Genomic DNA, 57,671 nt, shown 5'->3' with positions numbered 1-57,671 from the left:
CGATGTGGCCATCGTCACCGACGACAACCCGCGCGGCGAAGACGGCGACGCGATCGTGGCGCAGATCGTCGCCGGCATGGCCGCGGCGCGCGCGATGGCGGTGGAGCGCGATCGCGCGGTGGCGATCGCCGACGCGTTGCAACTGGCGCACGCCGGCGACGTCGTGCTGATCGCCGGCAAGGGCCACGAAACCTATCAGGACGGCGCCACCGGCAAGCGTCCGTTCGACGATCTGGCGGTGGCGCATGCCGTGCTGGAACGGATCAGCCAGGAGCCGCGAGCATGATGTCGCTGAGCGCCATCGCCGTGTGGACCCACGGCCGCCTGCTTGGCAGCGATGCCGAGATCACCGGCGTCGCCATCGACACGCGCAAGCTGCGGCCGGGCGACCTGTTCGTGGCGATCAAGGGCGAGCGGGCGGACGGCCACGACTACCTGGGCGAGGCCGCCGCGCGCGGCGCGGTTGCCGCGCTGGTCACGCGCAAGGTCGACAGCGAACTGCCGCAGGTGCTGGTGAACGACGCCGAGCTGGCGCTGGGCGACCTGGCCAGCGCGGTGCGCGCCCAGCGCGACGTGCGCGTGGTCGGCATCACCGGTTCCAACGGCAAGACCACGGTGAAGACGCTGGTGGCCTCGATCCTGTCGCGGCACGGCCGCACCCATGTCAGCGCGGGCAACTTCAACAACGAACTGGGCCTGCCGCTGAGCCTGCTCTCGATGCCGCGGGACACCGAATACGCGGTGTTCGAGATGGGCGCCGGCAAGCCGGGCGACATCGCCTACCTGGCTGCCATCGCACGGCCAGATATCGGCCTCGTCACGCTCATCGCGCCGGCGCATCTTGCACGCATGGGCAGCATCGAGGGCGTGGCCGAGACCAAGGGCGCGCTGTACCAGGCCTTGCCGGCGGACGGCATCGCGATCATCAACGCAGACGACGCGTTCGCCAGTTTCTTCGGCGGCCTGGCCGGCGCGCGCAGGCAACTGCGCTTCGGTCTCGAGCAGCCGGCCGACGTCGGTGCCGACATCGTCGAGCAGCGCGTGGACGGCTCGCGCTTCGTGCTGAGCACGCCGCAGGGCGATGCCGACGTGTCGTTGCCGCTGCCTGGGCGCCACAACATCGCCAATGCGCTGGCTGCGACGGCAGTGGCGCTGGCGCTTGAGGTGCCGCTGGAAACCATCGTGGCCGGGCTGGAGCAGGTGCCCGGCGTCGCCGGCCGACTGCGCCGCGAGACGATGGAGGGCGGCTGGACTTTGATCGATGACAGCTACAACGCGAACCCCAGCTCGATGGCGGCGGCGATCGACACCTTGCTGCTGGCCGGCGGCGAACGCTGGCTGGTGCTCGGCGACATGGCCGAGCTGGGCGCGGACGCACGCGCGCTGCATGCGGGTATCGGTGAACGCGCCCGCGAACGCGGCGTCGACCAGCTGTTCGCGGTGGGCCCGTTCGGCGTGGCCACGGTCGAGGCCTTCGGCGCGGGCGGCGAGCATTTCGACGACAAGGCCACGCTGATCGCCGCGCTGCAGGCGCAGTTGCACGCCGGCGTCACCTGCCTGGTGAAGGGCTCGCGTTCGGCTGGCATGGAGCGGGTGGTGGCGGCGCTCGGCGGTCATCCGGGTCATGCGGACAAGAACAAGGGGGACGCATCCGATGCTGCTTGAACTGGCCGACTGGATGGCACGGCATTTCACCGCGCTGCATCTGTTCCAGTACATCACCTTCCGCACGATCATGGCTGCGCTCACCGCGCTGTCGCTGTCGCTGCTGTACGGGCCGTGGCTGATCAACCGGCTGGCCGCGCTGAAGGCCGGCCAGGTGGTGCGCAGCGACGGTCCGCAGACACACCTGGTCAAGGCCGGCACGCCGACCATGGGCGGCGTGATGATCCTGCTTTCGGTCACCGTCGCCACCTTGCTGTGGGCCGACCTGCACAACCGTTACGTGTGGGTGGTGCTGGCGGTGCTGCTGAGCTTCGGTGCGATCGGCTTCTACGACGACTACCGCAAGCTGGTGCTGAAGGACAGCCGTGGCCTGGCCAGCCGCTGGAAATACTTCTGGCAGTCCGTGTTCGGCCTCGGCGCGGCGCTGTTCCTGTACTACACCGCGCCGCATGCGGCAGCCGCCGGCCTGCCGGTGGCGGAGACCGCGCTGTACGTGCCGCTGTTCAAGCACGTGGTGTTGCCGCTGGGGTTGTTCTTCGTGGTGATCACCTACTTCATGATCGTGGGCTTCTCCAACGCGGTGAACCTCACCGACGGGCTGGACGGCCTGGCGATCATGCCCACCGTGCTGGTCTCCGGCGCGCTCGGCGTGTTCGCCTACCTGGCCGGCAACAAGGTGTTCTCCGAATACCTGGGCATCCCCTCGATTCCCGGCGCGGGCGAGCTGGCGATCTTCACCGGCGCGCTGGCCGGCGCGGGGCTGGGCTTCCTGTGGTTCAACACGTATCCGGCGCAGGTGTTCATGGGCGACGTCGGCGCGCTGGCGATGGGTGCGGCGCTCGGTTGCGTGGCGGTGATCGTGCGCCAGGAGGTCGTGCTGCTGGTGATGGGCGGCGTGTTCGTGATGGAAACCGCGTCGGTGATGATCCAGGTGGCGAGCTTCAAGCTCACCGGCAAGCGCGTGTTCCGGATGGCGCCGATCCACCACCACTTCGAATTGAAGGGCTGGCCCGAACCGCGCGTGATCGTGCGCTTCTGGATCATCAGCGTGGTGCTGGTGCTGGTCGGTCTTGCCACGTTGAAGGTGCGCTGATGCCGATCTTCGACGCCACCACCCAAGCCAAACGCCGTACCGGACCGCGCGGCAGCTTCGACCTGTGGCTGCTGGTCGCGCTGATCGGGCTGGCCAGCGTGGGCGTGGTGATGGTGACGTCGAGCTCGATCGCGGTGGCGGACAGCCAGCACATCGGCGCGTTCTATTTCCTGAAGAAGCACCTGCTGTTCCTCGGCCTGGGTCTGTTCGCCGCCGGCATGGCGATGCGCACCGAGCTGAAGCTGCTGGAAAAATATGCGTTCCCGCTGCTGGCGTTGGCGTTCCTGATGCTGCTGGCGGTGTTCGTGCCGCACCTCGGCCTGCGCATCAACGGCGCGCGGCGCTGGCTGAACCTGCTGGTCACCACGTTCCAGCCGGTCGAGGCGGTAAAACTCATTCTGGTGGTCTATGTGGCCAGCTACCTGGTGCGTCACCGCGAGAACGTGGAGACGAAGTTCCTGGGCCTGTTCAAGCCGGTGCTGGTCGCCGGCATGATCGTGCTGCTGTTGCTGGCGCAGCCGGACTTCGGCTCGGCCACGCTGGTGATCGCGGTAACCATCGCGATGGTCTGGCTGGGCGGCGCGCGGCCGATCTTCCTGTTCCTGATGGGCCTGCCGCTGATGCCGCTGCTGTACGTGGCGGCGACCGGCGAGAGCTACCGCATGAAGCGGCTGACCTCGTTCATGGATCCGTGGAAGGACCCGTTCAACGATGGCTTCCAGCTGACCCAGTCGCTGATGGCGATCGGCCGCGGCGAATGGACCGGGGTGGGGTTGGGCTCCAGCGTGCTGAAGCTGTCCTACCTGCCGGAGGCGCATACCGATTTCATCTTTGCGGTGATCGGCGAGGAACTGGGCCTGGCCGGCGTGCTGCTGGTGATCGGCTTGTTCGGACTGGCGGTAGGACGCGGCCTGTACCTGGGCCTGAAGGGCGTCGAGGTCGGCCAGCGCTTTGCCGGCTACGTCGCGTTCGGTATCTCGCTGATGCTGGCGATGCAGGCGTTCGTGTCGGTCGGCGTGAACCTGGGCGCCCTGCCGACCAAGGGACTCACTCTGCCGCTGATCAGCTACGGCGGCTCGTCGATGGTGCTGACCTGCGCCATGGCCGGCGTGCTGCTGCGCGCCACCTACGAGATCAACCGTGCGCTGGACGCGCGGCAGATGGCCACGCGGATGCCGGCGGCGGTGGTCGCCGCCGATGCGAATGTTGCGGCGAAGCCGCGCGAGGCGGTGGCCGCATGAGCACGCAAGCGCCCGTGCTGATCATGGCCGGCGGCACCGGCGGCCACATCTTCCCCGGCCTTGCGGTAGCCGAGTGCCTGCGTGCGCAGGGCGTGCCGGTGGTGTGGCTGGGCGCGGTCGGCGGGATGGAGACGAAGGTGGTGCCGGCGCAGCGGATCGAGCTGCACACCGTGGCCGTCGGCGGCCTGCGCGGCAAGAGCATCAGGACCCGGCTGCTGGCGCCGCTGATGCTGCTGCGCGCGTTGTTCGCCTCGCTGGCCGTGCTGCGCCAGGTGCAGCCGCGCAGCGTGTTGTCGATGGGCGGCTACGTGGCCGGCCCCGGCGGCCTCGCCGCATGGCTGTTGCGCCGGCCGCTGCTGGTGCACGAGCAGAACCGCGTGGCCGGGTTCACCAACCGCAGGCTGGCCGGACTGGCGAAGCGCGTGCTGGCCGGTTTCGCCGATGCCTTGCCGCGGGCCGAGTGGGTCGGCAATCCGGTGCGCGAGGCGATCGCCGCGTTGCCGCCGCCGGCCGAGCGCATGGCCGGGCGCGACGGCAAGCCGCGCTTGCTGGTACTGGGCGGCAGCCTCGGCGCCCGCGCGCTGAACCTGGTGTTGCCGCAGGCGCTGGCGCAATTGACCCCGGTGCAACGTCCCGAGGTGCTGCACCAGTGCGGCAGCCGCGGTCTCGACGAAGCGCGTGCGGCGTATGCGAAGGCTGGCGTCGAGGCGCAGGTGGTTGCCTTCATCGACGACATGGCCGGCACCTATGGCTGGGCCGACCTGGCCGTCTGCCGCGCCGGCGCGCTGACCCTGGCCGAACTGGCTGCGGCCGGGCTGGGCGCCGTGCTGGTGCCGTTCCCGCACGCGGTGGACGACCACCAGACGCGCAATGCCGAAGTACTGATGGCGGCCGGAGCCGCCGAACTGATGCAGGAGAACGAGCTGGACGTACAGATTCTGGCGCAGCGACTGGAGTCGTTGCTGGGTGATCGCAGCCGCCTGCTGGCGATGGCCGAAGCCGCGCGCACGCTGGCCAAACCCGACGCGGCGCAGGTCATCGCGCGCGCCTGCCTGGAGGTGGCCGCATGACGCCGCGCAGGTTGCACGCACACGAAGACCCGATGAGCACGTTCCGCCGGGTGCACTTCATCGGTATCGGCGGTGTCGGCATGAGCGGCATCGCCGAAGTGCTGCACAACCTTGGCTATGCGGTGTCCGGTTCCGACCGCGCGCATTCGCCGACCGCGCAGCGGCTGCAGCAGCTGGGCATCGTCGTGCATGTCGGCCATGCCGTGGAGAACATCGGCGACGCCGACGTGGTGGTGACCTCGAGCGCGATCAAGCAGGACAACCCGGAGCTGGTCGCGGCCCGCGCGGCGCGCATCCCGGTGATTCCGCGCGCGGAGATGCTGGGCGAGCTGATGCGCTTCCGCCGCGGCGTGGCGATCGCCGGCACGCATGGCAAGACCACCACCACCAGCCTCACCGCCAGCGTGCTGGCCGAGGCCGGCTACGACCCGACCTTCGTGATCGGCGGCCAGCTCAACGCGGCCGGCGCGAACGCGCGACTCGGCACCGGCCAGTACCTGGTCGCGGAAGCCGACGAATCCGATGGCTCGTTCCTGCTGCTGTCGCCGGTGATCGCCGCGGTCACCAACATCGACGCCGATCACCTGGAGAACTACCACGGCGATTTCGCCGAGGTGAAGAAGGCGTTCGCCGATTTCCTGCACCGGCTCCCGTTCTACGGCCTGGCCGTGCTGTGCGTGGACGACCCCGAGGTGGCCGAACTGGCGAAGTCCACCACCCGCCGCGTGATGACCTATGGCATCGACACCGCGGACGCCGACGTGCGCGCGTTGAACGTAAGCCAGCACGGCTTCGAGATGCACTTCGACCTGTTGCTGCCGGGTCGCGATGAAGCGCTGCCGGTGAAGCTCAACCTGCCGGGCCGGCACAACGTGCTGAACGCGCTGGCCGCGTCCGCGATCGGCTGGCAGCTTGGCGTGGAGGCGGAGGCGCTGGCGCGTGCGCTGGAGAACTTCCAGGGTGTCGGCCGGCGCTTCCATCGGCGCGGCGAGATTGCGCTGGACCAGGGCCACGTGCTGCTGGTCGACGACTACGGCCATCACCCACGCGAGCTGGCCGCGGTGTTCGCCGCCGCCCGCGGCGGCTGGCCCGAGCGCCGCCTGGTGGTCGGTTTCCAGCCGCACCGCTACAGCCGCACGCGCGACCTGCTGGACGACTTCGCCAACGTGCTGGCCGAGGTCGACGTGCTGGTGCTGACCGACGTCTACCCGGCCGGCGAGGCGCCGATCGCCGGCGCCGACGGCCGCGCCCTGGCGCGCGCGGTGCGCGCGCGCGGCAAGGTCGATCCGGTGCTGGTCGAGCATCCGCGCGAGCTGAAGGAAACCCTGCCGGCGCTGCTGCGCGACGGTGATCTGTTGCTGCTGCTGGGTGCCGGCGACATCGGCGCGGCGGCGGTCGAGCTGGCCCAGCTCGGCAACCTGAGGACAAGCAAGTGAGCATGAAGATCACGGATCCTGCCCGGTTTGGTCGCGTCGCCGTGGCGATGGGCGGCAGCTCGGCCGAGCGCGAGGTCTCGCTGGATTCCGGCCGCAACGTGCTGGAGGCGCTCAGGGCGCGCGGCGTGGACGCGCATGCGATCGACGGCATCCCGGCGCTGCTCGACGCACTGCGCACCGACCGCTTCGCGCGCGTGTTCAACATCCTGCACGGCCAGCATGGCGGTGGCGAGGACGGCGTGCTGCAGGGCGCGCTGGAGGCGCTCGACGTGCCGTACACCGGCTCGGGCGTGCTGGGCTCGGCGTTGTCGATGGACAAGACGCGCTCGAAACGCGTGTGGCAGTCGCTTGGCCTGCCGACGCCGAAGTTCGTGGCGTTGCCGCGCGGCGCGGATGTGCATGCGGCGGCGAAACAGATCGGCTTCCCGTTGATCGTGAAGCCGGCCTGCGAGGGTTCCAGCGTGGGTGTCACCCGCGTGTTCGAGGAGGCGCAGCTGGACCAGGCGGTGGAGCTGGCCGCGAAGTATCCGGGCGACCTGCTGATGGAAACCCTGATCGAGGGTGACGAGCTGACCGTCAGCATCCTCGGCCGCGAGGTGCTGCCCAGCATCCACATCGTGCCGAAGGGCGCGTTCTACGACTACAACGCGAAGTACATCGCCGAAGACACCCTGTACCTGTGCCCCGGTCTGGAGGGCGACGCCGAAGCGGAACTGCGCACGCTGTCGCTGCAGGCGTTCGATGCACTGGGTTGCGCCGGCTGGGGCCGCGTCGACGTGATGCGCGACCGCGCCGGCCGCAACTGGCTGCTGGAAGTGAACACCGCGCCGGGCATGACCTCGCACTCGCTGGTGCCGAAGGCGGCCAAGGCGGCCGGCATCGACTACCAGGAACTGTGCTGGCGCGTGCTGGAAACCAGTTTCCGGGAGGGCATGTGAAAGGAACCATCCGCCTCGTCGCCTGGTGCCTCGCCATCGCGCTGGTCGCGCTGCCGATCGTCGGCGTGCTGCGCGGGTGGTTTGCAGCCGGGCGCTGGCCGGTGACCCAGCTGACGGTGCAGGCCGAGTTCAAGCACGTCAGCGCGGACGACATCCGCGCCGCGGTGCGGCCGCGCCTGGGCAAGGGCTTCTTCGCGCTGGATCTCGATGCGGTGCAGAAGGCCGTCGCCGCGCTGCCGTGGGTGGAGTCTGTCGAGGCGCGCAAGCGCTGGCCGGACACCCTGCAGTTGCGCATCTACGAGCGCCAGCCGTTCGCACGCTGGAACGACAAGCAGCTGATCAGCCGGCAAGGCCTGGTGTTCGATGCGCCGGGCATGGATGGCGTCGGCGCGCTGCCGAGCCTGCACGGCCCGGATGCACGGCTGGCCGAGGTGGTCAGCTTCTATGCGGAAACCCGCAAGGCATTCGCCGGCACTCAACTGCAGATCACCGGCGTGGCGCTGACCGACCGTGGCAGCTGGAGCGTGAGCATGGCGGACGGCGCGCAGATCGTGATCGGCGACCGCGAGTACGCCGGGCGCCGGCTGCGTCGCTTCCTCGACGTCTACCCGCAGCTGATCGCCGGCCACACCGACGGCTTCGCCTACGCCGATCTTCGCTACACCAATGGATTCGCCGTGCGCTGGCCGCAGACGGCCGCCGTCAACGCTGGAGGTTCGCCCCGCTCATGAAGCCGCGCAATGACAAGCAATTGGTGGTCGGGCTCGACATCGGCACCTCGAAGGTGGTGGCGATCGTCGGCGAGTACGAGCCGGGCGAACCGATCACCGTGATCGGCATCGGCACCCACGTCTCGCGCGGCATGAAGCGCGGCTCGGTGGTCGACATCGAATCGACCGTGCACTCGATACAGCGCGCGGTGGAGGAGGCCGAACTGATGGCCGGCTGCGACATCCGCTCGGTCTATGCGTCGATCTCCGGCAGCCACCTGGAAACCCGCAATTCGCACGGCAATGCGGCGATCCGCGACCGCGAGGTCACCGCCAGCGACCTGGAGCAGGTGCTGGAGGCGGCCAGCGCGGTGGCGATCCCGGCCGACCGCAAGGTGCTCTACAAGGAGTCGCAGGAATACCGCATCGACGGCCAGGATGGCATCCGTGCGCCGATCGGCATGAGTGGCGTGCGGCTGGAGGCTAACGTGCACCTGGTCACCGGCGCGGCGGCGGCGGTGCAGAACGTCACCAAGTGCATCCAGCGCTGCGGCCTCACCGTGGACGAACTGGTGCCGTCGGCCGTCGCCAGCGCGAAGGCGGTGCTGACCGACGACGAGCGCGAGCTGGGCGTGTGCCTGGTCGACATCGGCGCCGGCACCACCGACATCGCGATCTACACCCAGGGCTCGATCCGCTATACCGCCTCGCTACCGGTCGGCGGCGACCAGGTCACCAGCGACATCGCCTACGGCGTGCACACGCCGACCGCGCATGCGGAGGAGATCAAGATCAAGTACGCCTGCGCGCAGACCGGGTTGGCGCACGCCGAGGAAACCATCCAGGTGCCCAGCGTCGGCGACCGCCCGCCGCGCCGGCTGGCGCGGCAGTCGCTGGCGCAGTCGGTGCAGGCGCGCTACGAGGAGATCTTCGAAATGGTGCAGGACCAGCTGCGCCGCTCCGGTTACGAGAGCCTGGTCGCGGCCGGCGTGGTGCTGACCGGCGGCGCCTCGAAGATGGAAGGCGCGCTGGAGCTGGCCGAGGAGATCTTCCACAAGATGGTGCGCATCGGCGTGCCGCAGCAGATCGACGGCCTCGGCGAAGTCGTTTCCAGTCCGCTGCACGCCACCGGCGTGGGCCTGCTGCTGCATGGCTCGCGCGCCGGCAGCACGCGCATGGGCGGCTCGGGCGGCGGCAGTGTCGGCGGCCTGGTCGGCAAGTTGCGTGGCTGGCTCACCCGGAATTTCTGATGACGGTTTTTCTAAGCGGCGCAGGAGGCGCAGCCACGGGCAGAAGGAGATTCGCCCACCACCATGGACCGACAGGAGTCGCGCTCCATGGTTACAACGACAACAACTCTACGGAGGACGGGAAATGTTTGAACTGATTGATAAACTCGCACCCAATGCAGTCATCAAGGTGATTGGCGTGGGCGGCGGCGGCGGCAATGCCGTGGCGCACATGCTCAATGCCAACATCGAAGGCGTGGAATTCGTCGTCGCCAACACCGACGCCCAGGCGATGAACAGCTGCGGCTCGCGCACCCACCTGCAACTCGGTGGCAACGTGACCAAGGGTCTCGGCGCCGGCGCGAATCCCGAGGTCGGCCGACAGGCCGCGCTGGAGGATCGCGAACGGATCGAGGCGATGCTCGAAGGTGCCGACATGGTGTTCATCACCGCCGGCATGGGCGGCGGCACCGGCACCGGCGCGGCACCGGTTGTGGCGCAGCTGGCCAAGGAAAAGGGCATCCTCACCGTGGCGGTGGTGACCAAGCCGTTCCCGTTCGAGGGCCGTCGGCGCATGCAGGTCGCCCTGAAGGGCATCGAGGACCTGTCGCAGCACGTCGACTCGCTGATCACCGTGCCGAACGAGAAGCTGCTCAGCGTGCTCGGCCGCGAGGTCACCTTGCTCAACGCGTTCAAGGCCGCCAACGACGTGCTGCAGGGCGCCGTGCAGGGCATCGCCGACCTGATCACCGCTCCTGGCCTGATCAACGTCGACTTTGCCGACGTGCGCACCGTGATGTCCGAGATGGGCCTGGCGATGATGGGCTCGGGCACCGCCCGCGGCGACGATCGTGCCCAGGCGGCTGCCGAGGCGGCGATCAAGAACCCGCTGCTGGAAGACGTCAACCTCAACGGCGCCTGCGGGATCCTCGTCAACGTCACCGCTGGCCCGAACCTGACGATGCGCGAATTCGACGAAATTGGCCGTATCATCCACGACTTCGCCAGCGAAGACGCCACCGTCGTGATGGGCACCTCGCTCGATCCGGAAATGAAGGACGACGTGCGGGTCACCGTGGTCGCCACCGGTCTCAACCGGGCGATGGCCTCCCGCCAGCAGCCGCCGATCCGCATGGTCGAGACCCAGCAGGTGCAGATGCGGCCGCGCCCGGTCGTGCTGCGTACCGGCACCGGCAACGAGGTGGTCGACTATGCGCAGCCGGACATGATGGTCAGTCACAGCCGTGCGGAACCCGCGGCGCCGGCGAAGAATGCCGAGCCGGGCTTCGATTACCTGGACATTCCGGCGTTCCTGCGCCGCCAGGCCGACTGATGGCAGGCTGACTTCTGGCAGGTTGCACAGGTTAAGGAGGTGCGAAAATATTGAACAAATGCCCGTTGGGTCGGTCACTACTTCTGTCGTGCCCGTTATCGGCTTCAGCCGGTCGCATCGTGCGTGAGATGTGAGGAGTGGCGGTCGTACCCGGGCTCCGTTCACCGTTGTATGAGCAAGACTGTGCGTCGGGATGACGCACGGCCAGCCGCCGCGGATTCGCCCGTGACGGTCGGTCCGATGCCCCGTGCCGGATTCCCGTCCCAGGCACGGAGCGTCGTGTCGAACTGTCGTTTTATCGGGAAAACCGCAGCGGATGCCCCTCGCTTCCAAGGATGAAAGAAACATGAAGGCTTAATCAGACTGTACGGTACGGTTTGCTTTTATCACAGGTTAAAACTGTGTTAGCATCCGCTCCTGATTGGCTGCTGCCTACACAGGTACCAACTACAATGATCAAGCAGCGTACGCTTAAGAACATCATCCGGGCGACCGGCGTCGGCCTGCATACGGGTGACAAGGTGTACATGACCTTGCGTCCCGCGGCGCCGAATACCGGCATCGTGTTCCGCCGTACCGACCTCGACCCGCCGGTGGATATTCGCGCCCGCCAGGACAACGTCGGTGATACCCGGCTGTCGACCACACTGGTCAACGGTGATGTGCGCGTCTCCACGGTCGAGCATCTGCTCTCGGCGATGGCGGGCCTCGGCATCGACAATGCCTACGTCGACCTGTCCGCGCCGGAAGTGCCGATCATGGACGGCAGCGCCGGTCCGTTCGTCTTCCTGCTGCAATCCGCCGGCATCGAAGAACAGAACGTGGCCAAGCGCTTCATCCGCATCAAGAAGCCGGTGAAGGTGCAGGAAGGCGACAAGTGGGCCAGCTTCGAGCCGTTCGAAGGCTTCAAGGTGGGCTTCTCGATCGACTTCAATCACCCGATCATCAGCCAGCGCACCTCGCGTGCCGAGATCGACTTTTCCACCACGTCCTTCGTCAAGGAAGTGAGCCGCGCGCGCACCTTCGGTTTCATGCGTGACATCGAGATGCTGCGCGAACACAACCTGGCGCTGGGCGGCTCGATGGACAACGCGGTGGTGCTGGACGACTACCGCGTGTTGAACGAAGACGGCCTGCGTTACGAGGACGAGTTCGTCAAGCACAAGATCCTCGACGCGATCGGCGACCTCTACCTGCTCGGCCATAGCCTGATCGGCGCCTATCACGCGCACAAGTCGGGCCATGAGCTCAACAACAAGCTGCTGCGCACGCTGATGGCCGATGCCTCGGCGTGGGAAGAGGTCAGCTACCAGGACGACCCGGCTACCTCGCCGATCTCCTACGCCCACCCGGCACAGGCGATCTGAGCCAAGTTCGCTCCTCTACAAACCCTTCACTGAAAACGGCCGTGTCGCGAGACATGGCCGTTTTTTGTGATGCGTATCGCATTTCTGTCGCGCTGCGCTTCACGGCTTCATGACATCGGGGGTTATTCCTTAACAAACTGCATGCTATAAACCCGCTTCCGGGACACGGAACGGGGCGGTCAGTCCGTTTCGGGCAAGGGGGAATCAGCGGTTTCGGCGAAGGACGCCAGCTCAAGGAACAGTACCCGCCATTCGGGGTCTGTGAATGACGCGGCGGCGGCCCTGAGATGGGCGGCGGCGGCGGGCGAAAGCGGTTTCGACCGGTCCGGCGTTATTGCTGCCGGTGGTGGGGGGGCCACTTTCACGGTGACTGAACTGGCGCAGGTGCCGATGGCATGTGCGGTGGCAAGGATTTGTGTCTGCATCAAGCGCAGGCGCGATGCCCAGCCCGGTGAAGACGCCAGGAAGACGAGGCGGTCGTTGCGCAGGTTGGCGAATCTCACCTGCTCGCGCAATGGCGATGGCAACGTCTGGCGCAGTGCGCGGTCCAGCGCTTCCAGCGCACCGGCCTTTCGGGCCAGTGTCGCGAAGGAGCCGCAGTCGGCGAGGGACTTCGGTCCGTTGCCGGTGCGGCGGGAAGTGGCTGGGGTGGCGCGTTGCATGGTGCCGAATTCGATCTTGGAAAGACATGCAAATCATACTCGTATCACGTGCCAGGAAATTGCCCAAGACCCTCGATCTGGCGAACCGGCGCCTGCGCTGGAAGCTGATTTCGGTGGCCTCGCTGGCGGTGCTCGGTTGCATGGGGGCCGGGGTGGCGCTGGCCATGCTGGTGGCCAGCCCGCGTGATCGGGCACTGGGCGAGATCCACGACTTGCAGCAACAGATCCAGCAGCAGAATGCCCAACTGGGCGGGGTACGCCAGGATGCCCAGCGTAGCCTCGACGCGCTGGCCGTGAAACTTGGCCAGCTGCAGGCCCAGTCGACCCGTCTGAACGCACTGGGCGAGCGGCTGGCCGAGGTCGGCAAGCTCGACGATGGCGAATTCGATTTCGACCAGCAGCCGGCGGTGGGCGGCATCGAGGACGCCGGCAGCAGCGCCTATGCCCTGCCGCCTGTGCTGGACAAGAGCATCAACCAGCTGGCCAGCCAGTTCGACCGGCAGCAGGCGCAGTTGTCGGCGCTGCAGAGCCTGCTGCTGGATGCCAAGATCGAGTCGAACCTGAAGCCGACCGGGATGCCGGTGCCGGGCTACATTTCCTCCTATTTCGGCGTGCGCGCGGACCCGTTCGATGGCCGCTCGGCACGGCATACCGGCATCGATATCTCGACCCCGCTCGGCACGCCGGTGCACACCGTGGCCGAAGGCATGGTGACCTTTGCCGGGGTGCGCAGCGGCTATGGCAACGTGATCGAGATCGACCACGGCAACGGCTACATGACCCGTTATGCGCACAACAGTGCATTGGTGGCGCATCCGGGCCAGCATGTGCAGGTCGGCGACGTGATCGCCCGGGCCGGCTCCACCGGCCGCTCCACCGGGTCGCACGTGCATTTCGAGGTCTGGTACGACGGCCGCGTGGTCAATCCGCTGGCGTTCGTGCGCAGCCATCGCTGACCCTGGGCCTCCGCGCCGTCATCCCTTGAATCCCGCCATGCCCGGCGCCATTCAGGACGGCGGGATCGGCATGGCTTGAGCGGCCGTGTCCCGGCAGGGCCGGCCCTCGTGGGCGGCGCCCTGTTGGCATGTAGTAACATGCCCGATTGGCCCGCGCCTGCAGCGGGCATTTCACTCCCAACCCGGAAGATCGATGTTCAATCGTGCCCTGACGAGCCTGTTTGGTAGCCGCAACGAGCGCGTATTGCGCCAGCTTTCCAAGAGCGTTAACCGCATCAATGCGCTGGAGCCCGAATTCGAAAAGCTGAGCGATGACGCCCTGCGCGGCAAGACCGACGAGTTCAAGCAGCGCATTGCTGCCGGCGATTCGCTGGACAAGCTGCTGCCGGAGGCGTTTGCGGTGGTCCGCGAGGCGGCCAAGCGCACCCTGGGCATGCGTCATTACGACGTGCAGATGATCGGCGGCATGGTTCTCCATCAGGGCAAGATCGCCGAGATGCGCACCGGCGAGGGCAAGACCCTGGTCGGCACGCTGCCGGTCTACCTGAATGCGCTGGCCGGCAAGGGCGTGCATGTGGTTACCGTGAACGATTACCTGGCCCGGCGCGACTCCGCGCAGATGGGCAAGCTGTACAACTTCCTCGGCCTCAACGTGGGCGTGGTGTATCCGGGCATGGATCACGCCGACAAGCACGCGGCTTATGCCGCCGACATCACCTACGGCACCAACAACGAATTCGGTTTCGACTACCTGCGCGACAACATGGCGTTGAGCAAGGAGCAGCGCTACCAGCGCGGCCTCAACTACGCGATCGTCGACGAGGTCGACTCGATCCTGATCGATGAGGCACGCACTCCGCTGATCATCTCCGGCCCGGCCGAGGATTCCCCGCAGCTGTACCTCGCGGTGAACAAGATCGTGCCGCAGATGATCCGCCAGACCGAAGAAGACGGCGAGGGCGACTACTGGGTCGACGAAAAGCAGAAGCAGGTGCACCTCTCCGAGGCGGGCATGCAGCACGCCGACGAGCTGCTGCGCGCGGCCGGCGTGATCGAGCAGGACAGTGGCCTGTACGACTCGAAGAACCTCGCCGTGGTGCATCACCTCAACGCGGCGCTGCGCGCCAACGGCATCTACCAGCGCGACGTCGACTACATCGTGCGCGACGGCGAGGTGATCATCGTCGACGAATTCACCGGCCGCACCCTGGCCGGCCGGCGCTGGTCCGACGGCCTGCACCAGGCGGTCGAGGCGAAGGAAGGCGTGCCGATCCAGCGCGAGAACCAGACGCTGGCCACGGTGACGTTCCAGAACCTGTTCCGCATGTACAAGAAGCTGGCCGGCATGACCGGTACGGCCGATACCGAGGCGTTCGAGTTCCAGAGCATCTACGGCCTGGAGGTGGTGGTGATCCCCACCCACAAGCCGATGATCCGCAAGGACAACGCGGACATGATCTTCTTGTCGCAGGATCCGAAATACCGTTCGGTGATCGAGGACATCAAGGACTGCCACAAGCGTGGCCAGCCGGTGCTGGTCGGCACCACCTCGATCGAAGTATCCGAGCTGCTGTCCGACCTGCTGAAGAAGGCCGGGGTGGCGCATGAAGTGCTGAATGCCAAGCAGCACGAGCGCGAGGCGCACATCGTCGCCCAGGCCGGCGCGCCCGGCCAGGTCACCATCGCCACCAACATGGCCGGCCGCGGTACCGACATCGTGCTCGGCGGCAGTCTCGACGCGGCCATGGCCGCGCTGCCCGAGGACGCCGGCGAACTGGATCGCCAGCGCGTCAAGGCCGAGTGGAAGAAGTTGCACGAGCAGGTACTTGCCGCCGGCGGCCTGCACATCATCGGCACCGAACGGCACGAGTCGCGCCGCATCGACAACCAGTTGCGCGGTCGTTCCGGCCGCCAAGGCGATCCGGGTTCTTCCCGTTTCTACCTGTCGCTGGAAGATAACCTGCTGCGCATCTTCGGCGGTGAAGGCCTGGTGCGCTGGATGAAGCGCTTCGGCATGAAGGACGACGACGCGCTGGAAGATCGCATGATCAGCCGGCAGATCGAAAAAGCCCAGCGCAAGGTCGAACAGCACAACTTCGACATCCGCAAGCACCTGCTGGAATTCGACGACGTCGCCAACGACCAGCGCAAGGTGATCTACCGCCAGCGCGACGAACTGCTCGACGGCGAGGAGGTGCAGGCCACCGTTGCCGACATCCGCGACGACGTGGTGCAAAGCATGGTGCGCGCATACGTGCCGGACGACAGCATCGACGAGCAGTGGGACCTGGCCGGCCTCGACCGCGAACTGGAAAGCGAGCTCGGCCTGTCGCTCGACCTGCAGCACTGGATCGAACAGCAGCAGGAGATCGACGCCAGGATGATCCTCGAGCACGTCCGCGAAGGGGTGAACGAGCTGTTCCGGGCGAAGGAGGCGCAGATCGGCGCCGACACCATGCGCCAGCTGGAAAAGCACATCATGCTCACCGTGGTCGACAATGCCTGGAAGGATCATCTGGCCAGCATGGACTACCTGCGCCAAGGCATCTACCTGGTCGGTTATGCGCAGCAGGACCCGAAGCAGGCGTTCAAGCGCGAATCGTTCAAGCTGTTTTCCGACATGCTCGAGCGGATCAAGGCCGAAGTGGTGCAGATGCTGGCGCGGATCCGCATTCGCAGCGAAGAGGAAGTCGCCGCGATGGAGGCCGAGCAGCGGCGTCTGGCCGATCGGCTGCAGAAGCAGATGCAGGCGAGCGGCGGCGGCGCTCCGCCGGCCGGCGCGTTTGGCGGCGACGTGGCGGAGGTGCCGGTCGGTGCCGGCATGCGCCTGGCGCAACAGCCTGCGCAGCACGATGGCCCCAAGGTCGGTCGCAACGATCCCTGTCCGTGCGGTTCTGGCAAGAAGTACAAGCACTGCCACGGCCAGCTGGCCTGAGCCATTCCGGGTATCACGAAAAACCCCGCTGCGGCGGGGTTTTTTGTGGGCACGTAGTCAATACGCGGAGAATCAGTCCTCGACGCCGGGCGGTCGCTTGCGATGCGGTTCGGCGTTGACCGCAATGTACTGCGGCTCCTCCCCGTCCAGTCGCAGCGCGGTGAGCTGCCCACCCCAGACGCAACCGGTGTCGATCGCGTGGACGCCGAGTCCGGCGAAGCGGCCCAGCGCCGACCAGTGGCCGCAGACGATACGGGTATCGCGCCGGCGCATGCCGGGCACTTCGAACCACGGGTACAACCCCGCCTTCTGCGTACCGGGCACGCCCTTTGCCTCGAAGTCGATGCGGCCGTTGACGTCGCAGTAGCGCATCCGGGTCATCGTGTTGATGGTGGCGCGCTGGCGGTCCAGCCCCTGCAGCCGGCTCGACCATACCGCCGGCCGGTTGCCGAACAGGTTGCGCAGCAGCCGTGGATGACGCGTACTGGACAGCTCACGCTCGACATCTTCGGCGGAACGCAGCGCCTGGCGCAGCGTCCACATCGGTGCAAGGCCCGCGTGCACCATCGTCCAGTTCAGCTGCTCGTTGTGGTGCAGCAGTTTTTGCGAGCGCAGCCATTCGAACAGCACCGGCGCGTCATCGGCGAACAGTACCTCGCGCAGCTCCGGGTTCACCCGGGCCTGTGCGTCGGGCCGGCGCTGGGCGATCGCCAGCAGGCTCAGGTCGTGATTGCCGAGGGTGACCACGCTGTGTTCGCGCAGGCCGTGGATCAGACGCAACGTTTCCAGCGATTGCCCGCCGCGGTTGACCAGGTCGCCGCAGAACCACAACTGATCCTGCGCCGGGTCGAAGCGCAGCTTGTCGAGCAGGCGTTGCAATTCGGGGTAGCAGCCCTGCACGTCGCCGATCGCGTATGTAGCCATGTCAGCGCAGGGCCATCAGTGCAGCGTACGCGGAATGGACAAGGTGAAGGTCGGGATGGGGGCTTCGAACTCCGTGCCGTCGTCGGCCAGCATCTGGTAGCTGCCGCCCATGGTGCCGACCGGGGTCTCCAGCACGGCGCCGGAGGTGTATTCGAAATCGTCGCCGGGCCGCATCCACGGCTGTTCGCCGACCACGCCCTCGCCGGTCACTTCCTCCACCTTGCCGTTGGCGTCGGTGATCATCCAGCGGCGGGTGAGCAGGCGTGCGGGCATCTCGCCGGCGTTGCGCAAGGTAACGGTGTAGGCGAAAACGTAGCGATTGTCACCGGGCTTCGATTGATCGGGGACGAAGCGGGTTTCGACCTGCACGTCGATCGTGTAGGAAGATTTTTCAGTCATGTCCGGATTGTAAGGCCTGTCGCCATGAATGGGGCGGAGTGGCCACGATCGGGATGCCGCTTCTTCGTCAGAGCGCGCCGTAGACCTTGGCCAGGCGCACGAAGTCGGCTGGGGCGAGGGTCTCGGCGCGTGCCTTCGGATCGACGTCGGCACGGCGGATCGCATCGGCGTCGAGCAATTGCTTCAGCGCATTGGCCAGCGTCTTGCGCCGCTGCCCGAACGCGGCTTTGACCACGGCGTAGACATGCTCGGGTTGCGCGTCATGCAGCTCGTGCGGTTCCAGCGGCAGCAGCCGCACCACCGCGGACTCCACCTTCGGCGGCGGGCGGAACGCTTCCGGCGGCACGTCGAACAGCGGTTCGACCCGGCACGCCAGCTGCAGCATCACCGACAGCCGGCCGTACACCTTGCTGCCCGGTTCGGCGGCCATGCGGTCGACCACTTCCTTCTGCAGCATGAAGTGCATGTCCTGGATCGCCGCAGCGTGCTCGATGCAATGAAACAGGATCGGGCTGGAGATGTAGTACGGCAGGTTGCCGGCGATGCGCAGCCGCGGTACGCCATGGCTGTGCGCGAGTGCGCTGAAGTCCACCTTCAGCACGTCGGCGTGGATGATGTGCAGTTCTCCTGCAGCGGCGGCACGCGCCTGCAAGGCGGGGATCAGGTCGGTGTCCAGCTCGATCGCGGTGAGCTTGCCGGCTGCGGCCAGCAGCGGCAGGGTCAGTGCGCCCTCGCCGGGGCCGATTTCGACCACGAAATCCTCCATCCGCGGTGCCACCGCGCTGACGATGCGATCGACATAGCGCCGGTCGTGCAGGAAATGCTGGCCGAAGCTTTTCTTGGGGCGGGCGTTCATGGGGCAGGAATCAATGGGCAGAAGTGAACGAGTGGGCTGCCTTCGCTTTTACTCATTTCTCTCTCCAGCCTGCTCGTTTCTGCGCCGGACCAGTGCGAGTGCCATGTTTGCCGCGGCGATCAGGCTGGCCGGATCGGCACTGCCGGTGCCAGCCAGGTCCAGCGCGGTGCCGTGGTCGACCGAGGTACGGATGAACGGCAGGCCGAGGGTGAGGTTCACGGTGCGGTCGAACGCCTCGCTCTTCAGCACCGGCAGGGCCTGGTCGTGGTACATCGCCAGCACCGCGTCGTAGCGTGCGCGCTGCGCCGGCACGAACGCGGTGTCGGCGGGCAGCGGGCCGAGCAGGTGCATGCCTTCGCCGCGCAGCGCGTCCAGCACCGGGATCAGCGTGTCGATTTCCTCGTGGCCGAGATGGCCGCCTTCGCCGGCGTGCGGGTTGAGGCCGAGCACCGCGATGCGCGGCTCGGCGATACCGAACTTGCGCTGCAACTCGGCGTGCACGATGCGCAGCGTACGGGTCAGCGCGGCGGGAGTGACCGCTGCCGGTACCGCCGCCAACGGCAGATGGGTGGTGACCAGCGCCACCCGCAGTTCCGGACTGGCCAGCATCATCACCACGTCGGCGTGCGCGCGTTCGGCGAAGAATTCGGTGTGTCCGCTGAAACGGATGCCGGCGTCGTTGATCGAGGACTTCTGCAGCGGCGCGGTGACCACTGCCTCGTAGCGGCCGGCCATGCAGCCGTCGGCAGCCTCGGCCAGCGTGTCCAGCACGTGCCGGGCGTTGCGCGGATCGGGCCGTCCGGGCACTTCGTCGATGGCCAGTGGGATGTGGCGCACACGCAGCGTGCCGGGACGGCGCGCCACCTGCGTGCTGCCGTCGTCATCGACCAGTTCGACGGCAAGGCCGCAGCGTGAGGCCGCGCGTTGCAGCAGGGCGCGATCGGCGATCGCCACCAGGCCCGCGGCCAGCGGCGTGGCGGCCAGGCGGATCAGCAACTCGGGGCCGATGCCCGCCGGCTCGCCCGCGGTAAGCGCGAGCCGGGGCAATGGCATGGTGTCCAACCGCCTTTACGGCGAGCTGGCGGCAGCCTGATCGTCCGCAGCGCGCAGCTCGGGCACCAGGATGTCGACGTAGGCATTGGAGCGCAGGTCGCGCAGGTAGTCGTCGTAGGCCTGCTCGGACTTGCGGGTGCCGATGGCCTGGCGCGCCTGGTCACGTTCGATCTGCGTGGTCTGGTCGCTCTGGCGCTCGCCGAGCCGCTGCAGGATGTGCCAGCCCGCGGCGCTCTGGAACGGCTGTGACACCTCGTTGTCCTTCAGCTGGCCCAACTGTGTGGCGATGGCCTGACCCCATGCCTGCTGCGGGAACCAGCCCATGTCGCCGCCGAGATTGGCGCTGGTGTCGTCCTTGGAGTTTTCCTTCGCCAGGGTGGCGAAGTCCTCGTGCTTGTCGACGATGCGGTGGTACAGGTCCTGCGCCTTCTGCTCGGCCTGGGCCGGAGTCAGCAGCTCGCTCGGCTTGATCAGGATCTGCCGGGCGTGCAGTTCGGTGACCATCTTGCGGCTGCTCTGGCGCTGGTCGACCAGCTTGAGGATGTGGAAACCGGTAGGGCCGCGCAGCGCCGGGCTGACGTCGCCGGGCTTCATCGAGGCGATGGTGTCGGCGAACGCAGGCGGGATCTCGTCCAGCCGGCGCCAGCCGAGGTCGCCGCCCTCCAGCGCATCGGGCGCGTCGGAGTAGCGGATCGCGGCGGCGTTGAAATCCATGCCGCCATGGATCGCGGCCAGTGTCTGCTCGGTCTTGGCTGCGGCGGCCTGGATCGCGGCCGCGTCGGCGCCGCCGGGGATGCTGATCTGGATGTGCGCCAGGTGCACTTCGCCGGCCTTGTAGGTCGGGCTGCTGAGCAGGTTGTCGATCTCGCTGTCGGTGACCGAGACCGAGTCCTGCACCACGCTCTGGTGCAGCCGCTGCACGGTGATCTGGTCGGCCAGCTGCTCGCGGAACGAGGCGAAGCTGGCGCCGCTGCGCTCCACCTCGGCACGCAGTTGCTCGGGGCTGAGCTTGTTCTGCTCGGCCACGCCCTGGATGGCCTGGTCGACGTCGGCGTCGGATACATGGATGCCCTGATCCTGCGCCTTCTGGATCTGCAGCCGCATCAGCACCAGCCGGTTGAGCACCTGCTGCTGCAGCACGTTCATCGGCGGCAACTGCTCGGTGTGGCCGGCGTACTGCTGCTGCACCGAAAGCACGGCGTCGTTCAGTTCGCTCTGCAGGATCACGTCATCGTTGACCACCGCCACGATGCGGTCCAGCGGCTGGCTGGCTGGCGCGGCCGGCGTGAGCAGCTGGGCGTGGGCGGGGAGCATGATCGCGAGCGCGAGCAGGAGAGATGCAAGGGATTGCTTCATCAGTGGAAAGCCTGGGTCGCCGGGGCGAGTGCGTTTATTGATAGCCGAGAATATCACGGCGCAGCAGTGGATCGATTTGGCCGCCGGTGGAGCCCAGCCCCTTGAAAACCACCTCGAACAGGACGGCGTTGTCGCGCCGGTCGAGGTTGCCACCTTTGGGAACCGGTCCAAAACCGTAGTAGCTCTGGTTCACGTAGCTGCGCCCGACCAGCCGCAGCGACACGCAGCAGCTGTCGTACTCCACGCCCGCCAGCGCATCGACGCTCTGGCGGTCCTTCACCGAATAAGTCCATGAGCCCACCAGCCGCCAGCGTTCGGACACCGGGTAGACCACGGAAGCGCTGTATTGTTCCAGCAGGCCGCGACGATAGCGGTAGGAGAAGTTGAATATGCCGTCGGTGCGCAGGCGCCGCTGCAATTGCACCGCGGCCATATCGGTGAGGCGGGTGTTCGGGCTCCACTGGTAGGCGCTGTTCAGGCGCCAGCGATCGCTGAGCTGCACGTCGAGCTGGGCCACGTAGGCCGAGCGGACCCAGTCGGTGGCCAGCACTTTCTGCGGGCTGAAATAGTGGATCTGGCCGATGCTGGCCGACACCCGCTCGACACCGCTGTCGTCGAGCAGGCGGGTGGTGAGCGCCGCGGTGAGGTTGTTCGCGTCCATCTGGCGGTCGGCGCCGGAGAACTGGTTGGTCGAGAACAGCTGCCAGTAGTCGAACGACATCACGTTGGTGTCGAACAGCGGCAGGTTGTTCTGGTTGCGATACGGCACGTACAGGTAGAACAGCCGTGGCTCCAGAGTCTGCGTATAGCTGCTGCCGAACAGCGTGGTGCTGCGATCGAACACCAGCCCGCTGTCGAGGCTGACGACCGGCAGCGAACGAGTCGGCGACTTCTGGTCGAACGGCGTGGTCGCCCCGCTGCCGAGCGGCCCACGGTAACCGTAATCCTGATAGTCGCTGCCCAGCTGGTAAGCGGTGTAGCGGTAGGCGAGCCGCGGCCGCACGAACCAGGCGGAGGTGCCGAAGTCGGCGGCCAGGTAGGGGTAGATATCCTCGCGCTCGCCTTCGACGGAGCCGGTCTTGCGGAACGCCACCGCCGAGGTGTCCATGCCGAATTCCAGCCAGCGCGACAGCGGCACGTCCATGCTGAATTTCGCGTAGGGCAACTGCCTGTACGGCAGGCCGCGATCGGTGACGAACGGGTTCACGTTCTGGTAGATGGTGCCGCCGAACGAGGCGCTCCACCACTTGCCGCCGCCCACGATCGCGGCGTTCGAGCCCAGCGTGTAGACCGCCGCGTGGGACAGGGCGTCGCCGTAGTCGTACAGGTAGCTGCTGTCCGAGGCATGGTTGTACGAACCCACGAACTGCCAGCCCTGCCACAGCCGCGTGCGATCGGAGAACTTGACCAGGTAGCGGGAGTCGTCCTTGGTATCGGCGAGGCCGTCGCTCTCGCCGTGGTCGTTCGGCACGTATTCCACGTTGAGCTGGCCGCGGCTGCCCGGCGTCAGATAACGGAATTCGCCGGCCAGCATCGCGCCGCGCTCGCTGTAGATGCGCGGGTCCAGCGTGGCGTCGTAATTCGGCGCCAAGTTCAGGTAGTACGGCGTGCTGACCTCGAAACCGGAGCGGCTGGTGTTGCCGATGGTGGGGTAGAGGAAGCCGCTCTTGCGGCGGTCGTCGACCGGAAAGCTGAAATACGGCAGGTACAGAAACGGCACGTTGCCTAGGCGCATGGTGGCATTGCGCGCCACGCCGACGCCGGTTTCCTTGTTGATGGTGATCGACTTGGCGCGGAACTCCCACAGGTGGTGGCCGACGTCGCAGGTGGAGTAGGTGGCCTGCGAGTAGCGCGTGTGCTGCGCGTCCAGCATCTGGCCCTGGCCGGCCGTGCCGTTGCCGCGCGCGTCGAGCATCTGGTAGCGCACGTCGTCGGCGATGCCGCGGCTGGCTTCCGTGTTGCCGCGCATGCGCGAGGCGGCCAGCAGCTGGCCGGCCTCCTGGTAGCGCACGTTGCCACGGGCGTCGTAGTCGGTGCTTCCGTCGTTGTAGTCGATGCGCTCGGCCTGCAACTGCTGGTCGGCACGTTGCAGCTTCACGTCACCGGACAGGTGGTAGACCGACTGGTTGGAGCTGTCCACGTGCTGCGCCTGCACCAGGGTCGGGCTGGTCTCGCGCAGGCTGGCGTCCTTGCCCAGGCTGGGATCGTAGAACTCCAGCAGGGCATTGGGCCGGCACATCGCGTAGTTGAGTGGGCGCGGCGCACAGTGGAACGAACCCAACGGGCAGGCCAGGTCGGTCTGGTTCGAGGGGCTTGCGGGGGAGATCTGCGCGTTGCTGGCGTCGGCCTGGCCGCCGAACACGGCAAGGGCGGCAGCAACCGCCAGCAGGCGGCGTGGAGGTAGCTTGGGCGTCACGGGGAATCTGCCGGCTTCGAAGGCTCGTTAAGCTAGCAGAAAGACCCTCCGGACGGCAGATAAAGGTTTCCCGCTGCACGCCGGGATTCAGCATGGGCGGGCGGGAAAGAGGCTGGACTGGATGCCGGGTAGCGGTGCGTTGCGTGCTTTCCGATGGGGTTTGGCAAGCTCCGAACCCTCACCTCAATCCTCTCCCGCGGGGAGAGGAGGCAAACGAGCGCGCTGCGCGCGGGAGCTACTCCATGAGAGCGCCGACGTGCGCGCTCACGCTGGCGGCCAGTGCGGCCAAGTCATAGCCGCCTTCCAGGGTGGAGACCAGCCGCCCGCCGGCGTGCGCGTCGGCCAGCGCCGCCAGGCGTTCGGTGATCCACGCATAGTCTTCCTGGCCCAGCCGGATGTCGGCCAGCGGGTCGTTGCGATGGGCGTCGAAGCCGGCCGAGACCAGCACCAGCTGCGGCTTGAACGCATGCAGCCGCGGCAGCAGCACGCTGTCCCACAATTCGCGGAATTCGTGCGAGCCGGCACCGGGCGACAACGTGCCGTTGACGATGTTGCCCACGCCGCGCTCGTCCTCACGGCCGCTATCCGGATACAGCGGCGACTGATGGCTGGAGGCGAACAGCACGCGCGGCTCGTGCTCGAAGATGGCTTGCGTGCCGTTGCCGTGGTGCACGTCGAAATCGGCGATCGCGACCCGTTTGAGGCCATGCGCGACCAGCGCATGGGCGGCGCCCACCGCGATGTTGTTGAACAGGCAAAAGCCCATCGCCTGGTCGCGCGTGGCGTGGTGACCCGGCGGGCGCACGGCGCAGAACGCGCGCCGCGCACTGCCGCCGAGCACCGCGTCGACCGCCGCGACCATGGCGCCGGCCGCACGCAGGGCCGCCTCGGTCGAGCCGGGGCCCATCACGGTGTCCGGGTCCAGGGCGAGCATGTCGTCCGGCGGCGCACCGAGCAGGATCTCCCTGATGTGGGCTGCGCTGTGCACGCGCTGCAGCTGTTCGCGGATGGCTTGCGGCGCCTCGATGCGGTCGAGCGCGGCGAAACGGTCGTGGTCCAGCGCCTGCAGCACTGCGTGCAGCCGCGCTGGTCGCTCGGCGTGGCCCGGACCGGGGTCATGCAGCAGGCAGGCGGGATGGGTGTACAGCCGCAGCATGCGGCGGGCCTACTTCGTGGAAGGCTTGCGGCGGCGCTCGTGCTGCCACAGCACTTCGCCGTGGCCGCTGGCACGGGCCAGCACGCGCGAGATCACGAACAGCAGGTCGGACAGCCGGTTCAAGTAGCGTTGCGGCTGGTTGCGGATGTCTTCCACTCGCGACAGCGCGATCACTTCACGCTCGGCACGACGACACACGGTGCGCGCCAGATGGCCGCAGGCCGCGGCCATGCCGCCGCCGGGCAGGATGAATTCCTTCAGCGGCGGCAGCGGTTCGTTGAGCGCGTCGAGGATGGTTTCCAGGCGGTCGATGTCGCTGTCCTCGACCATCGCCATGCCGGGGATGCACAACTCGCCGCCGAGGTCGAACAGGTCGTGCTGCACCTGGGTCAGCGCCTCGCGCACCTCGGTGCTGACGCCGTCGGCGGCCAGCAGCATGCCGATCGTGCTGTTGAGCTCGTCCACCGTGCCGTAGGCGTTGACCCGCAACGAGTCCTTGCCCACCCGCGAACCGTCGCCGAGGCCGGTGCTGCCGTCGTCGCCGGTGCGCGTGTAGATTTTCGAGAGCCGGTTGCCCATCGCGCCGGCTTAGTGGCTCAGGCCCGGCTGGCTGGAGCCGCGCAGGGTGCGTGCCAGCAGCGTCACGCCCACGTGCAGCGCGGCGCCGATGCCCACATACAGTACGGTGGTGCCCAGGAACGGCAGGTACCAGTCGCCGAGGTTGGTGAACCAGTTGGCCGCGCTGCGCGGCAGCGGCACGCTGGCGCTGAGCCAGTAGAAGCTGCCGTTGGAGATCAGGTAGCAGACCGCCTCGCTGACTACCAGCGCCACCGCGGCCAGGCCCAGCGTGGACGGGCGCAGGCCGGACTGGTGGCGGGCCAGCCAGCTGCCGCCGAACCACAGCGCGCCGAAGTACACCGGCATCGTCCAGTACGCCGGCGAGACGCAGTAGTGAGTCCAGAAATCGAGCCCGGCGCCGGTGATCGCGAAGAAGTCGACCAGCACGGCCTCGGCGATCAGCAGCGGAAACGCCCAGCGCGCGGAGCCGCGCAGCCAGAAGCCGGCCAGGAAGAACACGCCCCACGAGGCGTCGGGCAGGGCGCTGAAGTGATGCAGGCGGGTGGCCGCCATCACCAGGGCCAGCATCAGGAAGATGCCGATGCGTCGGGTCTGCGTCTTGGCCATGGGGTGCTCCGTGTGGGGTCTGGACAGACCGCTAGTCTAGCCCAACGCGCTGCTACGCCGACAGCGCCAGCGCGTATCATCGGCGCATGAATGTCCCCGAATCCCCCGTCATGAGCGAGTCTGGCGTGCTGATCGTCGGTGGCGGCCTGGTCGGCGCCAGCCTGGCGATCGCGCTGGATGCCGCCGGCATCAAAGCCACCCTGGTCGAGACCGCCGCACCGCGCACCGACGCCCAGCCCAGCTACGACGAGCGCAACCTCGCGCTGGCCCGCGCCACCGTCAACGGACTGGAGGCGATCGGCGTGTGGCGGCACGCGGCCGCCCGCGCCACGCCGATCCGGCACATCCATGTCAGCCGCGCCGGCGAGTTCGGCAGCGCGCGCATCGACGCCGACAGGCAGGGCGTCGACGCGCTGGGCTGGACCTTGCCGGCGCGCGAACTCGGCACGGCGCTGCTGCGCCGGCTGGACGAATGCGCCCGGCTGACCCGGCTGGCGCCGGCCACCTTGTCCGCACTGCAGCCGCTGGCCAGCGGCTGGCGCGCGCAGGTGCAAACCGCCGACGGTGCGCGCAATCTCGACACGCCGCTGCTGGTCGGCGCCGACGGCACGTCTTCGTTCGTGCGTGCGCAACTCGGCATCGACGCCGAGCGGCACGACTACGGGCAGACCTTGTTCGTGTGCACGGTCACGCCGGAACGCGACCACGCGAATCGCGCGTACGAGCGCTTTGCCGACGATGGCCCGGTCGCACTGCTGCCGCTGGCCGAGCGCCGCTGCGGCCTGGTGCTCACCGTGTCCGCCGACGAAGCCGAAGCGGTGGCCGCGCTGGACGATGCGGGTTTCATCGAACTGGCGCAGCGCCGTTTCGGCTGGCGCCTGGGCCGGCTCGGCCGGCCGGGCCGGCGTCATCCGTACGCGATCCATCGGGTCGCCGCCGCGCAGCTGACCGCGCCGCGCGCGGTGCTGGTGGGCAATGCCGCACAGACCGTGCATCCGATCGGCGCGCAGGGTTTCAATCTGGGCCTGCGCGATGCGCTGACCCTGGCCGAGCTGGTGGCGGCCGCCCCCGATCCGGGCGCTGCCGATCTGCTGGAACGCTACGCCGCACGGCGTGCGCCGGATCGCGACGGCACCATGGCGATGAGCCACGGCCTGGTGCGGCTGGCCTGCCTGCCGCAGCCGCTGCTGGCGCCACTGCGCTCGCTGGCGTTGCTGGCTTGCGACCGGCTGCCGCCGCTGCAACGCGCGCTGGCGCGGCGCGGCATGGGGTTTCGCGGCGAGCCGCCGCTGGCGGTGCTGGAGCACCTGCCATGAACACTTCGCTGCAGGACATGCCTTCCCGCCGCCGCGCACCCGCGCTCGACGTGGCCGTGGTCGGCGGCGGCATGGTCGGTGCCGCCGCTGCGCTGGCGCTGGCGCGGGCCGGCTTCAGCACCGCCCTGCTGGAGGCGCGCGCGCCGGCGGCATGGGACGCGAATGCCGAGGTGGACCTGCGCGTGGTCGGGCTGGCGCCGTCGTCGGTGATGCTGCTGGACGAGTTGGGCGTCTGGACGTCCATCCGCGATGCCCGCGCCGGCCCGTATTCGCACATGCACGTGTGGGACGCCGAAAGCGGCGCGGCGATCGACTTCGACGCGGCCAGCGAGGGCCGCGACCGGCTCGGCTACATCGTCGAGAACAACCTGGTGCAGTGGACGCTGTGGCAGGCGCTGGAAGCTTCCGGTGTGCGTCGCTTGTGTCCTGTCGCGGTGCAGGGTTTCGAGGCGCGCGAGGATCGCATCCAATTGGAACTGGCCGGTGGCGAGATGCTGGCTGCAGGCCTGTTGGTGGCCGCCGACGGCGCCGCTTCGCCGCTGCGCGGTCTGGCCGGTATCGGTACGCGTGGCCACGACTACGCGCAGCGCGCGGTGGTGGCGCACGTCGCCACCGAACGCCCGCATGAGGACACGGCGTGGCAACGTTTCCTGCCGGACGGGCCGCTGGCGTTGCTGCCGCTGGCCGACGGGCGCAGCTCGGTCGTGTGGTCGCTGCCCGAGGCCGAGGCGCGGCGCGTGCTGGCGCTGGACGAGCAGGCTTTCCTCGACGAGCTCGGCGTGGCCAGCGATTTTCGGCTGGGCCGGATCGTCGCCACGACGCCGCGTGCGGCGTTCCCGTTGAAATTGCAACTGGCCGAGCGCTACCAGGCCGAGCGTTTCGTGCTGCTGGGCGACGCCGCGCACGCGGTGCATCCGCTGGCCGGGCAGGGCGTCAACCTGGGTCTGCGCGACGTGGCCGAGCTGCGCGACACGCTGATCGACGCCCGCGCCGCCGGTCACGACATCGGCGCCGCGCACGTGCTGCGCCGTTATGCGCGCCGCCGGCGCAGCGCCGACACGCTGGACGCGCTGGGCTTCGACGCGCTGGCGCGCATCTACGCGTGGCAGTCGCCGGCGCTGGTCGCCGCGCGCGGCGTCGGGGTGCGCCTGCTCGATCGGCTTGCCCCGCTGAAGCGGCGGATTTCGGAACACGCCGCCGGACTTTGAGCTTTGCTCCTCCCCCTGCTCGCAGAGGGAGGGAGTCAACCCCTGATGGAGGATCGACCATGCGTATCGCCCGACTCTGCTGTCTGCTGTTGCTGGCTGGTGCAAGCTTTGCCGCCCAGGCGAAGATGGTGCATCGCCCGGTCGAGTGGGCGCAGGACGGCACCCGCTTCCACAGCGTGCTGGTCTACGACGACGCTTCGAGCGCGAAGCGGCCGGGCCTGGTGATGGTGCCGAACTGGTACGGCATCAATGACACAGCCGTAAAGAAGGCCGAAATGATCGCCGGCAAGGATTACGTGATCCTGCTCACCGACATGTACGGTGCCGGCGTGCGCCCGCAGCCGGGCAACGCGTCGCAGGCACAGGCGGCGGTGAAGCCGCTGTACGGCGACCGCGCGCTGATGCGCAAGCGCATCAACGAGGCGCTGCAGCAGTTGAAGGCGCAGGCCGCGAACGCACCGCTCGACGCGACCAAGCTGGCCGCGGTCGGCTTCTGTTTCGGCGGCTCGGCCGTGCTCGATCTGGCGCGCAGCGGCGCGGACGTCGCGGCGGTGGTGTCGTTCCACGGTGGCCTGGATACCGACAATCCGGCGCTGGCGAAGAACATCAAGGCGCGCGTGCTGGCGATGAACGGCGCCGACGACAAGGGCACCATGCCGGATGCGGACAAGTTCATGGACGAGATGCGCCTGAGCCCCGCCGACTGGCAGTTCGTGGTGATCGGCCACGCCGTGCACTGCTTCACCGAAGTCGGCGAGAACTCGCCCGGCTGCCGCTACGACGAACGCGCCGCCACCCGCAGCTACCGCCTGATGCACAACTGGCTGCGCGCGGCGTTTGCCGGCACGCCGTAGGGCTTCTGCAGAAGCTCGCTTTTTAGTGATTTAGAGCGAAGGGCTTTCGACCTCCGTGGACGAAAGCCCTGCACTTCGGACCAGTTCAGTCATTCCGCGCGCTCGCGCACCGCTTCCATCGTCAGCGCCGCCAACTGGCGCAGGCGGGTGCCGCCGGCGTCGGCGAGGAGTTCCTTGAGGCGGGCGCCGGCGTCGTCCTGATCAAGGCTGTGGCGTTCGGCCAGCGAGGCGGCCAGCGCGCGGCCCATCGAGTCGAAGATCAGCGCGTAGGCGAAGGCGTGCAGCACGCCGCCGCTCAGGGTGCCGAGGCCGGGGAACGCCTTCAGCGCGTTGCCGGCGACGGCCAGCACGATCGAGCTGCCGGTGCGCAGGGTGAGCCTGGCCTGCTGCACGAAATCCTCGATCTGTACCTCGCTGACCTTGACGCCGTACAGCTCGGCGAGCGCGCGGGTGAGGCCGGTGGCGAGCACGCCCTGGATCACCAGGTCGCTGCCCGGCGCCACCGCGGCCAGCGCGCCGACGATGGCGCGGCGCGCGTACTTGCGCACGATGCGCTCGGCTTCCTCGGCGCGGGTGTGTGCTTCCAGTGTGCCGGTGCGTTGATGCAGGCCGGCCAGCACGGCGTTTTCGCGCAAATCCTCCAGGCTTTCGGCGCCGGGGGCGGTAAGCCGTTCGAGTGCCTGCAGCAACGGTTCGATCGCGGGCTTGCGCTGGCGCTCGACCGACTCGGTGCTGCCGTCGGCAAGCTGGCGTTGGTAGCGCTCGCTGCCGCCGGCGCTGATCGCCAGCACCGCGCTGGCGATGCCGCGCGCGTGCCGGCGCAGGCGCGCCAGCAGTTGATCGAGTTCGCTGCTGCTCCATTGGTCGGCCTTGTTCAGCACGAGAAGTAGCGGCTTGCCGAAGTCGGCCAGCCAGCGCAATTCATCGGCCTGGCTGCGGTTGAGATCGCCGGCGCAGAGATAGATCACGGCGTGCGCGCGCAGCGCTTCCTCGCGCGCCAGCGTTTCGTGCGCCTCGCCACCGGCCTCGCGGCTGCCGGGTACGTCGGCCAGCACCAGTGTGCGGCCGTCCGGCAGGCTGCCGTCGTAGTGGCCGACGGCGCGGGTGGTGCCGCCGCGCGCGTCGCTGGCGACCTGGGCGTGCGGTGACAACGCGCGGATCAGGCTGGACTTGCCGGTGGAGATTTCGCCGAACAGCGCGACATAGACGCGCGCGCTGGCGTGGCGGCGATCGAGCTCGCCGAGTTCGGCCGCCAGTGCGCCGGTGTCGGCGCCGCGTTCGCGCAACTGGCCGATGCGCTGTTCCAGGCTGCAGCGATCGGGCACCGGCGGGGGCCGGCGCTTGCGGCGCGGACGCAGCAGCCACCACAGCACGCTGAGGCCGGCGGCGGCGAAGATCAGCAGCACACCGCCCAATGTCCACTGCAGCCACGTCGGCAAATCCAGGAAACGCTGCGCCAGCGCCAGCGCGCGTTCGGCGGCGGCGAACAACAGCCACAGCAGCGCGGCCATGGCTAACGCGGTGAACAGCAATCGCAGGCGTCGGGACATCCGCGCATTCTAGCCAGCTTCCTGCCGCCGCCCTTGCGCAGGCCCTGCTCGCGCCCGCGACGTGGTTTTGGCACTATCGTGTGCGGGACGCGGCTTCGGCCGAGGCCGGTGCGGATTCGCAGCGCCGGTTCGGGGGGACTGATGGGGAACGGATCAAGGTTGTCCGCTTGGCTGCTGGGCGTGATGCTGGGCGTGCTCGTGCCGATGCCGATTGCCCTGGCTGCGCCCGGCGCACAGGCAGCGGGCCCGTTGCCGACGCCGCAGTTCCGCCGCTACGAGACGGCGAATGGCCTGCCCAGCGGGGCGATCTATGCCGCGGCACAGGATCGCAACGGCTTGATGTGGTTCGGTTCGGCCGGTGGCCTGGTACGTTTCGACGGGGTCGACTTCACGGTATTCCGGCATGTCGTGGGCGATCCGCTGTCGCTGCCGGCGAACCAGACTTATTCGCTGTTCGTCGATCGCGACAACCGGGTCTGGGCCGGTGGCGTCTCGACCGGGCTCACTGTCTACGACCAGGCGAGCGGCCGCTTCCGGCACTGGGAGCACGACGACGGCAAGCCGGACAGTCTCGCCAACAACGAAGTCTGGAGCATCGCGCAGACGTCCGATGGCCAACTGTGGGTCGCCACGCAGGACGGACTGGATCGCCTGCGGGCGGACGGCAGCGGTTTCGACCACATCCCGCTGGATGTCGACGGCAGCCGCGCCGGATCGTTCGGCGCCACCCGCGCGCTGCTGGCGGAGGCCGACGGGCGGTTGTGGATCGGCGCGCACAGCGGCCTGTACCTGCGCCAGCCGGACGGCACGATCCGGCGCGTGCCGGTGGATCCGGCCTTCCGTGGCGAGATCGGCAAGGTCTGGCACATCGATGGTGGCGATGGCGAAGTGCGGGTGGCGCTGGAAGGTGGCCTGCTGGTGATCGGCGCCGATGGCGTGGCGCGCCCGCTGGCGAGCCCGCAACTGTCGTCGCTGCGGATCCTCAGCAGTGCCCGCGATGCGCAGGGCCGCTTGTGGATGGGCAGCTTGAACGGCGTCTGGCTGGATGACGGCAGCGGCCACCTGCAGCACATCGTCGGCCAGCCGTTGCTGCCCGGCGGCCTGCCCAGCGATCGCCTGTGGCAGGTGTTGCGCGATCGCGAGGGCGGACTCTGGTTTACCTTCGACCAGTCCAGCGTCGCTTACCTGTCGCCAGGCTGGAACGGGTTCACCCGCTTCACCCATGTTCCCGACGATCCGCAGAGTCTGTCGAACATTGCCGCGCTGTCGGTACGCCGCAGCCGCGACGACCAGCTGTGGGTCGGCGGCTTCAACGGCTGGGTCGACAAGCTGGACCCGGCTACCGGCGCGGTCAGCCACGTGGTGAAGAACCTGCGTGGCAACCTCGCTTCCCTGGCGGAGGACACCCGCGGCCGGCTGTGGATCGCCGGACCGGGCGAGATCTACCGCTACGACCACGGCAAGCTGACCGCCCTCGAAGCGAAACAAAGCCACATCAGCCGGCCCACCGCGCTCGTAGCCGGAGACGATGGACGTGTCTATGTGTCCTCGTGGGGCGAGGGCGTGTTTGCACTCGACCCCGACAACCTGGTCGCGACTTCGGTGATGCCGGCGGATGCGCCGAGCGGGACCCGCTTCCATGACCAGTTGAGTTTCCAGACGGGCCGCCTGTGGTACGCCAGCGCCGGTGGCCTGCTGCGCGGCGACGGTCCGGGCCAGCGCCTGGCCTTCGTGCCCGGTGTGCCGCGCCACGAAATCCTCGCCTTCGCGTTCGATGCCGACGGTTTCTGGACCGCCACCGACCAGGCGCTCGAGCACTATCGCGATGCCGATGGTCGCGCCACGCGCGATGCCAGCGTCGACATCAGCCGCATGCCGTTCGCCGCCGACCTGATGGCCATCCAGGTCGACCGCCAGGGCCAACTGTGGCTGTTCGCCAACCCGGGGCTGTGGCGGTTCGAGCCGAAGACGAAGCAGTTCACCGAGTTCGGCCCGTCGCAGGGCCTGTCGAGCAGCGAGTTCACCAATGGCTCGATCGAGATGGCGCTGGACGGGACACTGTTCGCCGCCAGCAGCGGTGGTGTGATGGCGTTCCAGCCGGAGCGCCTGGCGAAGCCGGAGCAACGCGGTGCACCGCCGCTGCTGACGCTGACCCGGGTCACGGTGCGTCGGGACAACCGCATCCAGCCGCTGGCGCTGGGCCAGCCGATACAATTGCACTGGCGTGATCGCGACCTGCACGTCGAGGCCAGGGTGGCGTCGTTCGTCGATCCGGCCGCCAACCGCTATCGCTTCCGCCTGCACGGCTTCGACAACAACTGGGTGGATACCGGCAATCATGGCGAGCGCGAATTCGCCGGGCTGGGTGCGGGCGACTACACACTGGAAGTGATGGCCGCGGGCGCGGATGGCGAATGGAGCGCGTTGGCCACGCCGCTGCGCATCCACGTACAGGCACCGCCGTGGGCGCGCTGGTGGGCATGGCTGGTCTATGTATTGTTCACGGCCGCGATCGTCGGCCTGGCCTTATACAGCTGGCGCCGACGCCTGGCGCAACGGCATCACGTGCAACTGGTCGAGCAGCAACGGCAGATGGCGGAGGCGGCGAGCGCGGCGAAGACGCAGTTCCTGGCCACGCTGAGCCACGAGATCCGCACGCCGATGACCGGCGTGATGGGCATGGCCGAACTGCTGCTGAGCACGCCGCTCGATCCGCAGCAGCACGACTACACGCAGGCGATGCAGCGTTCGGGCGGGATGCTGCTGAAGCTGCTCAACGACGCGCTGGACCTGGCGCGGATCGAGGCCGGCAAGCTGGAACTGGAGCCGGCGCCGTTCGAGCCGCGCCAGCTGCTCGAGGACGTGGCGCAACTCGAACAGGGCCTGGCGCACGCCAAGGGCATCCGCTTCGTGCTCGAGGTGGCCGAGGACCTGCCGGCGCAACTGCTCGGCGATGCCTTGCGCATCAAGCAGGTGCTGTTGAACCTGGCCAACAACGCGCTGAAGTTCACTGAGCACGGCAGCGTCACCTTGCGCGCGCAGCGGATCGAGGGCGGCCTGCAGTTCAGCATCAGCGATACCGGGCCGGGCATTTCCGAAGCCAGCCAGTCACGGCTGTTCCAGCGCTTCGAGCAAGCCGAGGGGCCGCAGCGCCGCGCCGGCAGCGGACTGGGCCTGGCGATCTGCCGTGAGCTGGTGGACATGATGGGCGGCAGCATCGAACTGGAATCGCGCCTGGCGCACGGCAGTACGTTCCGCGTGCGGCTGCCGCTGGCCGAGCCGGCGCCGGTCGCGCCCGCGATGGAGGTGGCGGTGGACCGCAGCTACCGGCTGCTGCTGGTGGAGGACGACAGCATCGTGGCGGCGGTGATCCGCGGCCTGCTGGAGCGTGAAGGCCACACGGTGGTGCATGTGGTCAACGGGCTGGCGGCGCTGGCCGAGCTGGCGCATGCCGGCTTCGATGCGGTGCTGCTGGACCTGGACCTGCCCGGCGTCGACGGGTTCCAGATCGCCCGCCTGATCCGCCAGCGCGAGCACGCCGGGCAGCATCTGCCGATCGTGGCGGTGACCGCCCGCCAGGGCAGCGAGGACGAGGCGAGGGCGCGCGCGGTGGGGATGGACGGTTTCCTGCGCAAGCCGCTCAGCGGCGAGCAGCTGGCCGATGCATTGGCGCGGGCGGTGCCCGCTGCGCCACTGACCACCGACACGTCCGTCTGAACCGCACGCGCCCGTGGGCGCCTGCTCGCGCCGGCGTGAGGGTTTTGGCATCATGGCGACACGGGACAGGAGCCGGCACGACGCCTCGTTCGCGAACGACAGGTTCGTGCACGGCATGGCGCAGGCGGGATGGGAAGCCCAAAGGGGACCACCTTATGCTTTCAGCAGTCTTGCTGACCATGGCCCTGGGCCTGGCCACGCCCGCGTCGAGCGTTCCGGCACCCCCGGTCGCCGCGCTTGAAGCCGACCCGCTGCCGACCCCGCAGTTTCGTCGCTACGACACCTCGGATGGGTTGCCGAGTACCAATGTCTATGCCGTGGCGCAGGACCGCGACGGCGCGATCTGGTTCGGCACCAAGGGTGGCCTGGCGCGTTTCGACGGCATCGGCTTCAAGGTGTTCCGGCATGCCGAGAATGATCCGGGCTCGCTGTACAACAACGGCATCGCCACGCTGACGCTCGACCGGCAGGGCCGCCTGTGGGCCGCCGGCCTGAACGCGGGCCTGAACCGCTACGACGACGCCAGCGGTACGTTCCGGCATTGGGGACACGATCCGGCCGACCCCGCCAGCCTGGCCAGCGACCGGGTCTGGGCGGTCGCGCAGACCGCCGACGGCACGTTGTGGGTGGGCAGCGCGGGAGGGCTCGACCGGATGCGCCCGGATGAGAGTGGGTTCGAGCATGTGGTCGATCCGCAGCTCGGCGCGACGCCGGCCGCGGTCGGTACCGTCGCCGCGCTGTACGTGGATGGGCACGGGCGCATGTGGATCGGCAGCGGCCACGGCGTATTCGTGCGCGAGGCGGATGGCACGATCCGCCGCGTGCCATCGGCCGATCCGCGGCGAACCATCGACGCGTGGCGGATCGACGGCAACGGCGACGAAGTGCGCATTGCCGCCACGGACGGCCTGTGGATCGTCGGCGCGGACGGCATGGCGCGCCGCTTCGGCGCCGGCGTGATTCCCGAGACCAACGTGATGAGCAGCGTGCGCGACAGTGCGGACCGGCTGTGGGTCGGCACGCAAAAAGGGCTGTTCCTGCAGGCGCGGGCCGGCGGGCCGGTGACCGCGGTGACCGACCAGCCGGTGCTCTACGGCAACCTGCCGGGTACCTGGGTGTGGCAGCTGATGGTCGATCGCGAAGGCGGGCTGTGGGCCGTGCTGTACGACGGCGGCGTGGCATACCTGGCGCCGGGCTGGAGCCGCTTCAGCCGCTTCACGCACATGCCGGACGACCCTTCCAGCTTGCGCGACCCGATCGCCACCACGATGGCGCGCGGCAAGGACGGTCGCCACGTGTGGGTCGGCCAGCGCGGCGGCCGGATCGACCGGCTCGACCCGGTGACCGGCGCGGTCGAGCACGTGATATCGGGACTGCGCGGCGACGTGGTCGGCATGACCGAGGATGCGAAGAACCGCTTGTGGGTGGTCGTGCAGGGCGCGTTGTATCGCGACACCGACGGGCAACTCGATCGGGTCGATCCGGCCGGCGCGATGATGCAGCGCCCGCTGGAGGTCGAACCCGGGCCCGACGGCCAGATGTATGCGCGCACCTTCGGCCAGGGCCTGTTCCGCATCGACCCGGAGACGCTGGCGATCCATCCAGTGCCGATGGACGGCTCCAGCGACAAGGTGCGCTGGGGCAGCCAGATGACGCTGCGCGACGGCATCTTCTGGTATGCCAGCGACGGCGGCATGATGTGGCTGGACAAGGCGCAGGACCGTTTCGTCATGGTGCCGGGCGGACCGGCCGGGCAAACCGTCGATGCCTTCGATTTCACCGGCGACGGGCTGTGGATGGCCAACGCCGACGGATTGACGCACTACCGCCGTCGCGGCGACGGCATCGTGGCGGATCGCCGGGTCGACGCGTCGCATGGCTGGCCGTCGGTCAACGTCACCGACTTGCGCGTCGATGTCGCGGGTCGCGTCTGGGTGTTCGGCCACGACGGCCTGTGGCGTTTCGACCCGGACACCGGCGCGTTCCGTTCGTTCGGCCTGCAGGATGGCCTGACCAACGGCGAGTTCTTCCGCGGCTACGCGCGGATGCCGAGCGGCTATATCTACGCCGCCACCCTGGGCGGCGTGGTGGCGTTCAACCCGGACCGAAGCAACCGGCAAACCAGCGTGCCGCAGATGGCGCTCACCCAGGCCCGGGTACACCGCAGCGGCGCCACGCAGGTGTTGCCGATCGGCACACAACCCCTGCAAGTCGGCTGGCGCGACAGCCAGCTCGCGGTCGATGCGCGGGTGTTTTCCTACATCGCCCCGTCCGCCAACCAGTACCGTTTCCTGCTGCACGGTTTCGACAGCGACTGGGTGGATACCGGCAATCGTGGCGAGCGCGACTTCACCGGGCTGGGCGCAGGCGACTACGTGCTCGACGCGATGGCCGCGGGCGCCGACGGCCTGTGGGTGCACCCGGCCACGCCGCTGCGCATCCACGTGGAAGCGCCGCCGTGGCTGCGCTGGTGGGCGTGGGTGATCTACGCACTGCTGCTGGTGTCGGTGGCCGGCCTGGCCTTGTACAGCTGGCGCCGACGCCTGGCGCAACGGCATCACGTGCAACTGGTCGAGCAGCAACGGCAGATGGCGGAGGCGGCGAGCGCGGCGAAGACGCAGTTCCTGGCCACGCTGAGCCACGAGATCCGCACGCCGATGACCGGCGTGATGGGCATGGCCGAACTGCTGCTGAGCACGCCGCTCGATCCGCAGCAGCACGACTACACGCAGGCGATGCAGCGTTCGGGCGGGATGCTGCTGAAGCTGCTCAACGACGCGCTGGACCTGGCGCGGATCGAGGCCGGCAAGCTGGAACTGGAGCCGGCGCCGTTCGACCCCCGTCAGCTGCTCGAGGACGTGGCGCAACTCGAACAGGGCCTGGCGCACGCCAAGGGCATCCGCTTCGTGCTCGAGGTGGCCGAGGACCTGCCGGCGCAACTGCTCGGCGATGCCTTGCGCATCAAGCAGGTGCTGTTGAACCTGGCCAACAACGCGCTGAAGTTCACTGAGCACGGCAGCGTCACCTTGCGCGCGCAGCGGATCGAGGGCGGCCTGCAGTTCAGCATCAGCGATACCGGGCCGGGCATTTCCGAAGCCAGCCAGTCACGGCTGTTCCAGCGCTTCGAGCAAGCCGAGGGGCCGCAGCGCCGCGCCGGCAGCGGACTGGGCCTGGCGATCTGCCGCGAGCTGGTGGACATGATGGGCGGCAGCATCGAACTGGAATCGCGCCTGGCGCACGGCAGTACGTTCCGCGTGCGGCTGCCGCTGGCCGAGCCGGCGCCGGTCGCACCTGCGATGGAGGTGGCGGCGGACCGCAGCTACCGGCTGCTGCTGGTGGAGGACGACAGCATCGTGGCGGCGGTGATCCGCGGCCTGCTGGAGCGTGAAGGCCACACGGTGGTGCATGTGGTCAACGGGCTGGCGGCGCTGGCCGAGCTGGCGCATGCCGGCTTCGATGCGGTGCTGCTGGACCTGGACCTGCCCGGCGTCGACGGGTTCCAGATCGCCCGCCTGATCCGCCAGCGCGAGCATGCCGGGCAGCACCTGCCGATCGTGGCGGTGACCGCCCGCCAGGGCAGCGAGGACGAGGCGAGGGCGCGCGCGGTGGGCATGGACGGTTTCCTGCGCAAGCCGCTGAGCGGCGAGCAGCTGGCCGATGCATTGGCGCGGGCGGTGCCCGGCGCGCCGGCGTCGGTGCCGGCGTGAATCACATGTCGTACTTGTGCAGCTCGAAACCCAGCCGCTGGTATTCGCGCCAGCGCGTGCGCGAGCCGTCGCGTTCGGCGGGATCGGCGGCCACCACTTCCAGCACGCGCTGGTAGCGGCCGGCGGGGCAGGTTTCGCGCAGGTTGATCAGCAGCGGGCGATCGGCGCTGTCGACGCCGGGCGGCACGATCAGCACCGCGACGTCGTCGTCGTCATCGTCGCCGGCAAGCTGGTGCGGGATCATGGCGTCGTCGTCGAATTCCCAAAGCAGTTCGTCCAGCGCATGCGCCTGGTCGTGGTCGCGGGTCAGGATCAGCGTCGGCTGCTGTCCCGCAAACGCCTTCTTCGCCAGTTCGCAGACGAGCAGCAGCGGCTGTTCGCGAAAGCGCGGCTTGTCGATCAGGTAGAAGTCGGCACGTGGCATGGCAGGTCGGCTCCGGGGGTGCGCTCAGCCAGCGCGATCCAGCAGCCACTGCGCCAGCAGCGCCACCGGTCGGCCGGTGGCCAGGCCCTTGCGGCCTTCGTCCCAGGCGGTACCGGCGATGTCCAGGTGGGCCCAGCGCTGGCCGTCGGTGAAACGCGACAGGAAACACGCGGCGGTGATCGCACCGGCACTCTTGCCGCCGATGTTGGCGACGTCGGCGAAGCCGGAGTCGAGCTGCGCCTGGTAGTCGTCCCACAGCGGCAGACGCCAGGCACGGTCGAGCGTTTCCTCGCCGGCGGCGAGCAGTTCGGCGGCGAGGTCGTCGTGCTTGCTCATCAGGCCGGTGGCGTGCTTGCCCAGCGCGACCACGCAGGCGCCGGTGAGCGTGGCGGCGTCGATCAATGCCTGCGGCTGGTAGGTCTGCGCGGTCCAGGTCAGCGCGTCGCACAGGATCAGCCGGCCTTCGGCGTCGGTGTTGAGCACTTCGATGGTGAGCCCGGACAGGCTGGTCAGCACGTCGCTGGGGCGGTAGCTGTCACCGTCGGGCATGTTCTCCACGCTGGGCACCACGCAGACCAGGTTGAGCTTCAGGCCCATCTTCACCGCGGCGACGAACGCGCCGAGCACGCCGGCGGCGCCGCCCATGTCGAACTTCATTTCCTCCATGCCGGCACCGGGCTTCAGGCTGATGCCGCCGGAGTCGAAGGTGACGCCCTTGCCGACGAACGCGTACGGCTTGTCGCCATCGTTGCCGCCCTTGTACTCGAGGGCGATCAGGCGCGGCTTGTTGACCGAACCGCGCGCCACCGCGAGCAGCGAGCCGAAGCCGAGCTTCTCCATCTGAACGTCATCGAGCACGGTGCAGCTGACCTTGTCCTGCGTGTCGGCGAAGGTTTGCGCCTGTGCCGCGATGTACGCCGGGTTGCAGATGTTCGGCGGCAGGTTGGCCAGCTCGCGGGCGAAGCGCACGCCGGCGGCGATCGCCACGGCCTGGTCGAGTCCGCCTTGCGCGTCGGTACCGGCGGCGAACGCCAGCGCGGCCAGTTCGGTCTGCTTGTTCTTGTCGCGGGGCTTGAACGTGGCGGTGTAGCGATAGGCGGCGTAGTCGCTGGCCAGCGCGGCGATGCGCACGCGCCAGGCGCTGTCGCGGCCGGGCACGTCCACGTCGGTGAGGTAGGACACCGCATTCGCCACCGGCAGGCGGCCGAGCGCGCGCGCCGCCTCGATGCTCACCTTCTGGTAGCGCGCGGCATCGAACGATTTCTGCGTGCCCAGACCGACCACCAGCACGCGTTGCGCGGCGACACCGGTGGGTGCGAACAGCAGCGTGGTGCTGCCGGCCTTGCCGCTGATGTCGCCGCTCTCCACCTGGCGCTTGATCACTCCGCCGGCGGCGCTGTCCACCTGGGCGGCCGCGCTGGTCAGCACACCCTGTTCGTACACGCCGACCAGCACGCAGGCGCTGTCGACGGTGGCGGGGGCGGCGGAGCCGAGGCTGAACTGGAGTGTCATCGGGGTGGTTCCTGTATGGGCCCGGCAGCGGCCGGACAGGCTAGACTTGCGGTTTGCCGGCCGATCGGCCGAACCGGTTAAGCGGACAAGTTTATCGCATGCTGAGCATCCTCGACCGCTATTTCCTGCGCGAGCTGGCGCAGACCGTGGCCGCCACCGTGGTGGTGCTGCTGGTGGTCGTGGCCGGCAGCGCGTTCGCCCGGGTTCTGCAGCAAGTCGCCAACGGCAGCTTCCCGGCCAGCGTGATGTTCCAGGTGCTGGGTCTGCGCACCCTCGACGGCCTCACCAACATGATGCCGCTGGCCAGTTTCATCGGCGTGCTGCTGGGGCTGGGTCGGATGTATCGCGAGAGCGAGATGCACGTGCTCGCGTCGTCCGGCATGGGCCCGCGCGGACTGCTGCGGCCGGTGCTGGTCCTCGGCGCGGTGCTGGTGGCGATCACCGCGCTGGTCTCGCTGTGGCTGGGGCCGTGGGCGGTGCGCACCAGCGATGCGATGGTGGCCGCGGCGAACCGTTCGGTGATTGCGGCCGGGCTGGATGCGGGGCGCTTCACCGAGCTGCCGGGCAAGGGCGGCATCATCTTCGTCGACAGCCTCAGTCGCGACGGGAGCAAGCTGGGGCGCACGTTCGTGGCGACCCAGAGCGACAGCAAGGATGGTCCGCCGCACCTGAAGGTGGTCAGTGCAACCAGCGGCGAGCTGTACCAGGAGAGCAACGGCGACGGCCGCTTCATCGCGTTCAAGGATGGCTGGCAGTACGACATTCCGCTTGGCATGAACAACTGGCGGCAGATGCAGTACCAACGCAACGACACCTCGCTGTCCAGCGTGCAGGCCGACGAAGACGACGATCCGGCGCATTCGAAGAGCAGTTGGGCGCTGGCCCAGTCGGACGACCCGGATGATCGTGCCGAGTTCGCCTGGCGCGCCAACGCGCCGCCATTGACCCTGGTGCTGCTGCTGCTGGCGTTGCCGCTGTCGCGGCAGAGCCCGCGCGAGCCGAAGTACGGCCGGCTGCTGCTGGCAGTGGTCACGTTCTATCTCTATTACACGCTGCTGGCGCTGGGCCGTGCGCAGATCGGCAAGGGCCACTGGCACAACGAGGCGCCGCTGTGGGCGCTGCATGCGCTGGTGCTGGCGCTGGCCGGCTGGATGCTGTGGAAGCAGTATTCCCCGCGCAAGTTGCGTGCGCCGCAGCCGAGTGTGCCGGCATGACCGTGTTCAACATCAAGCGGGTCGACCGCCTGGTGGCTATGAGCGTGCTCGGCTCGATGCTGATGGTGTGGCTGGTACTGACCGGCTTCGATGCGGTGACCCAGTTGTTGCGCCAGCTCGGCAACGTCGGCAAGCACGGCTACACGCTGAGCAATGCGGTGGCCTACGTGCTGGTGACGTTCCCGCGCCGCGCCTACGAGATGTTCGGCAATGCCGCGCTGATCGGCGGCCTGCTCGGCCTGGGCGGACTGGCCGGCACCGGCGAGCTCACCGCGTTGCGCGCGGCCGGCATGTCGCGCCTGCGCATCGCCGCTTCCGCGGTCGGCGTGGTCGCGGTGCTGATCGTCGGCGTGGTGGTCATGGGCGAGACGCTGGCGCCGTGGGGCGACCAGCAGGCGCAGGTGATGCAGCTGCGCATGAAGTCCGGCAACCTCGGCATGGGCACCAGCAGCGGCCTGTGGGCGCGCGACGGCGACGACATCATCAATGCGCGCGGCACTTCGCTGAAGCAGCGTGACGGCGTCGGCTCGGTGCAGCTGAGCGATGTGCGTGTATTCACCTTCACTGGCGATGGCCAGCTCAGCCGTTTCCAATGGGCCAAAACTGCCGAGCACAACGGCAGGCAGTGGGTGCTGCACGATGTGCGCACCACCACGCTCGACGCGCAGGGCACGCATGCCAGCACGGCGGCCAGCTTGCCGTGGCAGTCCAGCCTCAACCCGCAGGTACTGGCGCAGTCGGTGATCCAGCCGCAGTACCTTTCCATGCGCGACCTAAGCCGCAACATGGCTTACCTGGAAGGCAACGGGCAGAGCCCCGGCACCTATGCGGTGGCGTTCTGGGGGCGTGCGCTGTATCCGCTCAACGTGCTGGTGCTGGTGTTGTGCGCGATGCCGTTCGCGTTCGGCTCGCTGCGTTCCGGCGGCCTGGGCAAGCGCATGTTCATCGGCATCCTGCTCGCGCTCGGCTGGTATTTCCTGCAGCAGGCGATGGTGAATTTCGGCACGGTGTATGGCATGCCGCCACTGCTGGCGAACCTGTTGCCGGCGTCGATCCTGGTGGTGGCGGCCTGGTTGTATTTCCGCCGGCGCGCCTGACCTGGCGGGGCCGGGATCGACCATTTGCGTCAGTGCGGCGCATCCCGCATGCGTGCGGTCCGCGCAAGCACTGACCCTTCTACGGCCTCTTCCGTGACCGCCATGAGCCCAACGGCGCGAGCAGCGGCGCCGTTAGTGTGAGCATGGTCGCAACACGACGACGCCGTTCGGATCAAACATCCGGCAAGGCCTGCCATGGTACGAAACTGGCTTGTCTCCAGGCAGGTGAGCTGCGCGTACCGTGCGGCTACCGCTCGCGTTTCTCGGGGGAAGCATGACCAAGCCAATCTGGCACAAGGATTCCTTTGGATTCTGGTTGGGAGTTTGCATCTACGCCAGCGCTTCAGCCGGCTGGTTGATGGTGCATTTCGGGTTGTTGTCGTAACGCGATTCCCGCGCGCCGTGCCTTTCCGGGCTTGCCCGGAACCCCCGATGCGGCCAAGCTGATCCTCTTTGCCGACAGCATGGGGTGAGCCGTGGAATGGGTTGATCTGCGCAGCGATACGGTGACGCGTCCGACCGACGCGATGCGTGCGGCGATGCTGGCGGCTGAAGTCGGCGACGACGTCTACGGCGAGGACCCCACGGTCAACGCGCTGCAGCAGCGGCTGGCCGACGAGCTCGGTTTCGACGCCGGCCTGTTCGTGCCCAGCGGCACCCAGTCCAACCTGCTCGCCTTGCTGGCGCACTGCGAACGTGGCGACGAATACCTGGTCGGCATGGATGCGCATACCTACAAGTTCGAAGGCGGCGGCGCCGCGGTGCTCGGCTCGATCCAGCCGCAGCCGATCGTGCAGGCGGCGGACGGCACGTTGCCGCTGGAGCGCATCGAGGCGGCCATCAAGCCGGTCGATCCGCACTTCGCGCGCACCCGCGTGCTGGCGCTGGAGAACACCTGGCACGGTCGCGTGCTGCCGCTGGATTACCTACAGGCTGCCCACGACGTGGCGCGTGCGCACGGACTCGGCCTGCACCTGGACGGCGCGCGCCTGTTCAACGCCGCCGTCGCCGGTGGCGTGCCGGCGCGCGAGATCGCGCGGCATTTCGACACGGTATCGGTGTGCCTGTCCAAGGGGCTCGGTGCGCCGGTCGGCTCGGTGCTGCTCGGCTCGCATGCGCTGGTCGACAAGGCGCGGCGCTGGCGCAAGGTCACCGGCGGCGGCTGGCGTCAGGCCGGCATCCTCGCCGCGGCGGGACTGCATGCGCTGGATCACCATGTGGCACGGCTGGCCGACGACCACCGCCGCGCGGCCTACCTGGCCGGCCGCCTGCGCGAGATCGCCGGCATCGACCTGCTCGGGCAGTACACCAACATGGTGTTCGTCGACGTGCCTGCCGAGCGCCTGCGCGAACTGGACGTCCATCTACGCGAAGTCGGCATCCGCATCAGCATCGGCTACCTGCCCACGCTGCGCCTGGTGACGCATCTGGACGTCGACGACGCCGGCATCGAGCGCGTCGTCGCGGCGTTCAGCGCGTTTTTCGCGCGCGGCTGACCTTCGCCGCGCCGCGCGGGTCTGCCGGGGCGGCGTCGAACTTCCGGATGAAGTCGCGCACCTGCGGATAGACCGTTTCGCGCCAGCGGCGGCCGCTGAAGATGCCGTAGTGGCCGGCGCCTTCGATCACCTTGTGCGCGCGGCGATTGGCCGGGATGCTGCTGCACAGGTCGTGCGCGGCTTCGGTCTGGCCGAGGCCGGAGATGTCGTCCAGTTCGCCCTCGATGGTGAGCAGGGCGCTGCGCCTGATCGCAGTGGGGTTCACCCGTTCGCCCGCCACGTCCCACAGGCCGCGCGGCAGCAGGAATTGCTGGAACACCTTCTCGATCGTGTCGAGATAGAACTCGGCCGGCATGTCCAGCACGGCGTTGTACTCGTCGTAGAACTTGCGGTGCGATTCGGCGTCGTCGAGGTCGCCGCGCAGCAGGTCCTGGTAGAAGTCCCAGTGCGAGCTGAGATGCCGGCCGGGATTCATCGCGATGAAGCCGGCGTGCTGCAGGAAGCCCGGGTAGACTTCGCGGCCGCGGCCGGGATAGTTCGACGGCACGGTATGGATCACGTTGCCCCTGAACCACGACAACGGCTGGTTGGTGGCCAGATTGTCCACGCTGGTGGGGCTGCGCCGCGGGTCGATCGGGCCGCCCATCATGGTCAGGCTGCGCGGCGTGTCTTCGCCGCGCGCGGCCATCAGCGACACTGCCGCCAGCACCGGCACGGTCGGCTGGCACACCGAGATCACGTGCAGGGTGGACGCGCCGATGTGGCGGATGCATTCCTCGACATAGGCAACGTAGTCGTCCAGCCCGAACGGACCAGCCGCGGCCGGCACCATGCGCGCGTCGACCCAGTCGGTGATGTAGACCTTGTGGTCGCGCAGCAGCGTGCGCACGGTGTCGCGCAGCAGCGTGGCGTGATGGCCGGACAGCGGCGCCACCACCAGCACCACCGGATCGTTCTTCATCTTCTCGATGGTGGACGGGTCGTCGCTGAAGCGCTTGAAGCGCTTCAACTGGCAGAACGGCTTGGCCAGCGCGACCCGCTCGATCACCGCGATCTCATGCTCGTGCGCGGTAGCGGTGTGGATGCCGAACTCGGGCTTTTCGTAATCCTTGCCGAGGCGATGGATCAGTTCGTAGCCGGCAGCCATCCGCTGCGCGCCGGGCAGCTGCACGAACGGGCTGCTGGTGTCGTTGAGCATGCGCGCGCCGGCCTGCGCGAAGTGGCTCAGCGGGCCGAGGAACGCACGCTGCCATTCATGGATCTGATAGAGCATCGGGGTGGGTGAGCCGCAGACGAAAGGGCCATCTTAGCGCCGTTTGATTCCCGCGTGTTGCGATGCCGCAATCGTCGTGCCCAGTCCAATCAGTGACTTGGCGTGGCCGCCGGACGGTAACGGCAGCGCAGCAGCAGTTCGTCGACTCCGTCCGTGTCGCCCAGGCCATCGCGCCATCGCAGCGGTTTCTGGAAGCGCAGGCCGAGCGGCATGAACACGCGGTTGTACCACCACATCGCGCGCTCGCGCCGGTGGGTGAGGTACCACTGGCCGAGTTCGAGCAGGCGCGAGGACTTCGGTTGCATGCCGTACACCGCGCTGCTTTCGATGATGAAACCGTGCCGGGCGAGCCGGACCGCGATCTGTGCCGGTTCGTAGCGGCGACAGTGGCCGACGAAGTCGTCGAACGCGGTCCACGCCGCCGGATGCAACGGCACCGACAGCAGCACGCTGGCGCCGGGTGCGGCCACGCGCGCCAGTTCCGCCAGCGCGCCGTCGTCGTCGGCGACGTGTTCGAGGATGTCGAGCGCACAGACCAGGTCGAAGCTAGCGTCGGCGCAGGGCAGGGCGCCGATCATGCCGTGCACCGCCTCGGCGCCGCTGTCGTGCAGGCGGCGCAGCGCGGCATGGCTGAGGTCGACGAAACAGGTGCCGCGCAATGGCAGCCGCGGGCGCAGGCCGGGCGCGACCTCCAGCCGGCGCGGCGCGGCGTCGGCCAGCTCGTGCAGCAGCGGCCAGGTGTTGAAGCGTTCCGGCGCGATCAGCTTCGCCTGCGCCCACAGCGACTCGTAGAAACCGCGGTTGGCACGAACCAGTTCGGCGTCGCTGCGGCTTTCGGCGTGGGGCGGTTCGGACATCGGCGGATTGAACCCGGTTCGCGCTGAGCGAAGTGTGAAGCCCGGCCCAGGGCGGGATACTCAGTCCAGCCGGCGGACCTCGGTGCCGGCTGCAATGTCGTGCAGCGCACGCCGGCGCGGATCGAACATGGCCACGGCGAACCAGCCGGCCCACACGACCAGCAGCGTCCACGCTGTCGCGTGCAGTCCGAGCACCGGCGCAAGCAACAGCGACACCAGCGGCGCGGCCGCCACCAGCACGCGGATCAGTGCCTGCTGCAGCGAGAGCGTGCCGCCATCGTCACGGGTGACCCGGATGCGCCACGGCCGCATGCCCAACGTCTGCCCGCCGCGTCGCCACGAGCTGACGAAATATGCCGCCACCACCGCGCCCTGCAGCGCCTGGTACCAGATCGGCACGACCACCGTCGCGCCGGTGCGGATCAGATTGCCGCCGGTGGCGAGCTGGCACAGCAGGCCCACCACCATCACGATCGCCACCACGATCAGCAGGTCGTAGACCAGCGCCAGCAGGCGGCGCCACAGCGGGCATGGGGTGTCGGCGGTGGCGAGGTTCGGCGGCATCGTGGGTCGGTCGCTTGCGTAGTGCGCGTGCAATGGCCAGCATCGTGCGCATGGGAAAGGAAGAAAACCGCGCCAGTATCGCCGAAGCCGACCGGCTGAGCATAAGCACGTTCGTGGAACGGGTATGGTCGGAGGACGGCTTGGCCGACCGCACCTTGGAGGCGTACCGGCGCGACCTGGAGGCGCTGGCCGGTTGGCTGGGCACGCACGGGCGCGACCTGCGCACGGCACGGCGCGAGGATATTTCCGCGTATCACGGCGCGCAGCCGGTGGCGGTGCGCTCGATCGCGCGGCGGCAGTCGGCGTTCCGCCGCTACTACGCGTTCCTCGCCCGCAGCGAGCCGGGCTTCGCCGATCCGACCCTGCTGATCGAGCGCCCGAAGCTGCCGCGCAGCCTGCCCAAGGCGCTGGCCGAACGCGAGATCGAGGGCCTGCTCGGCGCGCCCGATACCGGCACCACGCTGGGCCTGCGCGATCGCGCGATGCTGGAGCTGATGTACGCCTCCGGCCTGCGCGTGTCCGAGCTGGTGGAGTTGCCGCTGGCCGCGCTGAACCCGCGCCAGGGTGTGTTGCGCGTCACCGGCAAGGGCGGCAAGGACCGGCTGGTGCCGGTCGGCGAAGAAGCGCTGGCGCGCATCGGCGCTTACCTGGCCGACGCGCGGCCGACGCTGGCGAAAGGCCGCCAGCCGGCGGCGCTGTTCCTCAGCCAGCGCGGCGAAGGCATGACCCGACAGATGTTCTGGACCCTGGTGAGGCGCTACGCGCTCAAGGTCGGCATCAACCCGAAACGCATCTCGCCGCACGTGCTGCGCCACTCCTTCGCCACCCACCTGCTCAACCACGGCGCCGACCTGCGCGCCCTGCAGATGCTGCTCGGCCACAGCTCGCTCAGCACCACGCAGATCTACACCCTGGTGGCGAAGGAAGGCCTGAAGCGGCTGCACGCGCAGCATCATCCGCGGGGGTGAGTGGCATCGACGAATCGAACAATGTCTCTGTATCTCGGTTTCCCGCCAAGCGCGGAAGCGTGGGAGACATGAGGCAACGCTTTACACGTCCGCCCACATCCGCAGCAGGTTCGCATGCGACTTGCTGATGGCGTCGAACGTGGGGCTCTTGCCTTCGCGGCCGAAGATCTGCCGTTTGGCGTTGTCCAGGTCCCACAGCAGTTCGCGTTTGCCGGCATCGCGTACCTGGCTCTGTACCCAGATGATGGCGGCGTAACGTGCGCCCTGGGTGACGGGGGTGACGTGATGCAGGGAGTTGGCCGGGTAGGCGATGGCGGATCCGGCGTCCAGCTTGAAGCCGTATTCCATGCCGTTGGTATCCACCACCAGGTCGCCGCCGGTGTAGCTCTTGGGGTCGGACAGGAAAACCGTGATCGCCACATCGCTGCGCACCGCACTGCCGAGCCCGCCCATCACGGGGGCATCGACGTGCCGGCCGTATTGCATGCCGACGTCGTAACGGTTGAACAGTACCTGCGTCATGGCGGACGGCAGAATCGACGCCTGCAGCATCCCGTTGCGCAGGAAGGCGCTGCGCACGATCTCGCGCAGCCGGGCCTGGCTTTCGGTGTCGATGTCGACCTGCAGGTTTTTCTTGACCTCGCGTGCCGACCAGCCAGCCGTGCTGGCGCCGTCGATGAACGAAGCGTCACGAAGTTCGTTGCGGATCGTGCCGAGTTCCTCGGCCGTCAATACGTTGGGAGCGCAAATGATCAAGATGATTCCACCCAGCAATTCAAGCCGTTGGACGAAGCGGCGAGTGTACGGCAAGGCGTTCCACCGGCTCGCTTGCCTGCATTTCGGAAATTTACCATTGAACGGAGGGCACGATCATGGGCTTTGCGAGCATGGCGGGCACCGCTTTGCCACGGTCTGGCGAGCGAGGAGCGTTCATCCGCCTGTGCGAGAATGTGTTCCTGTGGCCGCTACCCCGCGCAGCCTGGATCGAATGAGGTTGATGGTGATGTTGAAGAAACTGTTGCTGGCGCTGTGCATCGGCGGGCTTTCCCTGGCTGTCTGTGCGGCCGAAAACGATGCGGCGCCGGCCACCAGCCCGGCGGTGACGCCGGCGGCGCAGCAGATGGTGCGGCAGGCGATCAAGAGCTTGGCGGCGAATGTCCAGGTCGACTCGATCGAGCCGGCGCCGATGCCGGGCTTCTACCAGGTGATTGCCGCCGGGCAGATGCTCTACGTCAGTACCGACGGCAAGTACGCGATGCATGGCGATGTGATCGACCTGAGCCGCAAGCAGAACGTCAGCGACGACGCCTGGGCGCGCTTCCGCAAGGCCGAACTGGCCAAGGTGCCGGCGTCCGAGCGCATCGTGTTCGCGCCGCCGAATCCGAAGTACACGATCACCGTGTTCACCGACGTCAACTGCGGCTTCTGCCGCGCGCTGCACGAGCACGTGGCCGCGTTCAACAAGGAAGGCATCGCGGTGGAATACCTGGCGTGGCCGCGCGAAGGCCTGGTGACCACCGCCGGGCGGCCCACGCCGACCTATACCGAGATGGTCTCGGTGTGGTGCGCCAAGGACCGCAAGGCGGCGTTCACCGCCGCGAAGGAAGGTCATGCGCCGGCGCCGGCGACCTGCGCCAACCCGGTCAAGGACCAGTTCAACCTGGGCGTGAAGCTGGGCGTCAACGGCACCCCGGCGATCTATGGCCCGGATGGCCGCGTCCTGGGCGGCTATGTCACCCCGGAACAGCTGCTGCAGGCGCTGCGGCAGGGCGGTTGAGGCTGATCGCACTCCCTTCCTGCGGGGCACGGGACGGAACGCAAGGGCAGGGTTCCGGCCTTGGCTTATGCCGTATTGCAGCATGGGTTAGAATAGGCGTTTTCCTCGCATAGCGCCGTTCCCCGCATGATCGCACTCGACGGGCAGAACGCCCTCTCGCCGTTCCGCCTCGAACGCCTCAATGCCCGCCTGGATGCCCTGCATCGCGGCGTGCGCGTGCAGGCGTCGTGGTTCGTCTACTTCGTCGACGCCGAGACGGCGCCGGAAGGTGAGCTGCGCCAGCGCCTGCTGGCCGTGCTGGAGGCGAAGGACGCCGCGCCGGAACCGGCCACGCTGTGGGTGGTGCCGCGGCTGGGCACGATCTCGCCGTGGTCGAGCAAGGCCACCGACATCCTGCATGGCGCCGGTTTCGACGTGCGCCGGGTGGAGCGCGGGCTGGCCTGGCAGGTGGCCGGCCTGCCGCCGGTCGAGGCTCCGGACCATGCCGCGATCATGGCCGTGCTGCATGACGCGATGACGCAGTCGGTGCTGCGGCGGATCGAGGACGCGCAAGGCCTGTTCCTGGCCGGCTCGCCCGGCGACCTGGTGCACGTCACGCTCGGCGCCAATCCGCAGGCCGCACTGGCCGCGGCGAACCTGCGGCTGGGCCTGGCGCTGGCCGACGACGAGATCGACTACCTGGTCGATCGCTACGCCGAGCTCGGCCGCGATCCCACCGACGCCGAGCTGTTCATGTTCGCCCAGGCGAACTCCGAGCATTGCCGACACAAGGTGTTCAACGCCAGCTGGACGGTCGACGGCGCGGAACAGGACAAGACCCTGTTCGGCATGATCAAGCACACCCACCAGCGCTCGCCCGCGCATACCCTGTCTGCGTATTCGGACAACGCGGCGGTGATCGAGGGCAGCACCGGCCGGCGCTTCTTCGCCGACCCGGCCGATGGCGTGTGGCGCGGCCACGAGGAGCGCATCGACTACGCGATCAAGGTGGAGACGCACAATCATCCCACCGCGATCGCGCCCTGGCCCGGTGCGGCCACCGGCGCCGGCGGCGAGATCCGCGACGAGGGCGCGACCGGCCGCGGCGGCAAGCCGAAGGCCGGGCTCACCGGTTTCTCGGTGTCCGACCTGCGCATTCCCGGCCTGCCGCGGCCGTGGGAAGTGGATCGCCCGCTGCCGCCGCGCATGGCCAGCGCGTTCGAGATCATGCGCGACGGCCCGCTCGGCGCCGCCGCGTTCAACAACGAATTCGGCCGCGCCTGCCTGGGCGGCTATTTCCGCAGCTACGAGCACGAGAGCGCCGAGCCCGGCCTGCGCCGCGGCTACGACAAGCCGATCATGCTGGCCGGCGGGCTGGCCAACCTGCGCCCCGGCCACGTGCTGAAGCATGCGGTGCAGCCGGGCAACAAGGTGATCGTGCTGGGTGGCCCGGCGATGCTGATCGGGCTCGGCGGCGGCGCGGCCTCGTCGGTCGCCGGTGGCGCGTCGAGCGCGGAGCTGGACTTCGCCTCGGTGCAGCGCGACAACGCCGAGATGGAGCGGCGCTGCCAGGAAGTGATCGACGCCTGTTGTGCGCGCGGTGAGCACAACCCGATCGTCAGCGTGCACGACGTCGGCGCCGGCGGCCTGTCCAACGCGATTCCCGAGCTGCTCAACGACGCCGGCGTCGGCGGCACGATCGACCTGTCGAAGATTCCCTGTGACGACCCCTCGCTGTCGCCGATGCAAGTGTGGAGCAACGAGTCGCAGGAACGCTACGTGCTGGCGATCGGCCCGGAGAATCTGGCCGAGTTCGAGGCGATGTGCGTGCGCGAGCGCTGCCCGTATGCGGTAGTCGGAGACGCCACGGTCGAGCGCCAGCTGGTGCTGACCGACCCGCGCCGCGGGCTGACCGTGATCGACCTGCCGATGGACGTGCTGTTCGGCAAGCCGCCGCGGATGCACCGCGACGCCACGCGGTTGAAGGCACGCATCGACCTGGTGCCGGACCTCACCGGCATCGGCATGGACGAGGCGCTGCTACGCGTGTTGCGCCTGCCCGGTGTGGGCAGCAAGAGTTTCCTGATCACCATCGGCGACCGCACCGTCGGCGGCCTGAATGCGCGCGACCCGATGGTCGGCCCGTGGCAGGTGCCGGTGGCCGACTGCGCGGTGACCATCGCCGACTTCGACGGCTATGCCGGCGAGGCGATGGCGATGGCCGAGCGCGCACCGGTGGCACTGCTGAGCAGCGCCGACGCGGCGCGAATGACGGTCGGCGAAGCGATTACCAACCTGGCCGCGGCGTCGATCGCCAGTCTTGGCGAAGTTCGCCTGTCGGCGAACTGGATGGCCGCGGTCAACCATCCGGGCGAGGACGCGGCGCTGTTCGATGCGGTCAAGGCGATCGGCATGGAGCTGTGCCCCGAGCTGGAGATTTCCATCCCGGTCGGCAAGGACTCACTGTCGATGCAGACCGTGTGGCAGGACGGCGGCACCGCGCAGCGCACGGTGTCGCCGGTGTCGCTGGTGATCACCGGTTTTGCCCGCGTCAGCGACGTGCGCCGCACGCTCACGCCGCAGTTGCGGCTGGACCGCGGTGCCACCGAGTTGTGGCTGATCGACCTGGGTGCGGGGCGCGACCGTCTCGGCGGCTCGGCGCTGACCCAGGTGTTCAACCGCGGCGGCGGCGTGCCACCGAACCTGGACGACGCGAAACGGCTGAAGGCGCTGTTCGAGCTGGTCCAGGAAGCGAACGCGAGCGGCCTGCTGCTGGCCTACCACGACCGCTCCGACGGTGGCGTCATCACCACCCTGCTGGAGATGGCGTTCGCCGGCCACTGCGGCCTGGAAATCCATCTGGACGGCTGGGGTGAAGCGACCCTGCGTGCGTTGTTCAACGAGGAACTCGGCGCGGTGGTACAGGTGGCCGAGGCGAACCGCGAGGCGTTCGAAGCGCTGTTGATCAAGTACGGGCTGGCCGGCATCAGCCATCGCATCGGCCGGCCGAAGGAGAAGCTGGGGATCAAGCTGTTCCTCGGCGACGAAACCCTGTTCAAGTGGCACTGGAGCACGCTGTTCAAGGCGTGGAACGAAACCAGCCACGCGATGCAGCGCCTGCGCGACAACCCGCTCACCGCCGACGCCGAGTCGGAGTGGCGGCTCGACGACGCCGATCCGGGCATCACCCCGAAGCTCACGTTCGATCCGGCGCAGGATGTCGCCGCGCCGTTCATCGGCACGGGCGAACGCCCGCGCATCGCGGTCCTGCGCGAGCAGGGCGTCAACGGCCAGGTCGAGATGTCGGCCGCGTTCACCCGCGCCGGTTTCGACGCGGTGGACGTGCACATGTCCGACCTCGCCAGCGGGCGGATCAGGCTGGCGGATTTCCGCGGCTTCGCGGCCTGCGGGGGTTTTTCCTACGGCGACGTGCTCGGTGCGGGCCGCGGCTGGGCCACCTCGATCCTGTACAACGACTATCTGCGCGCTGAGTTCAGCGCGTTCTTCGCCGATCCGACGAAGTTCGCGCTGGGCGTATGCAACGGCTGCCAGATGCTGTCGCAGCTGAAGGAGATCATTCCCGGCGCGCAGCACTGGCCGAAGTTCCTGCGCAACGCGTCCGAACAGTACGAGGCGCGCCTGGCCACGCTGGAGATCCTCGACACGCCGAGCATCTTCTTCAAGGGCATGGCCGGCTCGCGGATTCCGGTGGCGGTGGCGCACGGCGAGGGCCGGGTGAGTTTCCCGCATGCCTGCAGCCCGTCGAAGTCGAACGGCGCGGTGCGCTTCGTCGACAATCGCGGCAAGCCGACCGAGAACTTCCCGCTCAACACCAACGGTTCGCCGGGCGGCCTGGCCGGCTTCACCGCTGCCGACGGCCGCGTGACGATCATGATGCCGCACCCCGAGCGCGTGTTCCGCAGCGTGCAGCTGAGCTGGCATCCGGAACAGTGGGGCGAGGATTCACCGTGGATGCGCATGTTCCGCAACGCCCGCGTGTGGTGCGGCTGACCGCCCGCCGCGCAACGAGGCGCTGAGCGATGGCCCGGCGCCGCTGGCCGGTATGGCGTGCCGTGCTGGCGTGGGTGGCCTGGCTGATCCTGCTGGCGTTGCTGCCGTGGTGGCTGGGCCTGCCGCTGCTGCTGGCGCTGGCAGCCGGAGTGACCTTGCTGCAGCACCGGCTGGCCGACGCGCATGCCGCGTCGATCCGGCACGCCTTGCGGTGGGGTCTGCCGGGCGTGCTGTTCGCGCTGCAGCGGACACTGGGCGGCGATGCGTTTGCCTGGGGCGCGGCCTTGCTGGGAGCTCTGGCCGGCTACACGCTGCTGGTTGGTCTGGAGGCGTGGCTCGATCGCGAACTGCACCGCACACCGGCGGCCGCGCCATCCGCCGAGTGGCCCGAACTGGCGATGGCGCCGGTCGGTCCGCCCGCGGAGATCATCGAGCTGCAGCCGCCGGCGTGGCAGACCGCCACGGATGAGCTGGTCGATCCGCTGGGTGGTCACGTGGTCTACCGCGAATGCGCGTACCTCTTTGAAATCGGCGAGCGCATCGACGGCGTCGGCGCGCAGGCCGCATTCAGTCCCGGTGGGCGCTGGTTCGCCGCGCGCATGCACAACGACCGCGGCGTGTTGCTGTGGGATCGCCAGCGCGAACGGCAACACCGCCTGCGCGGCTGGCAGCTGGGTGGCTGGTATCGCGAGCAGCCGTGGCTGCTGCGCCGCGACGACGACATGCCGCTGGCGTTGTCGGCGGTGCTCGGCGAGGACGATGTGGAAGAGACGTGAAGCGATGGCGGATCGCGGATTTTCTCGGTGTCATGACGTCGCTGCCTGTTTTCCCGGGGTACGTCTCCGCGCATACTTGTCGGGTGGCTACTCCTGCTTCCCATCGCTCGCCGTTCGCGCTGGTGCTCAGCGTGATCGTGGTGTCCGCCGACAGTGGCCCGACGCTGCGCGAGTGCGTGCGCGGCGTGCTGGCCAGCACGCTGCCGCTGGAACTGATCCTGGTCGACAACAATTCGCATGACGGCGTGCCCGAGGCGATCGAGCGCGCGCATGCGCACGACACGCGGCTCAAGGTGATCTACAACTACCGCAACCTGGGCTTCGGCCCGGCGGCGAACCTCGCCGCGAAGCAGGCGCAGGGTCAGGCATTGCTGATCCTCAACCCCGACTGCCTGCTGCGGCAAGGCGATCTGCAGCGCCTGCTGGACCTGCTCTCCGGCCAGCCCAAGGCCGGCCTGATCGGTGCGGTGGTGTGCGATGCCGACGGCCGTCCCGATCCCGCTTCGTGGCGTCGCGACCCGTTGCTGCAGCGTTCGCTCAACAGCCTGCTCGGTCGCCCCGGCGAGAAGGTCAACATCGAGCGGGAGATTCCGGCGGACGTGGTCGAGGCCGAGGCGGTGTCGGGTGCGGTGATGCTGATGCCGCGCACGATGTTCCAGCGCCTTGGCGGTTTCGACGAGGACTACTTCCTGCATTGCGAGGACCTGGACCTGTGCCGCCGGGTGCGCGACCTCGGCTACCAGGTGCTGCTGGCCGGCGACGTGCGCGTGCTGCACGGCAAGGGCAGTTCCAGCCGGCACCGCCCGGTGTTCGTCAGCCGGCACAAGCACCGCGGCATGTGGCGCTGGTTCCGCAAGCACGACCCGGCCGCACGCAATCCGCTGACGGCCGGCGTCGTGTGGCTGGGCATCTGGGGGCATTTCCTGGTGCAGGTCCCGGCGCAGCTGTGGCGATTGCTGCGGACGAAGAAAGCGGGCGACGGGCGAACAGTGAGGGACGAGTAGCGGGGCCTTCTGTGTTTGCATGTACCCGCCGCGGAGGTTGCGGCACACTGGCACTTCCTCGCGCTGTCTTCTTCTCCGATGAATTCCCGCACTGTCACCACTCTTGCCACCGTCGGCCTGCTGGCAATGACCGCGGTGTGGGGCTCCACCTTCGTGCTGATCAAGGACGTGGTGGGGCGCATGCCGGTGGCGGATTTCCTGGCCGTGCGTTTCGTGATCGCCGCCGTGGCGATGCTGGCGCTGTTCGCCCGGCCGGTGTGGCGGCTCGGCCGCCGGCAGGTACTTTGCGGCCTGCTGCTCGGCGCGATCTACGGCACCGGCCAGCTGCTGCAGACCTGGGGGCTGTCGCTGATCGCGCCCAGCGTCAGCGGTTTCGCCACCGGCATGTATGTGGTGTTCACGCCGATCCTGGCGCTGCTGTTGCTGCGCCAGCATATGGCCGGCATCGTGTGGCTGGCGGTGCTGCTGTCCACCGCCGGGCTGGCGCTGCTCTCGCTCAACGGCGTCTCGGTCGACCTGGGCGTGTGGCTGACCCTGGCCTCGGCCGCGCTGTACGCGCTGCACATCGTGCTGCTCGGCCAGTGGTCGCGGCAGGGCGAGGCGTTCGGCCTGTCGGCGGTGCAGATGGTGGCGATCGCGCTGGTCTGCCTGCTCGCCACTGCGCCGCACGGGCCGGTATGGCCTCCCGATCGCAGCGCCTGGTTCGCCGTGCTGTACATGGCGCTGATCGCCGGCGCCGGCGCGATGCTGATGCAGACCTGGGCGCAGTCGCACCTGCCGGCCGCCCGTGCCGCGATCGTGATGACCACCGAGCCGGTGTTCGCCGCCGCGTTCGCGGTGCTGCTGGGCAGCGACGTGCTGAGCTGGCGCATGCTGCTCGGCGGCGGGCTGATCCTGGCCGCGATGTACCTGGTCGAGCTGATGCCGCGGCGCGCGGCGCTATCCGCCGAGGCGGCACATCACGAGGTGTGAGGCTTCGATGCATGTCGTGCCGCTCGCGTCTGCAGCGCGATGCGCACCAGGTACACCACGATCGCCACATTGCCGGCCAGCGTCGCCAGCTTCAGCCAGCCGAAGTGGTGCAGCGTCTCGTACAGTTCCAGCGGGATCAGCGAGCCGGTGGCGATCACCGTGAACCATTCGGCCCAGTACTTGCCCAGCCACAGGCCGACGCCTTCGATACCGAACAGCACGGCATAGCCGAGTGCAACCGCGCCGACTGCGACGAATCGGCTGGGCCCGAAATCCTCCAGCAGGCCGACCAGTTTCCAGCGCAGGCCATTGCTGTCGGCCAGCGAAAGATGCTCCAGCCAGTGCACCAGGTGCTCGAAGTTCTGCTGGCGATCGAGATGGAACGCCGCCATGGCCACCAGCAGCAGGCACGCGGTTTTGATGATCTCGTAGACCGCGATGACGCGCAGGCCGGGGTGATGCTGCACCGGGGCGGCCGCGTGCGGGGGAAGTGCGGGGTTCTTGTTCTGCATGAGGGGACACGGGACAGGCAAGCCGCCCATTGTCCTCACTTGCGCGCGCTTGACCAGTGCGCACCGGCACGGTCGCCGCCGCCGCACGGGTGCAGGAGCCTGCCGGCGGGCGATGCTCCCTGACGGGGATCGGGAGCCGTCGGGGGCATGGCCTGCCGGCAGGTTCGTGCGACGTCGCGGCGGTCTTTCAGCAGCAGCGCCCGCCTGTGCCCTTGTAGCGGGCTTCCTGCCGTTCGCGGAAGAACTCCTTGTAGCTGGGTACCTTGCGCTCGGGATGGTGTTCGCGCAGATGCTTCACGTAGACGTCGTAGTCGGGTACGCCGCAGCACAGGCGGGCGGTTTGCACCGCCCACTTGCGCACGGACTGGAGGGTCGCGTTCATCACGTCGTCCTCAGCCGGCCACGCTGCTCAGCGCCACGTACGGTTCTTCGTGCGCGGTCGGGTGGTTGGTCTGCCAGGCCTTGACCAGCGCGCGCAGGCAGAACAGCACCATCGCCACCACCAGCGCCATGAACAGGCCGGTCATCACCATGTCCACGTAGTTGTTGGTGACGATCCGCTGCATCTCCGCCGCCGACTTGGCCGGCGCCATCAGCTGGCCCTGCTGCATCGCGTCCGCGTACTTGTTCGCGGCGGCGGTGAAGCTGATCGGGCCGACCAGTTTTTCGAAACCGGCGGTGAGCGTGCAAACGATCAGCCACAACGCGGGGATGCCCGGCACCCACACATAGCGCTCGCGCTTGAGCTTCACCACCACCACGGTGGCCAGCATCAGCGCGATCGCGGCGAGCATCTGGTTGGCGATGCCGAACAGCGGCCACAGGGTGTTGATGCCGCCGAGCGGGTCGACCGCGCCCTGGTACAGGAAGTAGCCCCACAGCGCCACGCAGATCGCGGTGGCC

Annotated in this window: 47 protein-coding genes (2 of these 47 cut by a window edge); 27 read left to right on the top strand and 20 right to left on the bottom strand. The window is 68.4% G+C overall.

The window, feature by feature from the left end; all coding sequences use genetic code 11:
- The 11 genes from ABIE04_RS05305 to lpxC form a co-directional block, all read left to right on the top strand.
- Positions 1-286, top strand: partial view of a UDP-N-acetylmuramoyl-L-alanyl-D-glutamate--2,6-diaminopimelate ligase gene (locus tag ABIE04_RS05305; RefSeq protein ID WP_354547526.1) — the 3' portion only. The gene continues 1,277 nt to the left of window position 1, outside the view; only the last 286 of its 1,563 coding nucleotides appear in the window; its start codon lies off the left edge, out of view; the stop codon is at positions 284-286.
- Positions 283-1,665, top strand: a complete 1,383-nt coding sequence (locus tag ABIE04_RS05300) for a UDP-N-acetylmuramoyl-tripeptide--D-alanyl-D-alanine ligase (RefSeq protein WP_354547525.1) — start codon at positions 283-285, stop codon at positions 1,663-1,665. Before ABIE04_RS05305 ends, ABIE04_RS05300 begins: the two co-directional genes overlap by 4 nt.
- On the top strand, positions 1,655-2,758 hold the full coding sequence (mraY, locus tag ABIE04_RS05295) for a phospho-N-acetylmuramoyl-pentapeptide-transferase (RefSeq protein WP_354547524.1): 1,104 nt from the start codon (positions 1,655-1,657) through the stop codon (positions 2,756-2,758). The genes ABIE04_RS05300 and mraY overlap by 11 nt, the downstream gene beginning before the upstream one ends.
- A complete protein-coding gene (ftsW, locus tag ABIE04_RS05290) occupies positions 2,758-3,999 on the top strand; it encodes a putative lipid II flippase FtsW (RefSeq protein WP_354547523.1) in 1,242 nt (413 codons plus the stop codon). The genes mraY and ftsW overlap by 1 nt, the downstream gene beginning before the upstream one ends.
- The gene (gene murG / locus ABIE04_RS05285; protein ID WP_354547522.1) at positions 3,996-5,069 is read left to right on the top strand and encodes an undecaprenyldiphospho-muramoylpentapeptide beta-N-acetylglucosaminyltransferase; all 1,074 of its coding nucleotides are present in this window, start codon (positions 3,996-3,998) and stop codon (positions 5,067-5,069) included. The genes ftsW and murG overlap by 4 nt, the downstream gene beginning before the upstream one ends.
- Positions 5,066-6,505, top strand: a complete 1,440-nt coding sequence (gene murC, locus ABIE04_RS05280) for a UDP-N-acetylmuramate--L-alanine ligase (protein ID WP_354547521.1) — start codon at positions 5,066-5,068, stop codon at positions 6,503-6,505. Before murG ends, murC begins: the two co-directional genes overlap by 4 nt.
- Positions 6,506-6,507: 2 nt before the next feature.
- Positions 6,508-7,443 (top strand): D-alanine--D-alanine ligase, encoded by a 936-nt coding sequence (locus ABIE04_RS05275; RefSeq protein WP_354547520.1) that lies wholly within the window; start codon positions 6,508-6,510, stop codon positions 7,441-7,443.
- The gene (locus ABIE04_RS05270) at positions 7,440-8,174 is read left to right on the top strand and encodes a cell division protein FtsQ/DivIB (protein WP_354547519.1); all 735 of its coding nucleotides are present in this window, start codon (positions 7,440-7,442) and stop codon (positions 8,172-8,174) included. Before ABIE04_RS05275 ends, ABIE04_RS05270 begins: the two co-directional genes overlap by 4 nt.
- Positions 8,171-9,403 carry a cell division protein FtsA gene (gene ftsA, locus ABIE04_RS05265; protein WP_354547518.1) on the top strand — a complete coding sequence of 411 codons (1,233 nt, stop codon included), beginning with the start codon at positions 8,171-8,173 and terminating at the stop codon, positions 9,401-9,403. Before ABIE04_RS05270 ends, ftsA begins: the two co-directional genes overlap by 4 nt.
- A gap of 124 nt (positions 9,404-9,527) precedes the next feature.
- Positions 9,528-10,715, top strand: a complete 1,188-nt coding sequence (gene ftsZ / locus ABIE04_RS05260; RefSeq protein ID WP_354547517.1) for a cell division protein FtsZ — start codon at positions 9,528-9,530, stop codon at positions 10,713-10,715.
- A 452-nt stretch (positions 10,716-11,167) separates the two neighbouring features.
- Positions 11,168-12,082, top strand: a complete 915-nt coding sequence (gene lpxC / locus ABIE04_RS05255; protein ID WP_108471909.1) for a UDP-3-O-acyl-N-acetylglucosamine deacetylase — start codon at positions 11,168-11,170, stop codon at positions 12,080-12,082.
- Positions 12,083-12,261: 179 nt separating this feature from the next.
- Here the strand turns inward: lpxC and ABIE04_RS05250 are convergent, their stop codons facing one another.
- Positions 12,262-12,744, bottom strand: a complete 483-nt coding sequence (locus tag ABIE04_RS05250; protein WP_354547516.1) for a DUF721 domain-containing protein — start codon at positions 12,742-12,744, stop codon at positions 12,262-12,264.
- Between the two features lie 26 nt (positions 12,745-12,770).
- Here ABIE04_RS05250 and ABIE04_RS05245 point away from each other — a divergent pair, with 26 nt between their 5' ends.
- Positions 12,771-13,700, top strand: coding sequence for a M23 family metallopeptidase (locus ABIE04_RS05245; protein WP_354547515.1), 930 nt, complete (start codon positions 12,771-12,773; stop codon positions 13,698-13,700).
- A 193-nt stretch (positions 13,701-13,893) separates the two neighbouring features.
- Entirely contained in the window at positions 13,894-16,635 is a 2,742-nt protein-coding gene (gene secA, locus ABIE04_RS05240; protein ID WP_354547514.1) for a preprotein translocase subunit SecA, read from the top strand.
- Between the two features lie 72 nt (positions 16,636-16,707).
- Here secA and ABIE04_RS05235 read toward each other — a convergent pair whose 3' ends face one another.
- The 9 genes from ABIE04_RS05235 to ABIE04_RS05195 form a co-directional block, all read right to left on the bottom strand.
- On the bottom strand, positions 16,708-17,559 hold the full coding sequence (locus ABIE04_RS05235; RefSeq protein WP_354547513.1) for a symmetrical bis(5'-nucleosyl)-tetraphosphatase: 852 nt from the start codon (positions 17,557-17,559) through the stop codon (positions 16,708-16,710).
- A gap of 15 nt (positions 17,560-17,574) precedes the next feature.
- Positions 17,575-17,958 carry a Co2+/Mg2+ efflux protein ApaG gene (apaG, locus tag ABIE04_RS05230; protein ID WP_007509311.1) on the bottom strand — a complete coding sequence of 128 codons (384 nt, stop codon included), beginning with the start codon at positions 17,956-17,958 and terminating at the stop codon, positions 17,575-17,577.
- A gap of 67 nt (positions 17,959-18,025) precedes the next feature.
- Complete coding sequence (rsmA, locus tag ABIE04_RS05225; protein ID WP_354547512.1) at positions 18,026-18,814, bottom strand: 16S rRNA (adenine(1518)-N(6)/adenine(1519)-N(6))-dimethyltransferase RsmA; 789 nt, start codon at positions 18,812-18,814, stop codon at positions 18,026-18,028.
- 48 nt (positions 18,815-18,862) lie between these two features.
- Positions 18,863-19,867, bottom strand: coding sequence for a 4-hydroxythreonine-4-phosphate dehydrogenase PdxA (gene pdxA / locus ABIE04_RS05220; RefSeq protein ID WP_354547511.1), 1,005 nt, complete (start codon positions 19,865-19,867; stop codon positions 18,863-18,865).
- A 15-nt stretch (positions 19,868-19,882) separates the two neighbouring features.
- Positions 19,883-21,223 (bottom strand): peptidylprolyl isomerase, encoded by a 1,341-nt coding sequence (locus tag ABIE04_RS05215; protein ID WP_354547510.1) that lies wholly within the window; start codon positions 21,221-21,223, stop codon positions 19,883-19,885.
- Positions 21,224-21,257: 34 nt separating this feature from the next.
- Positions 21,258-23,639 (bottom strand): LPS-assembly protein LptD, encoded by a 2,382-nt coding sequence (locus ABIE04_RS05210; protein ID WP_354547509.1) that lies wholly within the window; start codon positions 23,637-23,639, stop codon positions 21,258-21,260.
- Positions 23,640-23,874: 235 nt separating this feature from the next.
- On the bottom strand, positions 23,875-24,795 hold the full coding sequence (locus tag ABIE04_RS05205; RefSeq protein ID WP_354547508.1) for a histone deacetylase family protein: 921 nt from the start codon (positions 24,793-24,795) through the stop codon (positions 23,875-23,877).
- 9 nt (positions 24,796-24,804) lie between these two features.
- Complete coding sequence (locus ABIE04_RS05200; protein WP_354547507.1) at positions 24,805-25,374, bottom strand: cob(I)yrinic acid a,c-diamide adenosyltransferase; 570 nt, start codon at positions 25,372-25,374, stop codon at positions 24,805-24,807.
- Positions 25,375-25,383: 9 nt separating this feature from the next.
- Positions 25,384-25,980: a hypothetical protein gene (locus ABIE04_RS05195; RefSeq protein WP_354547506.1), complete on the bottom strand. Its 597-nt coding sequence runs from the start codon at positions 25,978-25,980 to the stop codon at positions 25,384-25,386.
- Between the two features lie 110 nt (positions 25,981-26,090).
- Here ABIE04_RS05195 and ubiH point away from each other — a divergent pair, with 110 nt between their 5' ends.
- From ubiH to ABIE04_RS05180, 3 genes are read left to right on the top strand one after another with little or no spacing between them, the layout of a single operon-like run.
- Positions 26,091-27,296, top strand: a complete 1,206-nt coding sequence (gene ubiH / locus ABIE04_RS05190) for a 2-octaprenyl-6-methoxyphenyl hydroxylase (RefSeq protein WP_354547505.1) — start codon at positions 26,091-26,093, stop codon at positions 27,294-27,296.
- Positions 27,293-28,504 (top strand): UbiH/UbiF/VisC/COQ6 family ubiquinone biosynthesis hydroxylase, encoded by a 1,212-nt coding sequence (locus tag ABIE04_RS05185; protein WP_354547504.1) that lies wholly within the window; start codon positions 27,293-27,295, stop codon positions 28,502-28,504. The genes ubiH and ABIE04_RS05185 overlap by 4 nt, the downstream gene beginning before the upstream one ends.
- Positions 28,505-28,563: 59 nt before the next feature.
- Positions 28,564-29,358 carry a dienelactone hydrolase family protein gene (locus ABIE04_RS05180; RefSeq protein WP_354547503.1) on the top strand — a complete coding sequence of 265 codons (795 nt, stop codon included), beginning with the start codon at positions 28,564-28,566 and terminating at the stop codon, positions 29,356-29,358.
- Between the two features lie 89 nt (positions 29,359-29,447).
- Here ABIE04_RS05180 and ABIE04_RS05175 read toward each other — a convergent pair whose 3' ends face one another.
- Positions 29,448-30,908, bottom strand: a complete 1,461-nt coding sequence (locus ABIE04_RS05175; RefSeq protein ID WP_354547502.1) for a GTPase — start codon at positions 30,906-30,908, stop codon at positions 29,448-29,450.
- A gap of 159 nt (positions 30,909-31,067) precedes the next feature.
- Here ABIE04_RS05175 and ABIE04_RS05170 point away from each other — a divergent pair, with 159 nt between their 5' ends.
- Both ABIE04_RS05170 and ABIE04_RS05165 read left to right on the top strand, forming a co-directional pair.
- On the top strand, positions 31,068-34,625 hold the full coding sequence (locus ABIE04_RS05170) for a hybrid sensor histidine kinase/response regulator (protein ID WP_354547501.1): 3,558 nt from the start codon (positions 31,068-31,070) through the stop codon (positions 34,623-34,625).
- 155 nt (positions 34,626-34,780) lie between these two features.
- The gene (locus ABIE04_RS05165) at positions 34,781-38,332 is read left to right on the top strand and encodes a hybrid sensor histidine kinase/response regulator (protein ID WP_354547500.1); all 3,552 of its coding nucleotides are present in this window, start codon (positions 34,781-34,783) and stop codon (positions 38,330-38,332) included.
- Between the two features lies 1 nt (position 38,333).
- Here the strand turns inward: ABIE04_RS05165 and ABIE04_RS05160 are convergent, their stop codons facing one another.
- Positions 38,334-38,756, bottom strand: coding sequence for a DNA polymerase III subunit chi (locus ABIE04_RS05160; RefSeq protein ID WP_354547499.1), 423 nt, complete (start codon positions 38,754-38,756; stop codon positions 38,334-38,336).
- Positions 38,757-38,780: 24 nt separating this feature from the next.
- Complete coding sequence (locus ABIE04_RS05155; protein ID WP_354547498.1) at positions 38,781-40,268, bottom strand: leucyl aminopeptidase; 1,488 nt, start codon at positions 40,266-40,268, stop codon at positions 38,781-38,783.
- Positions 40,269-40,366: 98 nt separating this feature from the next.
- On the opposite strand from ABIE04_RS05155, the gene lptF reads away from it, so the two are divergent.
- From lptF to ltaE, 3 genes are all read left to right on the top strand, one after another.
- The gene (gene lptF / locus ABIE04_RS05150) at positions 40,367-41,482 is read left to right on the top strand and encodes an LPS export ABC transporter permease LptF (protein ID WP_354547497.1); all 1,116 of its coding nucleotides are present in this window, start codon (positions 40,367-40,369) and stop codon (positions 41,480-41,482) included.
- Positions 41,479-42,579 (top strand): LPS export ABC transporter permease LptG, encoded by a 1,101-nt coding sequence (gene lptG / locus ABIE04_RS05145; protein ID WP_354547496.1) that lies wholly within the window; start codon positions 41,479-41,481, stop codon positions 42,577-42,579. Before lptF ends, lptG begins: the two co-directional genes overlap by 4 nt.
- 476 nt (positions 42,580-43,055) lie before the next feature.
- On the top strand, positions 43,056-44,075 hold the full coding sequence (gene ltaE / locus ABIE04_RS05140; RefSeq protein WP_354547495.1) for a low-specificity L-threonine aldolase: 1,020 nt from the start codon (positions 43,056-43,058) through the stop codon (positions 44,073-44,075).
- Here the strand turns inward: ltaE and ABIE04_RS05135 are convergent.
- The 3 genes from ABIE04_RS05135 to ABIE04_RS05125 form a co-directional block, all read right to left on the bottom strand.
- Positions 44,050-45,348 carry a polyhydroxyalkanoate depolymerase gene (locus ABIE04_RS05135; protein ID WP_354547494.1) on the bottom strand — a complete coding sequence of 433 codons (1,299 nt, stop codon included), beginning with the start codon at positions 45,346-45,348 and terminating at the stop codon, positions 44,050-44,052. The genes ltaE and ABIE04_RS05135 overlap by 26 nt on opposite strands.
- Positions 45,349-45,437: 89 nt before the next feature.
- Positions 45,438-46,205, bottom strand: a complete 768-nt coding sequence (locus ABIE04_RS05130) for a class I SAM-dependent methyltransferase (RefSeq protein ID WP_354547493.1) — start codon at positions 46,203-46,205, stop codon at positions 45,438-45,440.
- 60 nt (positions 46,206-46,265) lie between these two features.
- Positions 46,266-46,769, bottom strand: a complete 504-nt coding sequence (locus ABIE04_RS05125; protein WP_354547492.1) for an RDD family protein — start codon at positions 46,767-46,769, stop codon at positions 46,266-46,268.
- 50 nt (positions 46,770-46,819) lie between these two features.
- Between ABIE04_RS05125 and xerD the strand changes: the two genes are divergently transcribed.
- Positions 46,820-47,737, top strand: coding sequence for a site-specific tyrosine recombinase XerD (xerD, locus tag ABIE04_RS05120; RefSeq protein WP_354547491.1), 918 nt, complete (start codon positions 46,820-46,822; stop codon positions 47,735-47,737).
- Between the two features lie 81 nt (positions 47,738-47,818).
- Here the strand turns inward: xerD and ABIE04_RS05115 are convergent, their stop codons facing one another.
- Positions 47,819-48,493, bottom strand: coding sequence for a Fe2+-dependent dioxygenase (locus tag ABIE04_RS05115; RefSeq protein ID WP_354547490.1), 675 nt, complete (start codon positions 48,491-48,493; stop codon positions 47,819-47,821).
- A 247-nt stretch (positions 48,494-48,740) separates the two neighbouring features.
- Here ABIE04_RS05115 and ABIE04_RS05110 point away from each other — a divergent pair, with 247 nt between their 5' ends.
- From ABIE04_RS05110 to ABIE04_RS05090, 5 genes are all read left to right on the top strand, one after another.
- Positions 48,741-49,514 (top strand): DsbC family protein, encoded by a 774-nt coding sequence (locus tag ABIE04_RS05110; protein ID WP_354547489.1) that lies wholly within the window; start codon positions 48,741-48,743, stop codon positions 49,512-49,514.
- A gap of 126 nt (positions 49,515-49,640) precedes the next feature.
- Positions 49,641-53,504 (top strand): phosphoribosylformylglycinamidine synthase, encoded by a 3,864-nt coding sequence (gene purL, locus ABIE04_RS05105; protein WP_354547488.1) that lies wholly within the window; start codon positions 49,641-49,643, stop codon positions 53,502-53,504.
- A 29-nt stretch (positions 53,505-53,533) separates the two neighbouring features.
- Positions 53,534-54,280: a hypothetical protein gene (locus tag ABIE04_RS05100; RefSeq protein WP_354547487.1), complete on the top strand. Its 747-nt coding sequence runs from the start codon at positions 53,534-53,536 to the stop codon at positions 54,278-54,280.
- A gap of 83 nt (positions 54,281-54,363) precedes the next feature.
- Complete coding sequence (locus tag ABIE04_RS05095) at positions 54,364-55,284, top strand: glycosyltransferase family 2 protein (protein WP_354547486.1); 921 nt, start codon at positions 54,364-54,366, stop codon at positions 55,282-55,284.
- Positions 55,285-55,362: 78 nt separating this feature from the next.
- Entirely contained in the window at positions 55,363-56,256 is an 894-nt protein-coding gene (locus ABIE04_RS05090; RefSeq protein ID WP_354547485.1) for a DMT family transporter, read from the top strand.
- Here ABIE04_RS05090 and ABIE04_RS05085 read toward each other — a convergent pair.
- The 3 genes from ABIE04_RS05085 to ABIE04_RS05075 form a co-directional block, all read right to left on the bottom strand.
- A complete protein-coding gene (locus ABIE04_RS05085) occupies positions 56,244-56,768 on the bottom strand; it encodes a DUF2127 domain-containing protein (RefSeq protein ID WP_354547484.1) in 525 nt (174 codons plus the stop codon). The genes ABIE04_RS05090 and ABIE04_RS05085 overlap by 13 nt on opposite strands.
- A 187-nt stretch (positions 56,769-56,955) precedes the next feature.
- The gene (locus ABIE04_RS05080; protein ID WP_056387460.1) at positions 56,956-57,150 is read right to left on the bottom strand and encodes a YbdD/YjiX family protein; all 195 of its coding nucleotides are present in this window, start codon (positions 57,148-57,150) and stop codon (positions 56,956-56,958) included.
- A gap of 10 nt (positions 57,151-57,160) precedes the next feature.
- On the bottom strand, positions 57,161-57,671 hold the final stretch of the coding sequence (locus tag ABIE04_RS05075) for a carbon starvation CstA family protein (protein WP_354547483.1). It continues 1,565 nt past the right edge of the window; only the last 511 of its 2,076 coding nucleotides appear in the window; the start codon falls outside the window, past its right edge; the stop codon is at positions 57,161-57,163.

It is taken from the genome of Rhodanobacter soli (genome assembly GCF_040548735.1).
GTDB classification, from domain to species: domain Bacteria; phylum Pseudomonadota; class Gammaproteobacteria; order Xanthomonadales; family Rhodanobacteraceae; genus Rhodanobacter; species Rhodanobacter soli_A.
This window is presented reverse-complemented; position numbering and strand designations above follow the sequence as displayed.

Excerpts from the sequence above, each read along its gene's own strand:
- ABIE04_RS05300 (WP_354547525.1), top strand. The coding sequence starts at position 283 with ATGATGTCGCTGAGCGCCATCGCCGTGTGGACCCACGGCCGCCTGCTT.
- mraY (WP_354547524.1), top strand. The coding sequence starts at position 1,655 with ATGCTGCTTGAACTGGCCGACTGGATGGCACGGCATTTCACCGCGCTG.
- ftsW (WP_354547523.1), top strand. The coding sequence starts at position 2,758 with ATGCCGATCTTCGACGCCACCACCCAAGCCAAACGCCGTACCGGACCG.
- murG (WP_354547522.1), top strand. The coding sequence starts at position 3,996 with ATGAGCACGCAAGCGCCCGTGCTGATCATGGCCGGCGGCACCGGCGGC.
- murC (WP_354547521.1), top strand. The coding sequence starts at position 5,066 with ATGACGCCGCGCAGGTTGCACGCACACGAAGACCCGATGAGCACGTTC.
- ABIE04_RS05275 (WP_354547520.1), top strand. The coding sequence starts at position 6,508 with ATGAAGATCACGGATCCTGCCCGGTTTGGTCGCGTCGCCGTGGCGATG.
- ftsA (WP_354547518.1), top strand. The coding sequence starts at position 8,171 with ATGAAGCCGCGCAATGACAAGCAATTGGTGGTCGGGCTCGACATCGGC.
- ftsZ (WP_354547517.1), top strand. The coding sequence starts at position 9,528 with ATGTTTGAACTGATTGATAAACTCGCACCCAATGCAGTCATCAAGGTG.
- lpxC (WP_108471909.1), top strand. The coding sequence starts at position 11,168 with ATGATCAAGCAGCGTACGCTTAAGAACATCATCCGGGCGACCGGCGTC.
- ABIE04_RS05250 (WP_354547516.1), bottom strand. The coding sequence starts at position 12,744 with ATGCAACGCGCCACCCCAGCCACTTCCCGCCGCACCGGCAACGGACCG.
- ABIE04_RS05245 (WP_354547515.1), top strand. The coding sequence starts at position 12,771 with ATGCAAATCATACTCGTATCACGTGCCAGGAAATTGCCCAAGACCCTC.
- secA (WP_354547514.1), top strand. The coding sequence starts at position 13,894 with ATGTTCAATCGTGCCCTGACGAGCCTGTTTGGTAGCCGCAACGAGCGC.
- ABIE04_RS05235 (WP_354547513.1), bottom strand. The coding sequence starts at position 17,559 with ATGGCTACATACGCGATCGGCGACGTGCAGGGCTGCTACCCCGAATTG.
- apaG (WP_007509311.1), bottom strand. The coding sequence starts at position 17,958 with ATGACTGAAAAATCTTCCTACACGATCGACGTGCAGGTCGAAACCCGC.
- rsmA (WP_354547512.1), bottom strand. The coding sequence starts at position 18,814 with ATGAACGCCCGCCCCAAGAAAAGCTTCGGCCAGCATTTCCTGCACGAC.
- pdxA (WP_354547511.1), bottom strand. The coding sequence starts at position 19,867 with ATGCCATTGCCCCGGCTCGCGCTTACCGCGGGCGAGCCGGCGGGCATC.
- ABIE04_RS05215 (WP_354547510.1), bottom strand. The coding sequence starts at position 21,223 with ATGAAGCAATCCCTTGCATCTCTCCTGCTCGCGCTCGCGATCATGCTC.
- ABIE04_RS05205 (WP_354547508.1), bottom strand. The coding sequence starts at position 24,795 with ATGCTGCGGCTGTACACCCATCCCGCCTGCCTGCTGCATGACCCCGGT.
- ABIE04_RS05200 (WP_354547507.1), bottom strand. The coding sequence starts at position 25,374 with ATGGGCAACCGGCTCTCGAAAATCTACACGCGCACCGGCGACGACGGC.
- ABIE04_RS05195 (WP_354547506.1), bottom strand. The coding sequence starts at position 25,980 with ATGGCCAAGACGCAGACCCGACGCATCGGCATCTTCCTGATGCTGGCC.
- ubiH (WP_354547505.1), top strand. The coding sequence starts at position 26,091 with ATGAGCGAGTCTGGCGTGCTGATCGTCGGTGGCGGCCTGGTCGGCGCC.
- ABIE04_RS05185 (WP_354547504.1), top strand. The coding sequence starts at position 27,293 with ATGAACACTTCGCTGCAGGACATGCCTTCCCGCCGCCGCGCACCCGCG.
- ABIE04_RS05180 (WP_354547503.1), top strand. The coding sequence starts at position 28,564 with ATGCGTATCGCCCGACTCTGCTGTCTGCTGTTGCTGGCTGGTGCAAGC.
- ABIE04_RS05175 (WP_354547502.1), bottom strand. The coding sequence starts at position 30,908 with ATGTCCCGACGCCTGCGATTGCTGTTCACCGCGTTAGCCATGGCCGCG.
- ABIE04_RS05165 (WP_354547500.1), top strand. The coding sequence starts at position 34,781 with ATGCTTTCAGCAGTCTTGCTGACCATGGCCCTGGGCCTGGCCACGCCC.
- ABIE04_RS05160 (WP_354547499.1), bottom strand. The coding sequence starts at position 38,756 with ATGCCACGTGCCGACTTCTACCTGATCGACAAGCCGCGCTTTCGCGAA.
- ABIE04_RS05155 (WP_354547498.1), bottom strand. The coding sequence starts at position 40,268 with ATGACACTCCAGTTCAGCCTCGGCTCCGCCGCCCCCGCCACCGTCGAC.
- lptF (WP_354547497.1), top strand. The coding sequence starts at position 40,367 with ATGCTGAGCATCCTCGACCGCTATTTCCTGCGCGAGCTGGCGCAGACC.
- lptG (WP_354547496.1), top strand. The coding sequence starts at position 41,479 with ATGACCGTGTTCAACATCAAGCGGGTCGACCGCCTGGTGGCTATGAGC.
- ABIE04_RS05135 (WP_354547494.1), bottom strand. The coding sequence starts at position 45,348 with ATGCTCTATCAGATCCATGAATGGCAGCGTGCGTTCCTCGGCCCGCTG.
- ABIE04_RS05130 (WP_354547493.1), bottom strand. The coding sequence starts at position 46,205 with ATGTCCGAACCGCCCCACGCCGAAAGCCGCAGCGACGCCGAACTGGTT.
- ABIE04_RS05125 (WP_354547492.1), bottom strand. The coding sequence starts at position 46,769 with ATGCCGCCGAACCTCGCCACCGCCGACACCCCATGCCCGCTGTGGCGC.
- xerD (WP_354547491.1), top strand. The coding sequence starts at position 46,820 with ATGGGAAAGGAAGAAAACCGCGCCAGTATCGCCGAAGCCGACCGGCTG.
- ABIE04_RS05110 (WP_354547489.1), top strand. The coding sequence starts at position 48,741 with ATGTTGAAGAAACTGTTGCTGGCGCTGTGCATCGGCGGGCTTTCCCTG.
- purL (WP_354547488.1), top strand. The coding sequence starts at position 49,641 with ATGATCGCACTCGACGGGCAGAACGCCCTCTCGCCGTTCCGCCTCGAA.
- ABIE04_RS05100 (WP_354547487.1), top strand. The coding sequence starts at position 53,534 with ATGGCCCGGCGCCGCTGGCCGGTATGGCGTGCCGTGCTGGCGTGGGTG.
- ABIE04_RS05090 (WP_354547485.1), top strand. The coding sequence starts at position 55,363 with ATGAATTCCCGCACTGTCACCACTCTTGCCACCGTCGGCCTGCTGGCA.
- ABIE04_RS05085 (WP_354547484.1), bottom strand. The coding sequence starts at position 56,768 with ATGCAGAACAAGAACCCCGCACTTCCCCCGCACGCGGCCGCCCCGGTG.
- ABIE04_RS05080 (WP_056387460.1), bottom strand. The coding sequence starts at position 57,150 with ATGAACGCGACCCTCCAGTCCGTGCGCAAGTGGGCGGTGCAAACCGCC.